Consider the following 57,043-nt stretch of genomic DNA (forward strand, 5'->3'; position numbering starts at 1 on the left):
CCGCATCCAGCGGACCCAGCTTCTCCAGCACGGCAGGGATAGGGGAAGATGCAACGGCAGGCACGGGACATCCTCATGATCATCTGGCTTAGTCACCACAATGATCACGAACCCCCGTGCCTGCACTGCTACCCGCCTCTACCAGCCCTGATCGTCAACCACCCGCGCATCCGGGGAACTTGACGGAGCCCTGCCGACGGAGTCGGTGGACCGTTTTCGTGCCGTGGACTGAGGTTGCGCAGGCCGAAGACCCGAGTGCCGCCTCGGGATGTGCGCCGGATTCCACTGCTCCGGGTGTTGAGCCGCTGTCGAAGGGACGGGGAATCCGCTGGTCAGCCAGGGTCGGGTAGTTGGGTGAGCCGGTCGAGGGCTGCGGTGATGTGACCGGTCCAGGGCCAGTGCCGGGCCAGGCGGAGGATCCGCCGACGGCCGGTGGTCACGAACTGTCCGGCCGCGGTGAACAAGCGGAACCGTAGTCGGCGGGGCTCCCAGCACCTGGCCTTGCCAGTCAGGGCGAGCATCGGCATCCAGGCCAGCAGCTCGAGAGCGATCTGCACGATCTCCAGCCAGATCCGGTTCTGGGCCGTGCGGCGCAGGGGCAGGTTGCGCAGGCCGGTGGCCCGGGCGGCGCGGATGCGGTCCTCGGCCCGCGCCCGCAGCCGGTGGCGGAGCTCGAGCTCGGCGATCGGCCGGCCCAAGGTGTTGGTGGCAAAGCAGGTCAGCCGCATGCCGTCCGCATCCGTGAGCCTCAACTGGGCCCCGGGGTGCGGTCGTTCCTTCCTGACAATCAGCCGTATGCCCTGCGGCCAGCCGTCCAGGACATCGCCGGTGAGTTCAGCGACCCAGGCGCCGTCACGGATCTCGCCGTCGGCCTCGACGGCCGCCGTCCAGGCCGATGCCGGAACCTTCAGCACATGCTGGTGGACCTGCTCGGTGATCACCATGCCGACCGAGTAGGACAGCCACCGTCCCCGCTGAGCGAGCCAGGCGACGAAGTCGTGGGTGCCGCCCGCGGAGTCGGTCCGTATCAACGTCCGGCGCCCGCGCCGGTACTTCTTCGGCAGCTGAGCCAAGGCCAGTTGGGCGGCGGTGATGTGGTCGGTGGCTGTGTTCGAGCCTGCGTTGCCTGGTCGGAGCAGAGCCGCGACCGGTTCACCCGTGCCGCCCGGCCCGTGGTCGACGAACCCCATCAGTGGGTGGTGGCCGTAGGTTCGCTTCCACGTCGGTGCGGCGTCCTCCTTGTCCGAGTGCGCGATCACCAGCACCCCATCGAGGTCCACGGTCACCGTCCCGCCCGCATCAGGCGCTTCCCGGCCGGCCAACCGCCAGACCTGCTGGCGGACTTCAGCCCGCGCGGCACGGATGGCCCGCAGGGCCTTCTCCCCGGAGGCTGCGAGGGTGTCGATGAGGCGGGACACCGTCGGGTCGGAGGCCACCGGCCCGAACACGGCCGGCTCGGCCCGCAGCATGGCGACATCCGCGAGGCAGTCCCCACCCAGCGCGATGGCCAGGGCCACGTCCAGCAGGATCTTGCCCGGATCGTGCACCGCCCGAGGCTTCCGCCACGGCGTCAGCGCCGCTGATATCGCGGTGCCCAAGCCGGTCTTGCGGACGGTCTCGACCAGCAGCACGCCCCCGGCCTGCGAGACCACCGCCCGGCCGCCGCCCTCGATGCGGACACGCGGGTACGACCCGATACGCTTCTTCACCTGGAGAGTGCTTCTTTCCGTGCAGCCAACAGGACCCTAGACAAGTCCCATCGTTGCAGGTCAGGAGCACTCTCCGCTTATTTGATCAAGCCTCGGACACCTCACCTCGCGAAAGCGCGAGGTGAGGTTGATTTGATCTCGGGCTGTCGGGTTGGGCATGCTGCTCTGATGGAGCTGGGGGAGATCGAGCAACTCCGGGGTGAGTTGGGCGAGTTCGTGGCTGAGGTGTTCGCGTCGGTGCCGCGGAGGGATCAGCGGGCGAAGGGTGACTGCTATCTGCGGGGGTTGATGCTGGACGGCCGCAGGAAGTCGATCCAGCCGATGGCCGAGCGGCTGCCGGACGGCGACATGCAGGCCTTGCAGCAGTTTGTGAACCAGTCTCCGTGGGACCATGCCGCGGTGTTGCGGGCGGTAGCCGTCAAGACGGTTCCAGTCGTGGATCCCGAGGTGTGGGTGATCGACGATGTGTCGTTCCCCAAGGACGGGAAGATGTCGGTGGGGGTGGCCCGGCAGTGGTGCGGGGCGTTGGGCAAGCAGTCGAACTGTCAGGTCGCGGTCAGCCTGCACGCCGCGTCCGACACCGCTTCCGTGCCGATCTCGTGGCGGCTGTTCCTGCCGGCCGAGTGGCAGGACGACCTCGCGCGCCGGGTCAAGGCGGGGGTGCCCGAGGAGGTGGGGCACCGGGAAAAGTGGCGTCTGGCCCTGGACCTGATCGACGAGGCGATCGGCTGGGGCCTGGAACCCAAGGTGATCGTCGCGGATGCCGGGTACGGCCAGAACAACGCCTTCCGACAGGCTCTGGCCGACCGTGGTCTGGACTTCGTCGTCGCCGTCCGGGCGGACGAATCCGCCCACCCGGCCGCCGCCGTCCGGGCGGACGAATCCGCCCACCCGGCCGCCGCCGTCCCCACCGCCCCCGCCTGGAGCGGAACCGGACGCAAACCCGCTGTCCGCTACCGCACCAAGGCTTCCTCCCTGAAGGACCTGGCCACCGGGACCGGACGCAAGGCATACCGGCAGGCCACCTGGCGCACCGGTTCGCGCGGTCCGATGCGCTCGAGGTTCAAAGTCGAGACGGTGCGTCCGGCCGGCGTCGCGGCCCGCAGGCACACCATCGCCCAAGCTGGCGGCTCCACCGCCTGGGACGGCGTTCTGCCCACCGCGACACTGCTGAGCGAGTGGCCCACCGGCGAGAAAGCGCCCACCGAGTACTGGCTGACCAGCCTGCCCGCCGACACCCCACTGCGGCACCTGGCCCGGCTCGCGAAGATGCGCTGGCGGATCGAACACGACTACCGCGAGATGAAGCACGGCCTGGGACTGGACCACTTCGAAGGCCGCACCTGGCGCGGGTGGCACCACCACGCCACCCTCGTCACCGCCGCCCACGCCTTCTGCACCCTCCGCCGCCTGGACCCAAAAGCAACAGCGCCGGCCTGACCTTCTACCAGGTCCTCCACACCATGCAGGACCTGTTGCTCTGCTGGACCGGCGCATGCCCCACCTGCCACCGCCAGTTACCAACCCGAAGGCGAAGACAACAGATCCTCTCCAGCTCAACCTAACGAAGTACTACTAGGGCGTGTTGCGAAAGTGCTGGTCACAGCCACTCATTGATGGCCGCGACCAGCACGGTCGCTTCGTAGCGGACGGCGAGTTTCTCGTACCGGGTGGCCACGGCTCGGTGGCGCTTGAGGCGATTGATCCCGCATTCCACCGCGTGGCGCTCCTTGCAATCGGCCTTGTCGAACTTCGGCGGACGGCCGCCGCGAGAGCCGAGCTTCTTGCGGTTGCGGACCTGGTCAGCCTTCTCCGGGATGGTGTAGCCGATGCCGCGTCTTCGCAGGTAGGCGCGGTTCCCGCGGGAGCCGTACGCCTTGTCGGCGCGGACCTTGTCCGGCCGGGTTCGCGGTCGGCCTCGTCCTATGCGGGGCACCCGGATGCGCTCCAGGACCGGCTGGAACTGCGGACTGTCGTGCCGCTGGCCGGCGGTGACAAGCAGTGAGAGCGGCTTTTGGCCCTGCTCGACCGCCAGGTGCAGCTTGGTGGTCAGCCCGCCGCGCGAGCGTCCGAGGCCGTGGTCGTCGGGTTCGTTGTCGACGCCGCCGGGAGGTTCCTTCTGTAGCGCCCCCTTTTACGTGCCCCGGCGGCGTGCTGGTGAGCCCGGGCGATTGTGGAGTCCACGCTGACGTCCCACGTGATCAAGCCCTTCGCGTCTGCCTCGGCCTGCAACTGCTCGAAGATCCGCTTCCAGGTGGCGTCGCGCTGCCAGCGCCGGACAGGTCGTAGGCCCGGTCCCACGGCCCATACCGCTCCGGCAGGTCGCGCCACGGGGCACCAGTCCTGGTCCGCCACCGTATGCCGTCTATCAACTGCCGCCGGGTCCACACCGGTGGACGGCCCGGCCTTTTGCCCAGCGGCAGCGAGGGCTCAAGCCGGTGCGGGTGCCGAATATTACGTCCTCGCAGATCAGGCGGCATGAGCGTACTCATGCAGGATGCCACCGAGTCGATCACGTCGATGGATGTCGAGGCGGTCGACTCGGCCCGACTCGGTGATCGGTTCGGGAACGGGCCGCAGGGGCGCCGCGCTGTGCAGCGTACGGTGAGGCCGATGCTGGTTGTAGAACGACTCGAATTCCCCGAGCGCGTGAAGCAGGTGGGCCTGGTTCCAGATCAAGGTGCGGTCGAGGAGCTCATGTCTGCAGGTCTGCACCCAACGTTCAATGATTGAGTTCATCCGGGGAACGCGGATGCCGGTGGTGACAGTTTCGATGCCCTCGGCGGCGAAGACAGCATCGAACGCCGGGGTGTACTTGCTGTCGCGGTCCCTGATCAGGCACGTGACGTTGGCTCCGGCGTCCTGGAGGTCCATCACGAGATTCCGGGCGGCCTGGGTGACCCAGGCCGCGGTGGGATGAGTCGTTGCACCGAGGATGTGGATACGGCGGTTGGCGTGCTCGATGACGGCGAAGACATACACGCTCGCGCCATTGAGGGTGGTGGCGGTGAAGAAGTCGCAGGCCAGGATCGCGTGGGCCTGGCTGCGCAGGAAGGCGGCCCAGGTCTGGTGGTCGCGTTCGGGTGCGGGCTCGATCCCGTGCGCTCGGAGGATCTCCCATACGGTGGATGGCGCGACCTTGATGCCGAGGGCGGCGAGTTCACCGTGGATGCGCCGGTAGCCCCAGCCTGGGTTCTCGTGGGCCAGGCGCAGGATGAGGGCCTGGATGGCGCGGCGGGTCGGCGGTCTGCCGGCCCGCTTACGGCGGGAAGCTCCGTCTGCGTGTCGGCGACGCATGAGGTCGCGGTGCCACCGCAGAATCGTGTCCGGCGAGACGATCAGGTGAAGCTGCCGCAGCCTGGCCCTGGGCAACCGGTGCAGGAGCGCGGCAAGGAAGGCGCGGTCCGCCGGGGCGACCCGGGGCCTGTCGATTTGCCGCTGCAGGACCGCCAACTGGTGGCGCAGCGTCAATATCTCGATCTCCTTGTCCACATCGCTCATCGGCAGCAGCCGGATGAAGGCGAACACACTCGACATGGCGAGGTAGGGCAGTCGCAGCAGCACGATCGATCAGCCTGACACGCCCATCCGGCGAACGTCGGCCACTCACGAGAACATACAGGTCACGGGATATGGATGGAGTTCTCGGCACCCGCAGGCTGAGTTGGCTCCGCGATTACCGCTGCGCGGGACGGCAACCAAGGCCCAGATCCGTGCCTTGGTTGCCGGGAAGGAGGCCGACTGCACCGACGTACTCACCGTGGCCGGGCTCCCTGTCCCGGCCACGGCATGGGACTCGCCGAGGTGATGGTCGCGCTCGGCATCGCCTCCCAGACCAGCGGTGTGTGGTCCATGCCCGTCACGCTCCCGACCCCCGAAGACGAACTGCCACTTGCTCGCACGCGGATCTCCGGTCTGGCCCGCCTGCGGGCAGCACAGGGCCGCCCGCTCGAAGGCTGACGAGCGACCCAGTCGCTGGGTTGTATGCAGCAGGCGTACAGGCGCATGTGCGCCCTCGTGCATCGCGGGCCTCCGCTTCTGCAGTGGAGAACCCAGGCCTTGAGAAGGCTGCTGTGGCAAGGATCGTGGAGGGGAAACCCCTGCTGTGCGGGCCCTCCTTTCTGCTCCCGACTTTGCAGGTGCGCACTTCTGGCTGATCGTCTCCCGGTCTCCTGGGTGGGAGACGAGTGGGAGATGATCATGGCGTGGTGATGCAGTCAGGCGCTAGGAAATGCTAGATAGCGCTACCTGTGCGGCCCTGGTTCAGCCGCCGGATTCGCCCGCGTGCGGGCTGAGCACATCCGTTCCGACCAGGATGAACAGCACAAGTCCCAAGATCACTCGGTAGATCACAAACGGCATGAAGCTCTTCGTAGTGATGAACTTCATGAACCAAGCGATGACCGCGTACCCGACCACGAAGGCGATGACCGTCGCGAAGATCGTCGGCCCCCAGGACACATGCCCCTCTCCCACGTCCTTCAGCTCGTACACCCCCGAGGCGAGCACGGCCGGAATCGCCAGCAGGAACGAGTAGCGGGCCGCCGCCTCGCGGGTGTAGCCCATCAGCAGACCGCCGCTGATGGTGGCCCCGGAGCGGGAGACACCGGGGATCAGCGCCATGGCCTGGCACACGCCGAAGATCAGGCCGTCCCGGATGCCCAGCTGCTGAAGCGTCTTGCGCTCCCGGACGGCACGGTGCCGGCCCCCCGTCTCGTCGCGGGCGGCCAGCCGGTCGGCGAAACCGAGCACCAGGCCCAGCACGATCAAGGTGGTGGCGATGAGGCGCAGATCGCGGAAGGGGCCCTCGATCGCGTCCTTGAGTGTGAGGCCCAGCACGCCGATGGGAACGGAGCCGACGATCACCAGCCAGCCCATCTTGGCGTCGTGGTCGCTGCGCATCTCCCTGTCCGTCAGCGAGCGCAGCCACGCGGACAGGATTCTGAGGATGTCCTTGCGGAAGTAGATCAGCACGGCCGTCTCCGTGCCGATCTGGGTGATCGCCGTGAAGGCCGCCCCGGGGTCCTCCCAGCCGGCGAAGGCCGCGGTGAGCCGCAGATGCGCACTGGAGGAGATCGGCAGGAACTCGGTCAGCCCCTGGACGAGCCCGAGGATGAATGATTCGAACCAAGACATGGAAAACTAAGCCACCCAAGAGATGATCACGTATGACCGGCCGACGCGTGCTCCCGATCTCCCGATCATGCGCCGATCGGAGGCAGCGTAGCGTCCTCAGGTGACCGCCCCGCGCCAGCCCCCTCGCCGGGGCCCGCACCGCCCCGTGCCGCCGCCGCCCGACGGCCCGCGAAGACGTACGGTCCGGCCGCGCGCGGACGTGCCGCTCAACGGCTGTGCAGACGGTGGCGTTTGCGCCAGGCCACCACGGCCGCCGCGAGACCCGTCAGCACGATGAACCCCGTCGCGCCCAGGAACGCGGGCGACGTCGGAGCGGTGGCCTGGCTGCCCGCGACCGCGTACGCCGCCGTGTTGGGGATCGAACCCAGACCGGTCGCCAGCAGGAAGGGCGCATACCCCATGCGGGAGACCGCCGCACAGTAGTTCGCCGCGGCGAACGGCACGCCAGGGAACAGCCGGATCGCCAGCATCGAGCGGAACCCGTGGTGGCTCAACTGCCCGTCGGCGGCGGCCAGCCAGCGACCCCGCACAAACGGCCGCAGGGCGTCCTGGCCGAGCACCCGGCCGAGCGTGAAGGCGATCCCCGCGCCCAGCACCGTCCCGCCGATCGCCGCGGCGAGCCCGAGCTGTGCGCCGAACAGCGCGCCCGCCGCCAGATTCAGCAGCGGCCGCGGCACGAACGCGGCGGTGCACAGCCCGTACGCCGCGGCGAACACCGCCGCCGCACCCGCACCGCTCAGCTCGGGCGGCCACCCCGAGGCGAGCAGCCGCTGCGGCTCGTACAGCAGCACGGCGACGCCCGCACCGACCAGCACGGCGATCAGCAGCGCCAGCCGTGACCAGGGCGAGCGCAGCACGGCCCCGGACGGCCGGACCGGGACGGACGGCGCCTCGGAAACGGCGGCGGGACACGGGGCCGGGGAGCGGTCGGGGAGCGTACCGGGGACGGGGAGCGGCATCCGGGGAGACTAACCGACACCCCGATGTGATCGCCGTAATGTAGGCCCATGACCGATGCGACCGCCCCGGGCGACGCCGCGAACGCGGCCGACGCCATCCCGGACAGCGCCCTCGCCGACGCCGTTCTCGACCGGCTCACCACGGTCTACCCCGCGGCGGCGGACCCGGCGCGCGCCGCGGACATGTCCCGCTACATGAAGCACGTCGCCCCCTTCCTCGGCATCGCCGCCCCCGAGCGGCGCGCACTGTCCCGCACGGTGCTGGAGAACACGCCCCGCCCCGCCGAGGCGGACTGCGCCGCGGTCGCACTGCGCTGCTGGCGGCTGCCGGAGCGCGAGTACCACTACTTCGCCGCCGACTATCTGCGCCGCCATGCGGGCCGGTGCTCCCCGGGGCTGCTGCCGGTCGTGCGGACGCTGATCACCCGCGTCCCCTGGTGGGACACCGTCGATCTGCTCGCCGCCCATGTCGTCGGGCCCCTGGTGCGCGCCGACCCCCAACTGGTCCCGGTCATGGACGACTGGATCGAGCACGACGATCTGTGGCTCGTACGCGGCGCGCTGCTCCATCAGCTCCGTTCCGGGCAGGACACCGACGCCGGACGGCTCTTCCGCCACTGCCTGCGCCGGTCGGGCCACCCGGACTTCTTCATCCGCAAGGCGATCGGCTGGGCGCTGCGCGAGTATGCCAGGACCGACCCGGAGGCCGTGCGCGCGTTCGTCGCCGGGGCACACGACCGGCTCGCGCCCCTGTCGGTCCGGGAAGCGGTGAAGAACCTCCCGCGGTAGTCCTTCCCCGCCCCCGCTCGCCCCCGCCCCCGCACATCGCTGGTGGGCCGCACACCGGTGAACTGCCGTGCACCGGCGCGGAAAACCATTCGACGCCGCGGACGCCGTACGCGACCATCGTGGCCATGTTCCGGCACACCTTCACCACAGCGCCGTCCGCAGTCGCGGACGCGCCGAAGGCTGCCGTCGTCACTGCCCCGGCGCCCCTCGACGGCGCCCGAAGCTGACCCTTCCCGGATCGTCCGGAGGACCCCGCAGGGGGAGGGTCGGCAAGGCCCAGGGGTCCCCCTCCGCCAGGAGAACATCCTCCGCGCGGAGTCCACTTGTCGAGTTCCGGGAAGGAACCGCTCCCAGCCATGCCCAAGACGGCATACGTGCGGACCAAGCCGCACCTCAACATCGGCACCATGGGCCATGTCGACCACGGCAAGACCACACTCACCGCCGCCATCACCAAGGTCCTCAGCGACCGCGGCGCCGGCGGTGCGTACACCCCCTTCGACCGCATCGACCGCGCCCCGGAGGAGGCGCGCCGCGGCATCACCATCAACATCGCGCACGTCGAGTACGAGACCGACACCCGGCATTACGCCCATGTGGACATGCCGGGGCATGCCGACTACGTCAAGAACATGGTGACCGGGGCAGCCCAGCTGGACGGGGCGATCCTGGTCGTCTCCGCGCTCGACGGCGTCATGCCGCAGACCGCCGAACACGTCCTGCTCGCCCGCCAGGTCGGCGTCGACCACATCGTCGTGGCGCTCAACAAGGCCGACGCGGGCGACGACGAGCTGACGGACCTCGTCGAGCTGGAGGTCCGCGAGCTGCTCACCGCGCACGGGTACGGCGGGGACAGCGCGCCCGTCGTGCGCGTCTCGGGGCTGCGCGCCCTCGAAGGCGACCCGCGCTGGACCGCGGCGGTCGAAGCGCTGCTGGACGCCGTCGACACCTATGTGCCGATGCCCGTCCGGTACACGGACGCGCCGTTTCTGCTGCCCGTGGAGAACGTGCTCACCATCAGCGGCCGGGGCACCGTCGTCACCGGTGCGGTGGAGCGGGGCGCCGTCCGCGTCGGCGACCGCGTCGAGGTGCTCGGCGCCGGGATCACCACGGTCGTCACCGGTCTGGAGACCTTCGGCAAGCCGATGGAGGCCGCGGAGGCCGGGGACAGTGTGGCGCTGCTGCTGCGCGGGGTGCCGCGCGACTCCGTGCGGCGGGGGCACGTGGCAGCGGCGCCCGGCAGCGTGACGCCGAGCAGGTGCTTCCGGGCGCAGGTGTACGTCCTGTCGGCACGGGAGGGGGGCCGGACGACGCCCGTCTCCACGGGCTACCGGCCGCAGTTCTACATCCGCACCGCGGACGTCGTCGGCGAGGTGGACCTCGGCGGAGCGGGTCTGGCGCACCCCGGTGACACGGTCCCCGTGACCGTCGAACTGGGGCGGGCGGTTCCGCTGGAGCCGGGTCTCGGCTTCGCGATACGCGAGGGCGGCCGGACGGTCGGCGCGGGCACGGTCACCGCGCTGCTCTGAGTCCGGGGGCCCAGCCCCCGGACCCCCGCTCCTCAAACGCCCGAGAGGCTTGACTTCCGGCCCCTGCGCCTCGAATTCCAGTCCGTCCGGCGACTGAGGACACGGCCTTCAGGCCGCACCGGGGGTCCGGGGGCTCGCCCCCGCCGCGGAATGTGGGGGCAGAGCACGGGTACACACGGGCACAATAGGACGGTGGAGGAGCAGATACCCGTCATCCGGGACGTAGACGGCGGCGTCGCCAAGCTGATGCCCGATGTGGACCGGCCGCGCGGCTGGCTGCTCACCGTCGACGGATCACCGCAGTCGTACGTCGACCTCGACGCCCCGGACCATCTGGAGTTCGAGTACACCCGGCGGGTCGCCCATGTCCTCGACGTCTTCGCCGAGGAGGGCGCGCCGCTGGACGCGCTGCACCTGGGCGGCGGGGCGCTGACGCTGCCCCGCTATGTCGCGGCCCGCCGGCCCGGCTCCCGGCAGGACGTGGTGGAGGCCGACCGGGGGCTGCTCGCGCTGGTCGCAGAACACCTTCCCCTGCCGCCCGGCTCCGGCATCGCCGTGCACGGCGCCGACGCCCGCGCCTGGCTGGAGGCCGCACCGGCGGACAGCGCCGATGTGCTGATCGCCGATGTCTACGGCGGGGCCCGTGTCCCCGCCCATCTCACCACCGCCGAGTACGCGCGGGCCGCCGAGCGGGTCCTGCGCCCCTCGGGGATCTATCTGGCGAATCTCGCGGACTCCGCGCCGTTCGCCTTTCTGCGCTCGCAGCTCGCCGCCTTCGCCGAGGTCTTCGAAGAGCTCGTGCTGATCGCGGAGCCGTCCGTGCTGCGCGGCCGCCGCTTCGGCAACGCGGTGCTGGTCGCCGCGCACCGGCCCGTCGACACCGCGGCCTTGGCCCGTCGTACCGCGGCCGACGCCTTTCCCGCGCGCGTCGAGTACGGCACGGCGCTCGCCCGTTTGACCGGCTCGGCGTCCCCGGTTGCGGACGCGGCGGCGGCGCCCTCCCCGGAACCGCCGGACGGGGCCTTCAGCATCGGCTGAGGCCCCGTCGTCTGGTTCACGAGCGCGCGGGTCAGTCGGCCAGCCGCACGGTGCTGAGGATCTTCTGGATCGTCTCGTCCGGCACCTCGTCCTCGATGCCCGCGTTGGCGTACAGGATCCAGGTCTTGAAGTCGCCCTTGGCGTCCTTGAAGGAGAAGGCGATGGACTTGCCGTCCGTCTCGCACTTGTTCTCCTTCTTCACCCCCTTGGCGGTGGCCGTGGCGACGCTGCCCTTCAGACCGGAAGCGGTGGTGTAGTCCTTGGCCTCGGCCACCTTCACCGTGCCCTTCGGCTCCGTCTGCGCATAGGCGGCCCAGGACCAGTTGCCGGCCTCGTTGTACGCGGCCTCGGCGGCGTTCTTCGCGCCCTTGCCCCCCTTGGAGCCGGCCGTGGCAAGCCCCCAGTCCTCCTTGCGCCCGTCCTTGTCGCTGTCGAACTCGCACCATTTGGTCTTGAGGTGCGCCGGGGCGGACATTCCGACGGCCAGGGAGCCGTCGCCCTTCTTCTCGTCCTCGAAGCCGGTGATCACACCGGTGCCTGCGACCTCCCAGTCGGCCGGGACGTCGAACTGCGTACCGTGCTTGGGGTTGCTGACGACCTTCCAGCCGGGGACGGTCGGCTTGGCGTCCGCGCCGCCACGGGGGTTGTCCGCGGGAGACTCGGAGCTCTCACCGGGCTGGTCCGACTCGGTCGACGCGGCGGCGGACGGGGACGAAGACGCGGCGGCCCCCGCGCCGCCGGCCTTGTCCGATGTGCCCTTGCCGTCGTCCTTGAACACAACGACGCCCGTGACCACGGCGGTTGCGATGACCGCCACGGCGGCGACGATCGCCGTGATCACCGTCTTCTTCTTCTCGTCCTTCGCCGGCTGCACGGCCCCCGGCGGCTGCCCCGGCACGGCGTACTGCGGCACGGTGGGCTGCTGATACGGATTGGGCTGCTGATAGCCCGGCTGTTGGTAGGGGTTCTGCTGGTGATGCCCCGGCTGCTGGTACGGGTTCGGGTTCTGCTGCTGCGGATTCTGCTCGCCCCCGGGCGGCTGCTGTCCTGGCCACATGGCGAGTAACCATAGAGGGGGCCGACTGCCGCTTCTGCGTCCGCCCCCGCAGGGGCTCTCCTTCGGCCGCCCTTCCGCAGACCGCCCGGGGATGGCCAAGGGCGCTACTCGTGGGTAACATCGCGCCTCATGAGCGCAGATCAAATGTCCGCCGGCGAGATGGTCGCCGCCTCGGTCCCCATGGTCAGGACCCTCAACCTGGAGTTCCTGGAGAGCACCCCCGAGCGGGCCGTCGTCCGGCTGCCGGACCAGCCCGCCTACCACAACCACGTCGGCGGGCCGCACGCCGGCGCGATGTTCACCCTCGCCGAGACCGCCAGCGGCGCCGTCGTCATGGGCGCCTTCGGCGACCAGCTCGGCCGCGCCGTGCCGCTCGCGGTCACGGCGGAGATCGCCTACAAGAAGCTGGCGAAGGGCGTGGTGACCGCCACCGCCACCCTCGGCCGCCCCCGGGACGAGGTTGTCGCCGAGCTGGACGCCGGCGGCCGCCCGGAGTTCCCCGTCTCCATCTCCATCACCCGCGAGGACGGCGCGGTGACCGGAGAGATGACCGTCGTCTGGACACTCCGCCCCCACGGCTGAGCAGCCGCAGGCTGAAGGCTCCCCCCAGACCGAGCCCCTCGACGATCCCGCTGGTCCGGCGGGATAGGCTGCCCGGCGTGCGCCGCAACGGGGCGCACGCCGGGCAGCGCACGGGGCGCGGCGGCGCAGCACTTTGGGAGGAACCGGCTTGCACGTCCAGGAGTGGCTCGAGACCGTCCCCGCGGTCAGCATCTACCTCCTGGTAGGGGTGGTGATCGGGCTCGAGAGCCTCGGCATCCCGCTGCCGGGCGAGATCATCCTCGTCAGCTCGGCGCTGCTCGCCTCCCAGCACGGTGAGATCGATCCGTACGTCCTCGGGGCCTGCGCCGTCGCAGGCGCGATCATCGGCGACTCCATCGGCTACGCCATCGGCCGCAAGGGCGGCCGTCCCCTGCTGGCCTGGCTCGGCCGCAGGTTCCCCAAGCACTTCGGCGAAGCGCAGATCGCCATGGCGGAGCGCTCCTTCGAGAAGTGGGGCATGTGGGCCGTGTTCTTCGGCCGCTTCGTGGCGCTGCTGCGGATCTTCGCCGGTCCGCTCGCGGGCGTGCTGCGCATGCCGTACTGGAAGTTCCTCATCGCCAACGTCTTCGGCGGCATCCTGTGGGCGGGCGGCACGACCGCCGTCGTCTACTCCGTGGGGATCGTCGCCGAGGCATGGCTCAAGCGGTTCTCCTGGCTGGGGCTGATCCTCGCCGTCGCCATCGGGCTCACCTCCGTGCTGGTGCTCAAGAGCCGTGCCAGGAAAGCCGCCGTCCGCACGGAATCCCCGGCCCCGGCAGTCCCGGCCGACCGGGACGGGGCCGCCTCGGAGCGGGACCTCATCGCCGTCGGAGACTGAGCCGGGCGAGGCATGCACAGGACAGAGGGCATGCGCAGGACACACGAGGAGGAGACGGCGATGACGGAACGTGCACTGATCGCTGCGGTCGGCGGAAAGACCCCGAGGATCTCCCCGGACGCCTTCACGGCGCCCACGTCCGTGGTCGTGGGCGAGGTGACCATGGAGGCCGGCGCGAGCGTCTGGTACCACACCGTGCTGCGCGCCGACTGCGGTCCGATCGTCCTCGGGCCGGACTCCAACATCCAGGACAACTGCACCGTCCATGTCGACCCGGGCTTCCCCGTCACCGTGGGCGCGCGCGTCTCGGTCGGACACAACGCCGTACTGCACGGCTGCACCGTCGAGGACGATGTGCTGGTCGGCATGGGCGCGACCGTCCTGAACGGGGCGCACATCGGCGCGGGCTCCCTGATCGCCGCCCAGGCGCTGGTGCCGCAGGGCATGCGGGTGCCGCCCGGTTCCCTGGTCGCGGGCGTCCCCGCCAAGGTCAGGCGCGAGCTGACCGACGAGGAGCGCGAGGGCATCAAGGTCAACGCGGCGATGTACACGGGCCTCGCCGAGGCGCACCGCGCCGCCGAGCCGCAGTCGCGCTGATAGCAGGCCTTGAGCCTCGAGCGTCCCCGAGCCCTCGTAAGCCTCGGGCCTTGCGCCCTCGCGCCCCTGATCCGGCCATGGCGGGGAGCGGCCGCGTCTCAGCCCCGCGGGGCCGACCGGGGCGGCAGATCGCAGCGGCAGGCCTCCGTGCAGCAGGCCGCCATCAGGATCTCGGCCACCACGACGCTCCCCATCTCCAGCCGACGGGTCGTCGTGCGGCTCGCGAAGGCGTCCACCAGCCGCAGCCCATGGCCGCAGTCCGCGTCCGCGTCCAGCGGTTCCCGGCGGCGGGTGGTGCGGTGCTTCCACCGGCCGCCGTCCCTGACCTCCGCCGTCAGCGTGTCGCCGCGCACCTTGATGGCCACCGCCACCCAGGTGCTTCCGCTGTGCAGCACCACATTGGCCACCAGCTCGCTGACGATCACGGCTAGCGCCTCATGGAAATGCTCCGCCAGCCTCCAGCGCCGTGCGACAGCCCCGGCGAAGTGTCGCAGAACCCGCGCGGACTCGGGGGTGGCCGGCATCGCGCACTGAGCGAGGCCTGAGGAACCGCCCGGGGGTGCGAGAGAGGAAGAGGGCAGGCGGGAGGTCTCCTCTGATGCGATCACGTCGGCTCCTTCTGCCCGGGCGGACGCCCGGGCGAGTGTCTGACGGCCGGGCCGTAAGGCCCCCGCCGTCTCCGCACGCAGGGGCGTCCCCGCCCTGGTCCGGCAGCTCAAAACTTCCCGCGGTGCGCCCGGCGCGCAATCAGGGAGACTGAAGTACGGATACGTAAACAAATGAATTGCCCGGAATTGTCTATGAGGGTGAGTGGGTGAGCACACTGGGTGAGCCCATTGGTGACGCGACCTGGGAGCGCTGGCTGCGGCAGAGCCTCGCCCGCACCGCCCGCCACCCGTCCCTGCTGTTCGTCGAAGGAGCGGCGGGGCTCGGCAAGAGCCGCCTGGCCCACCGGCTGCTCGAATCCCCCGAGGCGGCGGACCGGGCGTGCGTGACCCTCGCCTTCACCTCCACAGGGGTGCTGCTCGAGCACCGCCCCGCCGCCGGGCGGCCCCGTCGGCAGGCCCGGGCCCCGACGCATGCACCTGCCCCCGCCGCCGCCCCCGACCCAGCGGATGCGGCGGCGGAGACTGCCCCGGGCAGCCGCCGCTATCCGGACGCCGTCGCCCTGGCCCCGGACCTCGACCAACTGCTGCACACCGACGAGCAGGACGGGCCCGTCCTGCTCGTCGCCGAGGATGTGCACCGCGCGGGACCGGACGGCCGGGACCTGCTCCGGCGGCTGCTGGAGCAGCCCCCGGAAGCCCTCGCCGCCGTCCTCACCTACCGGCCGGAAGAACTCCCCGAGCCCGCCCTGCCGCTCGGCGCACCCGTCAACTACCCCGCCGCCCTGTCCCTGCTGCACATCCGACTGGACCCGCTGGACGCCGACCAGGTGCGCCGGATCGCGCGGGAGCGCCTCGGAGCCGAATCCTGCCCGCCCGCCCTGACCTCCCGCGTCCACCTCCTCACCGGCGGCCTGCCCCAGGTCGTAGTGGACCTGGTACGCCAGATCGAAGACGTCTGCGGCCCCAAGGAGCGATACGCGGCCCGCGACGTGGATGCGGCGGGGATCCCCGTACGCCTGGCCCATCTGACGCTCGGGCGCCTCGCCGCACTGCCCGGCGAGCACCGGCCCGTCGTCCACGCGGCGGCCGTGCTGGACCGGCCCGCCGCCGCGGACGAACTCCGCACCGTTGCCGGCCTCGACCCCGACACGGGCCGCCGCGCCCTTCAGCAGGCACTCACCGCAGGCGTGCTGGAGGAAAAGAGCCTGGACCGCTACGGATTCCCCGCACCGCTGGCGGCCACTGCCGTCTACCGGGAGCTGCCGGGCCCGGTCCGTCAGGACATGCACCGCAGAGCCGCCCGTGTCCTCGCCCGACGCCAGCCGGTCCCCTGGGACCGGCTCGCAGAGCACCGGCGCCTCGGCGGCGGGCCCCTGCGCGGCTGGCTCCAGGCCGTCGAAAGGGCCGCCCGGGACAGCGCCGCGGCCGGGGACCACCAGAAGGCCGTCGACCTGCTCGAACACACGCTGTCCCACCCTTCGGTGCCGCTGCCCGTACGGGCCCGGCTCGCACCCCTGCTCGCACACAGCGCCGTCCTGGGACTGCACACCGAACACACCGTGGCGGTGCTGCGGCAGATCCTCGCCGAACAGTCCCTGCCGGCCGTCGTACGCGGGCAGATCAGGCTCGACCTCGGGCTGCTGCTCTACAACCAGGCCGGCATGGGCCTCGAAGGCTGGGTGGAGCTCGAACAGGCCGTCGACGAGCTGGCGGAGCGGCCTCCGCTGGCCGCCCGCGCCATGTCCGCGCTGGCGATGCCCGTGATGTCCGCCGTCCCCCTGGAACGCAACCTCGAATGGCTCGAGAAGGCACAGCGGGCGGCCGCGGGCAGCGAGGACGTCGAAGTACAGGCGGCGGTGGCGGCGAACTGCGTCGCCGTACTGCTGGAGACCGGAGACCCCGCTGCCTGGGACGTCGTGGAGTCGCTGCGCACCGGCGCGCAGGACGCCCTGAGCGCCCCGCACGTGGCACGCGGACTGGTCAACGCCGCGGACGCGGCCCTGTGGCTCGGCTATCTGCCGCGCGTCGGCGACCTGCTGGACGAGGGCGTCGACCTCGCCGGCGCCTGCGGAGCCACCTATGTCGAACAGGACGGGCGCGGCACCCGGCTGCTCCTCGACTGGGCGGTCGGAGACTGGACCGGACTGTCGGCACGGGCGCGCGCCTTCGTCGCCGAGAGCGGAGTGATGCCGGGACCCGCGGCGGACGCCCGGATCGTCCTCGGCCTGCTCGCACTCGCCCAGGGCGAATGGCAGCAGATGGCCGCCTGGCTGTCCGGCGGCGGGCATCCGCCGTCGGCCGACTCGCCGCTGCCGCACGCGGCCACCGCCTCAGGCGCCCTGGTGCGCACCGCGCTGGCACGCGACGACCTGGAGACCGCGACAGCCGAGGCGGCCGCGGCCTGGGACCGGCTGCGCGACAAAGGAGTGTGGGCCTGGGCGTCCGAAGTCGCCCCCTGGGCCGTCGAGGCCATCGCGCGCGCCGGCCGCCGACAGGCCGCGCAGGACCTGCTGGACGAATTCGAAGCCGGCCTCAAGGGGCGCGTCGTGCCCTCGGCCGCCGCCTCGCTGTCCTGGAGCCGTGGAGTGCTCCACGAGGCCGTCGGCGAACCGGAGCAGGCGGTCGGGCACTACCGGCAGGCCGCCGCGATGTACGAGAGGATGCCCCGCCCCTACGCGGCCGTGCTCACCGCGGAGGCCGCTGCACGGTCCGCGCTGGCCTGCGGGGAAAACCCCGAGGCGGCAGTCGCGGAACTCACCTCCTGCGTGTCGAAGCTGACCGACCTGGGCGCCACCTGGGACGCGGCCCGTGTACGGGCCACGCTCCGCACCCACCATCCCGCGCCCGAGCAGCCCCGCCCCCGCGGCCGGCCCGGCTACGGCGACCAGTTGTCCCCGCGCGAGGAGGAAGTCGTCGACCTCGCCTCGGCGGGCCTGACCAACCGCGAGATAGCCGTGACCCTCCACCTGTCGCCCCGCACCGTGGAACAGCACGTCGCCCGCGCCCGCAAGAAGCTGGAGTCCCAGTCGCGCGGCCACCACCTCAACCGGGCCAACCGGAACCGCAATGCGGGCGGAGCCTAGTGCCCCCTCCCGGCAGGCTTTGCCCACTCGCGCCGCCCTGCACGCTCCCCCACAGCCTCCGGCGTGGGCGGGACACCCACCCCCTGGGCCCTGCGGGCCCGGAACCCGCACTCCCTGGGCCCTGCGGGCCCGGGAGACGCCCCCCTGGGCCCTGCGGGCACGGAACCCGCACGCCCTGGGCCCTGCGGGCCCGGGAGACGCCCCCGCGCTGCGTCGGCCCAAGTAGCTCCGCTACGAGGACTTCCGGCCGTCTTGCGATCTGCCCCGCAGCCTTCGGCGCCGGGGCGCCCGAAGGCACCGGACAACGCTCCTCGACGGGCAGACATCGCCGGTAGCGGCCCTGGGCGCGCCCGGCGGAGTCTTTCCCCGCCCGGCCCCTTCCCGCAGCGGAGCCTTTCCCCACCCGCCCCTTCCCGCAGCGGGTGCTCGGCCCCGGGCCCCGCGCCCCACTCTCCCCAGCTGCCTCCCCCGGACTCTGTCCGGGGGTACCCCCACGGAGGTGCCCCCAGGCGAGGCTGGGATTCAGCTGCGCCAGCTTCCAGCCCGTTGGGCGCGCCTGGCGGAGTTTGAGGACACGGCCGAAGGCCGTACGGGGGTCTGGGGGCCTGCCCCCGGTTCGGGAAGGGGCGGGGAGGGGAACATCACAGCCCGCACTGGGGGCCACCCGCACCACGCCCACTACCGTAAACCCGTGCCCACGAACAGAAACACGTTCTCGTCGGCGGCCTCCTCGGCCCTGCGGCGCGCCGCCTCCTGGCGTCGCCGCGCCCTGACCCGCGCGGTCCATCGGGCCTGGACCTGGGCGCAGGACGCCGGTGCGGTCACCGCCGAGCACCCCGGGCGGCTGCGGTTCCGGCGGCTCGGAGCGGGCACCCGGCTCGCCTTCCCCCAGGGCACCGTGTTCGGCGAGGCGTGGATCGAACTGGGCGACCACTGCATCGTCGGCGAACAGGTCACCCTCACCGCAGGCATGATGCCCGGTCTCGACCTCGGGCCCGACCCGATCCTCACCCTCGGCGACGGGGTGGTCCTCGGCCGCGGCAGCCATGTGATCGCCGACACCCGGGTGACCATCGGCTCGGACACGTACTGCGGCCCGTACGTCTACATCACCTCCACCAACCACAGCTACGACGACCCCCGGCAGCCGGTCGGCAAGCAGTGGCCGCGCACCGAACCCGTGGAGATAGGCCCCGGCTGCTGGCTGGGCACCGGCGCGGTGGTGCTGCCCGGAGCCCGGCTGGGCCGCAATGTGGTGGTCGCCGCCGGCGCGGTCGTCCGGGGCGAGGTGCCCGACTGCTCGGTGGTCGCCGGCGCGCCCGCCAGGATCGTACGCCGCTGGGACCCGGCGGCCGGCTGGCAGCCGCCGCTGCGCACCCCCGCTCCCGTCCCCATACCGGAGGGCGTCACACCGGAGCAGCTGCTGGCACTGGCGGAGCTGGAAGAGAACTGACGGCGGCTCGCGGTCAGCCCAGGCGGGGGATCTCGATCGCCGGGCAGCGGTTCATCACCATGTCGAGGCCGGCCGCACGCGTCCGCTCGTACGCCTCCTCGTCGACCACGCCGAGCTGGAACCACACCGCCTTCGCCCCCTTGGCCACAGCCTCGTCCGCGATCCTGCCCGCCAGCTGCGAGTTGACGAACACATCCACGACATCGACGTCGAAGGGGATGTCGGCGAGCGTCGCGTACCCCTGCTCGCCGTGCACCGTCTCCGCCTTCGGATGCACCGGGACGATGCGCTTGCCGTAGCGCTGGAGGACCTCCGCGACGCCGTGCGCCGCCCGCTCCTCGTTGTTCGACAGGCCCACCACCGCCCAGGTGTCGCCCGTCTCGGTCAGCATCCTGCGGATCGTCTCTGCGTCTGCGTGCATACCCGGCACAACCCGCACCGCCCGCGCCGCATTCCCCCGGCGGGTTCAGGGGCCGGGGTCGGGGCCGGGGCTGGGTCCGGGACCGCCCGGACGGGAGCCCGCGGAGGCTCGCATAGGGTGGCCTGATGCAGGAGCAGTACCGGACGGTCGCCCGCGCAGGCGTGCACGAGAACGAGATCAACCGATCGCGCTTCATCTGCGCGCTCGCGCCCGCCGCGACCGAGCAGGAGGCGCAGGAGTTCATTGCGCGCATCCGCAAGGAGCACCCGACCGCCACCCACAACTGCTACGCATACGTCATCGGCGCCGACGCCGCCGTACAGAAGGCCGGCGACGACGGAGAGCCTGGCGGCACCGCGGGCGTGCCCATGCTCCAGATGCTGATGCGCCGCGACGTCAGATACGCCGTGGCCGTCGTCACCCGCTACTACGGCGGGGTGAAGCTCGGCGCCGGCGGGCTCATCCGGGCGTACGGGGGAGTCGTCGGCGAAGCCCTCGACGCGATCGGCACCATCACCCGGCAGCGCTACCGGCTCGCCTCCGTCACGGTCGACCACCAGCGCGCGGGGAAGCTTGAGAACGACCTCCGCGCCACCGGCCGGTCCGTCCGCGATGTCCGTTACGCCGAGTCCGTCACCATCGAGGTCGGACTGCCGAACGCCGACGTCGACGCATTCCGGACCTGGCTCGCCGACGCCACGGCCGGGGCCGCCCGCCTCGAACTCGGCGGCGAGGCATATGGCGACGCATGAGCGGGCGACGGCCGAGCACCGCGAAAGACGCGAAGCCGCACGCACTGTCAGAGCCTGCCGATACGCTCAGGGATCATGAGACTCCTGCATACGTCGGACTGGCATCTGGGACGCTCGTTCCACCGGATCAGCCTCCTCGACGCCCAGGCCGCCTTCCTCGACCATCTGGTCGAGACGGTGCACTCCCGCGATGTGGACGCGGTTCTGGTGGCGGGAGACGTCTACGACCGCGCCGTGCCGCCCCTCGCAGCCGTCGAGCTGTTCGACCGCGCACTGCACCGGCTGGCCGCAGCGGACGTCCCCACGGTCATGATCTCCGGCAACCACGACTCGGCCCGCCGCCTCGGCGTCGCCGCCGGGCTCATCGAACGCGCCGGGATCCATCTGCGCACCGACCCGGCCGACTGCCACACCCCGGTCGTGCTGCGCGACGCCCACGGCGACGTGGCCTGCTACGGCCTGCCCTATCTGGAACCCGCCCTGGTCAAGGACGAGTTCCGGACCGAGAAAGCCGCGCATGAACAGGTGCTGACCGCCGCCATGGAGCGGGTGCGGGCCGACCTCGCTCAGCGGCCCGAGGGCACCCGCTCCGTCGTCCTCGCTCACGCTTTCGTCGCCGGAGGCGAGCCCAGCGACAGCGAACGGGACATCACCGTCGGCGGAGTCTCCGCCGTGCCCGCCTCCTTGTTCCACGGCGTCGACTACGCGGCCCTCGGCCATCTCCACGGCTGCCAGACCCTCTCCGAACGCGTCCGCTACTCGGGCTCGCCGCTCGCGTACTCCTTCTCCGAGGCACGGCACCGCAAGACCATGTGGCTGATCGACCTCGGCCCGGCCGGCGAGATCGCGGCCGAACGCGTCGACTGCCCCGTGCCGCGCCCCCTCGCCCGGCTCCGCGGCACACTCGACGACCTCCTCGACGACCCGGCCCACACCCTTCACGAGCAGTCGTTCGTCGAGGCGACCCTCACCGACCCGGTGCGCCCCGCGGAGCCCATGGCACGGCTCGCCGTACGGTTCCCGCACACCCTCAGCCTCCTCTTCGACCCCGACCGCGGCGAGCGGGACGCCCAGGCCACCTACGCCCAGCGCCTCAGGGGGCGCAGCGACGAGCAGATCGCGGCGGACTTTGTGACGCATGTACGCGGCGGCAGCGGCCCCGACGATCGGGAACGCGCCGTGCTGCGTGGTGCGCTGGACGATGTGCGGGTCGCGGCGGACGTGGCGGAGGCGGCCGCCCGGTGAGACTGCACACCCTGACCGTCACCGCCTTCGGGCCCTTCGCCGCCCGCCAGCACATCGCCTTCGACGAACTCGCCGCCGCCGGACTGTTCCTGCTGCACGGCCCCACCGGCGCGGGCAAGACGTCCGTCCTCGACGCCGTCTGCTTCGCCCTGTACGGTGCGGTGCCCGGGGCCCGCCAGAGCCCCGGCGCCTCCCTGCGCAGCGACCATGCGCCCCCCGGCGTCCTCACCGAGGTCAGCCTCGAACTCACCGTCGCCGGGCGGCGGCTGGAGATCACCCGACGCCCCGCACAACCCCGCCCGAAGGCCCGCGGCGCCGGCTTCACCACCGAACGCGCCCAGAGCCTGCTGCGCGAATACGATACCGACACCGCCACATGGAAGGGGCTCAGCCGCTCCCACCAGGAGATCGGCGAAGAGATCGGCCGGCTCCTGGGCATGAGCCGCGACCAGTTCTGCCAGGTCGTGCTGCTGCCGCAGGGAGACTTCGCCCGCTTCCTGCGCGCCGACGCCGAAGCCCGCGGCCGACTCCTCGGCCGGCTCTTCGACACCCGCCGCTTCGCCGCCGTCGAAGAGCGCCTCGCCGAACAGCGCCGCGCGGCGGAACACCAGGTGCGGGCCGGAGACGAGAAACTCCTCGCACTCGCCCACCGTATGCAGCAGGCCGCGGGCCCCGCCGCGGACGGGCGGCCCGCTCCCCAGCAGCAGCCGGGCGACCCCGGACTGGCCGCCGCCGTCCTGGAGTGGGCCGCCGTCGCCCGCGCCGGGGCCGGCGAACGCCGCGACATCGCCCAGAGCGCGCTTGCCGCCGCCGAGAACCGCCGGGCGGCCGCCCTGCACGCGCTGGACGCCGCGCAGGAACTCGCCCGTCTGCAGCAGCGGCATGCCGACGCCCTCCGGCGCTCCGAGGCGCTCCAGGCCGGCCGCACCGAGCGGGAACAGCTCCGGGAACGGCTCGACCACGCCCGCCGAGCCGAGCGTGTGGCACCCGCGTTGCGGCTGCGCGACGACGCGGAGCGCGAGCACCGGGAGGCGAGCGCGGCACACCGGCGGGCCGCCGCCCAGCTCCCGCCCGAGTACGCCGACGCGGGCGCGGAACGCCTCTCCGCACTCGAGCGACAGCTCCGCCAGGAAGCCGGCGGGCTGGACGCCGGCCGCCGTGCCGAGGTCCGCGACGCCGAGCTGGCCCGAGAGCTGGCACGGCTGGACCGGCAGGCGCGCGCGGACGACGACCTCCTCCAGGAAGCCGACGGCTGGCTCGCCGACTGGGACGCCGTCCACGACGATCTCGGACGGCGCATCGCCGACGCACGGGAGGCCGCCACCCGCGCCGAGCACCTGGCGGGCCGCCTCGAACCCGTCCGCCGCCGGCTGCACGCCGCCCGCGAGCGCGACCGGCTCGCCCTGGACGCCGGAGAGGCCGTCGAGGCGCTGAGCCGCAGCCGCGACGGCGCGGCCGCCGCCCGCGAGCGCTGGCTCGACCTCAAGGAGCGCCGTCTGCGCGGCATCGCCGCCGAACTCGCCGGCGCGCTCACTCCCGGAGACCCCTGCGCCGTCTGCGGCTCCCCCGACCATCCGGACCCGGCCCGCGCCGCGGCCGACCACGTCGACCGCACTGCGGAGGAAGCGGCCTACGCCGGCTACACGGAAGCCGACGCCGCCCGCACGGCCGCGGAACGCGAACTTGCCGTCCTCCGCGAGTCGTTCGCGGCGGCCCGAGCCCAGGCCCGCACCCGGGGAACAGACACCGCGGCCGGGTCGGTGCCGCCACCGCGCCACTCGGCCGAATCAGCCGAGTCAGCCGAATCAGCCGAATCGGGCGAATCGGCAGAACGGCCCGCGGGGACCGCCTCCCCGCAGCAGCCGGCGGGCACGCCGGACACCGCCGAAGCGCCCCCCGCGACGGGTGACTCCGCCGCGGCCCGCCCGAGGGCCGATGTACTGCACTCCGGCAGAGCGGACCGCCCGTTGCGCACCGCAACCGCCGGGGCGGCAGCGGAGGCCGCCGTCGCCGACGGGCAGGCGTTCCGTGTCACCGCCGACGACCCGGGCGTCCCCGAACTCCAGCGGCAGGTTGCGGACCTGGAGCGCGAGCACGCGGAAGCGCACCGCGTCGCCTCCGGCCTGCACGCCGCGCAGGAGGCCCTGGAACACGCCGAACGGGAGCACAGGGAGCGGCTGGACGCCCGGCAGCAGGCGGAGCGGCGGGCCGCCGCGCGGATGTCGCGGCGCGAGGCGCTCGAGGGTGAACAGACCGGGCTGCGGGACGAGGTGGCCCGGGCCCGGGGTGGCGCCGGCAGCGTCGCCGAGCGGGCCGCCCTGCTCGAGCGGCGCATCCTGACGCTCTCCGCCGCCGCCGAGGCCGTACGCGCCGCCGAGGACAGTGCCCGGCGGCTGAAGGAGGCTGACGCCCGCCTCGCGGACGAGGCCTTCCAGGCCGGTTTCGACACACCGCGCGCCGCTGCCGCCGCTCTGCTGGACGACACGGAGCAGCGCGAGGTCCAGCGCCGCATCGACGCCTGGCAGACCGAGGCGGCGGCAGTGGCCGACCGGCTGGCCGAGCCGGAGTCGCGCGCCGCCGCCGAACAGCCGCCCGCAGACCCCGGCACGGCCCGCGCCGCCCATGACGCCGCGGAACGGCGGCTGCGCGACGCCTCCTCCGCGCTCGCCGCCGCCCGCGAGCGCTGTGCCGAACTGGCCCGCCTCTCCCGCCAGGCCGCCGCCGAGGCTCGCAGCCTCGGCCCGCTGCGCGAGGAGTACGACCGCGTCGCCCGCATCGCCGGGCTCGCCGCCGGCACCTCCGCGGACAACGAACGCAAGATGCGCCTGGAGTCCTACGTACTGGCCGCCCGGCTCGAGCAGGTCGCCGCGGCCGCGACCGTACGGCTCCAGAGGATGTCGGCCGGACGCTACACCCTCGTCCACTCGGACGCCCGCACCGGTAGCAAGCGCTCCGGCCTCGGACTGCATGTGGTCGACGCCTGGACCGGCCGCGAACGGGACACGGCGACGCTCTCCGGAGGAGAGACGTTCTTCGCCTCGCTCGCGCTGGCGCTCGGCCTCGCCGACGTCGTCACCGAAGAGGTGGGCGGCGTCCGGCTCGACACCCTTTTCATCGACGAAGGGTTCGGCAGCCTCGACGACCAGACCCTCGACGAGGTCCTTGACGTCCTGGACTCGCTGCGCGAACGCGACCGCAGCGTCGGCATCGTCAGCCACGTCCCCGACCTGCGCCGCCGCATCCCCGCCCAACTGGAGGTCGTCAAGGGCCGCGACGGCTCCACGGCCCGCCTGCGCACGGCCGCGGCCGCCCTCGACGGCTGAGGGCGCGGCCGGCAGGGGCGGGCGCGCCGGGGAGATCCTGCCTGCTCCTGCCCGGTCCTTCCCCGATCGTCGTCCCCCTTCTGTTCCCCGCCTGTCAGTGAGGAGGGATTTCTGCCTCTGGGACGCGTCGGCACGAGCCGACTGAATGGCTGCGGGTGCGGGCTGACGGTAAGGGATTGGTCGGGCACTGTGGGGCGGTGCTGCTACGGAAGTGCGCGGACCGGCTGGGGCTGACGGATGCGCTTGCGGCCGTGCTGCCGGTGGGTGTCGGACGCGGCTGGCAGGATCGCGCGGTGGTCGTGGTCCAGCTCGCGGTGGCCATCGCGCTTGGCGGCCTCGTGCTCGGCGATGGTCTCGCTCATCAGGCATCTCCTTGATCATCGGATCCGCCGTCTATTGGACACTCCCCGGCGATGCAGGCGACGACGCCGCGGCGTCTTGGGCGGTGATGTCTCATGTGGCTCCACCCTTATACGGCCGTGTGATCTCCCAGGCCGGGCTGCCCGGCCTGGGCAACATCTGCCATGTTCCATCCGGAGCTATCCGGGATTTTTCTGAGTACCCATACTTGAGCGTTCCCTGATTGTTTCGGCCGTTGTCCGCAGCGAGGGTGGCATGCGAGGGGCTGCCCCAGCAGTCTCTGCAGCCCCATCGGGCTGTCGAGGAGGGTCGGGCCCTGCCCTGCGCCTGCCGGGCAGGGCCCAGATCACATCTGAGCAGGTCGCTGTCCGCGGCCGGCTCTCCAGATGCATCCCCACTCCCCGGCCCGGCCTTCGAAAGGCAGGGCGTGAAGGAGTTCCACATGATCACGGTCGAGAAGACGCGCTCCGCTGCCTCGGGTCCCCCTTGTCCGAACCGGACCGCCGGCGCGGCGCGGGCGGCCGTGTGTGTCATGCCTGCGTCCACCGAGTCGGTGCCTGCTCTGCGGCGTTTCGCCCGTGACATGGCGCGGCGGTGGGCGCTGTCCGAAGTGCTCGACGAGGCGCTGGCGGTCATCATCACCGAGCTGGCCGCCAACGCGGTGCGGCACAGCGGAAGTCCGGACGTTGCCGTGCTGCTGGTCGCCGCCGACGGGACGATAACGGTCCACGTCCAGGACACCGGGCGGTGGTATCCCTGGCCGCCCGCACCCCGCGTGCGTGAGGACGAGGCCGGCGACACGGCGTGCTGCGGCCGCGGCCTGCGGCTGGTGGAGGCATACGCGGCCAGGAGCGCTGTCATGATCACAGCGGGCGGCACCCGGGTGACCGCGGAGCTGGTGATGGCATCCGACGGCCCCAGCCACTCGACAGCGGATCACCGTGCCAGCTGACGGCCGCGTCGTATCTGCGGGCAGAATCTGAATAGCGGTTTGCCGCCTCCCACGCACCGGTCTAGCGTGGCCAGCAGAAGGCCGCGGGACCGGTCCGGGCCGCTCCGTCCGGTGCCGTGGACGAGGCAGGTGATCGCGTGCGAATCGGCCCCGGCCACGCTGCCGTGGCGACCGGTGGGAGCTTCCGATTCGTTGGTCGGCAGCGTGAATTCGGCCTGCTGCTGAACGCGCTCCGCCATCCACCCGCAGTCGTACTGGTCGAGGGAGAGGCCGGGATCGGGAAGTCGCGTCTGGTCCACGAGGCCGTGCGGTCTGCGGAAGACCGCCGGGTGCTGACGGGCTTCTGTCACCCGCTGCGCGAGCCCTTCCCGTTCGGCCCGGTTGTGGACGCCCTGCGGAAGGCGGGACGCTGGCTACCGCCGCCGGGCCGTATTCCGGCGACCGCCGGTGCGCTGGCACGGCTCCTGCCAGACCTGGCGGAGCGGCTACCGCCTCCGCCGCAGCGACCGGAGGACGCCCAGTCCGAGCGCCACCAGCTGGTGGTGGCGGTCCGCTCGTTTCTGGAGGCGCTGGGCCCCGCGGTCCTGGTCGTCGAGGACCTGCACTGGGTCGACGAAGCCACCCGCGAGTTGCTCCTCCTGTTGACCAGGGACCTGCCCGAGCAGCTGAGCATGGTACTCACCTACCGGGCCGAGGATCTGCCCGTGGACACCCCGGTGCTGGGAGCCGCGTACCGGCGCCCGCCCGGGACCGGTGGCACCGTGATCCGCCTCGACCCGCTGTCCGAGCGGGACGTCCGGGATCTGGCGTTTGCTGTGCTCGGACCGCGCGCCACACCGGCGCTGGGGCACGTCCTTTACCACCGCAGCGAGGGTCTGCCGCTGGTAGCCGAGGAGGACCTGATCACTCTGTGCGAGCATGGCCAGCTGCTCGGTGGGGGCGACCTCGCCGCCGGCCTCGAACAGGCCGAGGTGCCCACAAGCCTGCGCGAAGCAATCACCGAACGCCTGGCTGCCCTGTCACCGGCCGGGGCGGCGATCGCCGACGCGGCCGCTGTGCTCGCCGTCCCCGCCCCGGAACCGCTTCTCACCAGCGTCGCCGGACTGGATGCGGACGCCGGCACCAAGGGGCTGACCGAGGCGCTGCGGTCCTCCGTGCTTCGCGAGACCGGATCGGGCCAGTACGTGTTCCGGCATTTTCTGGCCCAGCAGGCCGCCTACCAGCACATCCCCGGCCCTCAGCGCACCCGTTTGCACCGGCGGGCGCTCGAGGCGCTCGAGGCGCAGTCGCCTCCGCCGCTGGTGCAGATCGCGCATCACACCCTCGCCCTGGGCGATCGCGCGGCATGGCTGCGGCAGGCGGAGGCCGCCGCCGACCAGGCGGTCGCCCTGGGCGACCAGGGCACCGCCGCCGCGCTGCTGCACCAGATCCTGGACCAGCCGCAGCCGGACGTCGAGCTGCGGTCGCGCGCAGCCCTCGCTCTGGCCCGTATCGCCGTCAACGGCGTGGACTACACCGCCAACGCCGCCGTACTGCGCCGCATCCTCGCCGATCCGCAGCTGCCGGTGGCCGCTCGCGGCGACATTCGGCTGACGCTGGGCATCATCATGATCAGCCATGTCGGCGACCGGGCCGGTTTCCAGCAGCTCGAAGCAGCCGTCGAGGAGCTGGGCAGCCGCCCCGAGCGCGCCGCACGCGGGATGGCCGCCTTGGCCATGAATGAGCAGAACGGCGCCTCGGACCACGCCTGGACCTGGCTGGGCCGGGCCGAGGACACCATCCGGGACAGCCCCGACGAGGCCATCCGGGCGACGGTGCGCGCCACCCGGCTCACTCTGCTGGCCCGGGAAGGCAACGCCGCGGTATGGGCGCTCCTGGAGCGGCTGCCGCGGCGGCCGGACGACACGGAAGTACTCAGGCAGACGGTCCGCGCCCTCTACAACGTCGGCGAAATCGCCATCGAGCTGGGCCACGACCATCGTGCCTCGGCGCTGCTGGAGGAGAGCCGAGAGCTCGCCAGGCGCGCGGGCATTCCGTACCTGGAGTGCTACAGCCGCATCGCTCTGCTACGGCTGGCCGGTTTGGCCGGCCACTGGACGGACCTGGAGCAGCGCTTCGCCGCACTCGGGGACGAGTTCCCCGACATCCGCATGGCCACGGCGGAGCGTGCCATGGTCAACGCACGGCTGATGGCAGCCCATGGACAGTACGCCCGCGCTCTGGAGTGGTTGGACGCGGCCGCTGCCTCCGGGGAGCGGGAGTCTCAGGTGACGATGGCGTGCCGGGCCGCCGCCGAGATCGCCGCGATCCGGCTGGCACAGGGGAAACCAGTGGCCGCCTCGGCGACCGCCGATTCGGCGGTGGCGGCGCTGCGCCGGGCAGGCGCGTGGGCGAGAGCCACCGGTCTGGTACCCGTGGCCGTCGAAGCAGCCCTGGCCCGCGGCGACCGGGAGGCCGCCGGACATCTGGCCCGGGACGCCGAAAGCGGACTGCGAGGCCGGGACGCACCCGGTGCCGTCGCCGAACTCCACCTCATTCGTGGCTTGTTGAGCGACGAGGATGCCGAAGCCGCTGCCGAGCAGTTCGGCCGTGCCCGCGATATGTGGCGGCAGATCGGGCGCCCTTACGAGTCCGCCCACGCGGCCGAACGCCAAGGGCGCGCCCTGGGCCGCTCCCATCCCAACGCGGTCGTCGAACATCTCACCCAGGCTGCCGACGCCTACGAGCGGCTCGGCGCCACCTCCGACGCCGCCCGCTGTCAGCGGACACTCCGTGAACTCGGCCTTGCCCGCCCGTCGCCGCGTGGACGTCGCGGCTACGGGGACCAACTCTCCCCGCGCGAACGGCAGGTCGCCGAACTGCTCGCCCGAGGCGCCACCAACCAGGACATCGCGCAGGCCCTGTTCCTGTCTCCCCGCACCATTGAGCAGCACGTGGCCCACGTCCTCAAGAAGCTGGGCGTCACCAGGAAGAACGTCCGCAACGCCATATCGGGCGAAACGCGGTAGCCCAGGCGGGCCGCCCCTGCACTCCGGACGGAGACATGGGCGAGGCCGCGTTCCCGCCTCTGTGGGGGGCTCCGAGCTGCGCGCCCGAAGCCCCCGGATGTACGTGTGTCTCCCCCTTTCCGCGGAGCTGTCGACGTTGTCTGTCAGAAGGTGATGACCGTCATGTCGTCGACGATGAAGTCGGTCCGGAGGCTGGCGTCCTCAGAGGCGAGCAGCTTGACCGTGACCGTCCGTCCCCGCCAGTTGGACAGGTCGTAGGAGCGGTAGACGTAGCTGCCGACAGCGTCCCTGTTGGACAGGGTCGCCAGCGTGGTGGTGGTGCCGCCGTCGATGACCTGCACCTTGAGCGTGTCGTACGCCACCTGCTCGGTCTCGAAGGTGCCGATGCGGTTGTAGAACCCCAGTGTCGCTCCGTTCACGTTGCTCGGGATGGTGATCTGCTGGGACAGCGTCTGCGTTGACGTCTCCCCCATGCCGCCCAGCCAGGCGTACTTGGTGCCCCAGTGGGCCGGATACGTCCCCCAGTTGCCGATGACCGACCCGCTCGGCGTCGCTGTCCAGGTCCAGCCGGGCGTGCCGTTCTCGAAGCCGGAGTTGAGCAGGCTGGCCCGGTAGTCGATGGTGTGGGCGTAGGCCAGGTTGCGGGCGGTGCCGGCCGTGCTCAGTCCGTTGACGGGGCGGTCGTCCTTGAAGTACTCGCCGAAGGACCACTGCCCCTGTGTCCGCATCAGGTCGATCGTGCTCGCCTGTCCTCCGTCCACCTGGCTCCACAGGTCGATCAGGGTGCCGGCCACACGGCCTTCCACCGCGTCACCGTTGTGCCAGTTGGTGCTGGAGTTCGGCTGGCCGGAGTCGAACCAGGCGGTGTTCATCATGCTGACCGAGGAGCCACCGGGCCAGACGAACAGGTTGTCGCCCTTGACCCTGCCGGCGACGGCGTTGGCGAATCCCTCAGTCCAGGCGCATGTGGTGGACAGAGCGATCCAGATCTGGTGACCGTTGCAGTTCGCGCTGGGCCACCACCAGTTGTAGAGCATGTGCATCAGCGCATGAGCGGACTCGTGGACCACGAGGTGCTCGGAGTCGGGGTCGTTGTCCCGCAGCCTGATGTACCTGGTGGCCGCGGTGGTCCCGGGGTTGTAGTACCCGCCGTCGGCGTTGCCGGCCCACCACTGCACGGTGATCTTGCTGCAGGGCGGGTTCTCGTTGGAGGTCCAGCAGGTGGTGGCGGAGCTGCGCCACCAGTAGGTCAGGTTGACGGTGTCGAACGCGTGCCAGGCGCGCATCTGGGCTGCCGCCGGGAACGTCCAGCCGAAGTTCTGGTTGGCGCCGACGTTGTACCGCGCGGGAGTGCTGACCGAGTACGCCCATCCGTTGTTGTCGACCACCCGCCAGAGCGAGCTCTCCGACCGGAACTCCACATAGAGCAGGTACATCGTGTCGACCGGCAGGGTGAAGCAGAGGTTGTAGGCGCCGTTGTTGTCGGTCAGGCCGCTGGCGTAGACCTGCTGCGCGGCGTTCGCGGTGGTCCGCCCCCATACCTTCACGGTGAGGTTGCGGCCGCCCAGCCACGTTCCCGCCTGGTTGGTGAACTCGAAGCCCCCACTGATGCAGATCGGGTCGCCGGCGGCCTGGGCGACGCTGCCGGCGCCCTCGGCGGTCGGCGGAACCTTCTCGAACTTCTTGCTCACCGAGCTCGGCTTCGAGCGCCGCTCGCCCGAGCGCCCCGGGAGCGAGGTGATGTCGGCCCCCGGCCGGGAGGCGCTTTCCCCCGGCTTGTTGGTGCCGACGGTGAGCAGCACCGAACTGTGGGCTTCCCGCTCCGGCGACGGCGAGTCTGCGTCGGTGAGGTTGGCCTCGATCTGGGCGGGCCCGGTCGCGGTGGCGCGGACGTGCAGGGTGAGGGTGCGCTTGTTGGTGTCGAGGGCCACCACACCCTTGGCGTCCAGCCAGGGGCCTACCCGCCGGGGCACGCCCAGGGGGGAACCCTCGGTGATGAGCTGGAGCGTGTCGGGCACCCGTACGGTCAGTTGGGCGTGGGCGACTTTGACCTGGGAGCGGAGGCTGACCCGCAGGGCCGCTGTCTCACCCCTGGCCGGGAGCTTGTCCAGTTTCAGGTCGACCGCGACACAACTGGCCGGGTCCTCCGACTTGGGGCTGGCCGGGACGTTGAGCGTACATGCCGGGCGCTCCGGGCGCGGGTGGACGGGCCCCGGCTGCGCGGTCGCCGTCGAGGGAAGCCCTGTCGATATGAAGGCGGCCGTCGCGCCGACCACGACGGCCCATCGTCTGATTCTGGGGATCATTGTGGTACTCCGCTGTGAGAGGAGCTTCTGGTGGGGCGTGGGGGGCGGCCGGGAGGTTGACACAGCATGAAGCTCAGGCAGTGGAGTGTGCAATATCACATGCCACATAATTTTAAGTAGATCGTCCAGCACATACCGTGAGGACGAGCTCGCCAGCCATCGGCAGGGCGGAGGGGGTGGCCGGCGGCGTCTTCGCGCAGCACGCCGCCGCCGGTGCCCGGACCGCCGTCCTCACCGCCACCTGGGCCCCGGACAGCCACCGGGCTGCCGAGTCGGCCGACGCCCTGACGATCCTCGGGGCCGAGAGCCCGCGGATGCTCGGGTTCGCCGACGCCCGCGTCCCCGCGTCCGCGCCCGGTCCGCCCCGGCTGTGCGATGCGCCACACGATGAGGTCGCAGTTCCCGGCGGCGGTGTTCGGTCTTCCCGGCGAGCAGCGGCGGTACGCCACGGCCGGCTACGTCTTCCACGGCGGGCGGCTCACCGATCAGCAGGTCAAGGACATCAGGCTCGACCGGGAAGAGCACGACAAGGTTCGGGCGCTGCCACTGCCGGAGTGCGATCCGTGCTCCCCTGAAGCCCTGTCGTCCGAAGAAGGCCGCTCAACGCTGCGGCCCAGTCCTCGGCATCGGCCGGCGGCACCAGCCCCGGGGCACGCGGGGCGGCCGTGTACACCCAGGGTGGCCGGGACCTGCCTCGTGCGGTCCCGTCAGGCCGCTCCCCCCAGGTAGGCCTCGGCGACGCGGGAGTCGGCGGACAGTTCGGCCGCCGTCCCCTCCAGTACCGCTACGCCGTTCTCGATCACATAGGCGCGGTGTGCGATCTTCAGCGCCGCCTTGGCGTTCTGTTCGACGAGGAGCACGGCGGTGCCCCTGCGGTTGATGTCCTTGATCACCTCCATCACGGCGGCGACCATGAGCGGGGCCAGGCCCATCGACGGTTCGTCCAGCATCAGCAGGCGGGGGCGGGCGACGAGGGCCCTGCCCATGGCGAGCATCTGCTGCTCTCCGCCGGACAGCGTCCCGCCGTGCTGGGTCCGCCGCTCGGCCAGTCGGGGCAGCAGTTCGTACACCTCGTCCACCCGTCGGGCCAGACGGGAGCCGTCGCGCACCAGATAACCACCGATCAGCAGGTTCTCATGCACGGTCAAGGTGCTGAAGATCCGCCGCCCCTCCGGGACGTGCACCACGCCCCGTGCGACGATCTCCGGCGGCGCCGTCCGGGTGATGTCCTCGCCCTCGTGCACGATCCGGCCCTCAGTGGGTTTGACCAGTCCTGACACGGCGGACAGCGTCGTGGTCTTGCCGGCGCCGTTGTTGCCGAGGAGGGCGACGGTCTCCCCTTCGCCGACGGCGAGTTCGAGCCCGCGCAGCGCCTGCACTCCTCCGTATCTGACGTCGAGGCCGTGGATCTCAAGCATGCTGTGCTCCGTCCCCTGCGAGTTCCGTGCGGGCGGCGTGGACCTCGTCGTCGTCGGCGTCCCGGCCGAGGTAGGCCTCGATGACCGCCGGGTCCCGTCGTACGTCGCCCGGACGGCCGTCCGCGATCTCCTTGCCGAAGTTCAGGACGACCACCCGCTCGGACACCTCCATGACCAGGCCCATATCGTGTTCGATCAGCGCAATCGCGATGCCCAGTTCCTGGATCCGGCGGATCAGGGCGAGCAGTTCGGCCTTCTCGCCGTGGTTCAGCCCCGCGGCGGGCTCGTCGAGCAGCAGCAGCTTCGGCCGCCGGGCCAGAGCGCGGGCGATCTCCACACGGCGCTGCTCGCCGTACGGCAGGTTGCGCACGAGACCGGCGCGGTCGCCGCGCAGCTCGACGAAGTCGAGCCACTTGTGCGCCTCTTCTGTGGCCTCGCATTCGGTGCGACGGAAGCGGGGGGTGTGCAGCAACGCGTCGACGGCTCTCTGCTTCAGCCAGAGATGGGTGCCCGCCCGTACGTTGTCCAGCACCGACAGCTCGCCGAAGAGCCTCAGGTTCTGGAAGGTGCGAGCGAGGCCACGGGCGGCGATCGCCGACGGGCGCCTGCCCGTCACGTCGTGACCCGCCAGCCGGACGGTACCGCCGGTCGGTTCGTAGAACCCGCTGACGCAGTTGAACGCGGACGTCTTCCCCGCACCATTCGGGCCGATGATCGAGACGATCTCACCGTCGCCGACCGAGAAGGTGAGGCCGTCGACAGCGCGGACTCCCCCGAAGGCCAGCCGCAAATCCTTGACTTCGAGAATCATTCGTCCTCCTTCGCGGACGGGGCGGTCGCGGGAGCGCCGGGCGTGCTGCGGGCGCGGGCCGCCGTGTCGTCGGGGTCGCGTACGCGGTGCGGCCACAGGCCCTGCGGGCGGAGCAGCATGACCACGATGAGGAGCACACCGAACACGAAGAACCGGTAGTCCGCCAGGTCCCGCAGCAGTTCGGGGAGCAGGCTGATGACGATGGCGCCGGTCACGACACCGCGGGTGGAGCCCATGCCGCCGAGCACGACCGCCATCAGGACGAGGGCGGACTGCAGGAACGTGAAGCTGGCCGGGGAGACCGCCGAGAGCTGGGCGGCGAACAGGACGCCCGAGAGCCCTCCCCAGACCGCGCCTGCGACATAGGCCGCCAGCTTGACGCTGTACGTGTTGACTCCGCTGGCTTCCGCGGCGTCCTCGTCCTCCCGGACGAAACGCCAGGCACGGCCGATGCGGGAGCGGCCGAGCCGGGCGGCGAACAGCACCGCGACCGCAACGATCACCACGGTCGTGTAATAGAAGACGACCGGATCGGAGAGCGTGTCGCCGAGCAGCCCCGGTATGCCGTAGATCCCGGAGGGGCCGCCGGTGATGTCCAGGTTGTTGGCGACGATCCGAATGATCTCCCCGAAGCCGAGGGTGACGATCGCCAGATAGTCGCTGCGCAGCCGTAGCGTCGGACCTCCGATCACCACTCCTGCCACCGCCGTCACCACGACGACGACCGGCACCGTGGCCAGGAGCGGGGCCTCCAGCCGAGTCGCGAGAATCCCGCCGGTGTACGCTCCGACGGCGAGGAAGGCGGCGAAGCCGAGGTCGAGCAGGCCGCAGTAGCCGACGACGATGTTCAGGCCGACGGCCAGCATCACGAAGACCGCCGCGCTGGTCATCACGTTCAGGGCGTACGGGGTGGCGGTCACGAACGGGGCCAGCAGACCGATCGCGAGCCCGGCCCAGCCGAGCCTGCGGCTCTCCAGCAGCCGCGTGACGACCGAGGGGCCGCGGCCCCTGACCGGCTTGACCGGCGGGTTCTGGTTCTGGACGGCCGTCATCACACTCGCTCCGTCACACGCTCGCCGAGCAGGCCGGTGGGCCGCACGGTCAGGAAGAGGATGAGGAACCCGAAGGCGAACACGTCGCGCCATTCGCCTCCGAACCAGTCGGTGCTGAAGGACTCCAGCAGTCCGAGGACGAGGCCACCGAGCATGGTGCCCTTCAGATTGCCGATGCCGCCGATGACGGCCGCGGTGAACGCCTTGAGTCCGATGATGAAGCCCATCAGGAAGTCGATCTTCCCGTAGTAGGCGCCCGCCATGACCCCGGCCGCGCCGGCGAGGGCCGAACCGATGAAGAAAGCACGGGAGATGACCGCGTCGACGTCGATGCCCATCATCAGGCAGGCTTTCGGGTCCAGCGCGATGGCGCGCATCGCCCTGCCTTGGCGGCTGCGCATGACGAGTGCGTTGAGCGCCACCATGAGAGCGACGGCGACCACCATCAGGGCGAGCTGCTGAACTGTGATCCTGGCGCCGAGCACCGACACGGCGGTGCCGTCGAGGCGTACGGGATACACCCGCGGGTTGGGGCCAGAGAAGAGGCGGACCCCGTACTCCAGCGCGAACGACGCACCCACCGCGGTGATGAGCAGCGACAGCCGTGGTGCCCCGCGCAGCCGTCGGTAGGCCACCCGCTCGAGCACGACGCCGCTCAGGCCGGTCACCATCATCGTCAGTACGAGCACCGCGAACAGCGCGGCCAGCGAACCACCGGGGATTGCGCCGACCGTGCCCAGCAGCGCGAATCCCGAGAACGCTCCGAGCATGTAGAGGTCGCCGTGGGCGAAGTTGAGCAGTTTGATGACGCCGTAGACCATGCTGTAGCCGAGGGCGACCAGGCCGTAGAACGAGCCGACGAACAGCCCGTTCCAGATGAGCTGTGCCATACGAACCCCTCCGGGTTACTTGAGGGAGTCCTGCAGGGCGAACGTGCCGTTCTTGACGTTGAGGATCACGAATCCGCCGTTGCTCAGCGTGTGGTCGTCAGTGAACTTCAGCGGGCCGGAGAAGATGTCGAAGCCGTTCAGGCCCTCGAGCGCCTCGATGATCTTGTCTCCATCGGTGCTCCCGGCCTTCTTGACGGCCTCGGCCGCGACCCGTACCGCGTCGTAGGACTGCGTCGAGTACGGACCGGGTTCGGAGCCGAACTTCTTCTTGTAGGAGGCGATCCAGCTCTCGGCGCCCGGAGTTGTCTGGGGGGTCTGGGTCATGGTCGCGTAGACACCCTCGCCGTTCGCGGCGCCCGCGATCTCGACGAGCTTCGCATCGACCGAGCCGTCGCCGACGAGGAACTTGCCCGTGTAGCCGGCCTGGCGGAACTGGCGGATCAGCAGGCCGCCCTCCTGGTAGTAGCCGGTCCAGTAGATGTAGTCGGGGTTCGACTTCAGCACGCTGGTGACGTTCGGGCTGTAGTCGCTCTCACCGGGGTTGACCGAGTCCTCAGCGGCCTTGGCCGGAGCGCCGCCCGTGCCCAGCCTGGCCGCGGTGAGGTCGGCGATGTCCTTGGAATAGCTGGTGTTGTCGTCCATGATGGCGACCTTCTTCGCGCCGTCCTTGGTCAGCCACTCGACCGCCGCGTCCGCCTGCTGGCTGCCGGTGCCGTTGATGAGGAAGACGTGGTCGAGGTGTTGCTCCACCAGTTCGTTGGAGTTGGCCGCCGGAATGATCATGGGGATCTTCTGCTTGCCGAAGACCGGCAGGGTGGGCAGCGTGGCGCCGGAGCAGTAGCCGCCGACTGAGACGACCGCGCCTGCCGCAACCAGCTTGTTGGCCGCCGCGACCGCGGTCTTCGGGTCGCAGGCGTCATCCTCGACCTGCAGCTTCAGCTTCCGGCCGAGCACGCCACCCTTTGCGTTGATCTCGTCGATCGCAAGCTGTGCCCCGTTCTTCATATACGGTCCGATGTCCGCGCTGCTGCCGGACATCGGGATGTCCATCCCGAGCACGATCGCGCCTTGGTCCTTGCCGTCGGAGCCGCCGCCGATCAGTCCGCTGCAGCCGGTGGTGGTCATAGCGACGACCGCGAGCACCGAGGTCAGCGCCACGACACGGGATCGATTGCGGGTGGTGGGGAACGTGGCGGGGAGGACATGTCTGGTCATGAGGCGCTCCTCTGCTGGCCTTGCGACGGTGGGTCGGTACCCGGGGGATCGATGAGAAAGGAGACGGCCCGTGGGGTCGGCCATCCATGCAATGAAGTGTGATATTGCACTGGTGATGCGTGATATTGCACTTGCCCTCGGTCGCAGGTCAATACCCGAAACCTGACCGTAATCCCGCCGGTCGCACGCCCGGGACGGCGCCCGGTCGTTGCCGACAACAGAGCGTCCCGGGCCGGACTCGGTCCGCGATGGCCGCAGTCTGGTGTGTGTCCGGCCCTGCCGTCCCTTACGGGCGGTCGATTGGCACGGAAGAGTCGGTAGATGGCTGTCGAGACCTTCGATGATGAGGTGGAGTCCGGCCTGTAGCTGCCGATCCCGGAGTGCTCGCGGTGGCGGCCTCCGCGACTTCGATCACCCTGGCAAAGCGCACCCGGGCGGCAGCGCGTGCACTCGGCTGATGACGGCGTCGGCGTCCTCATTGGGTGCGATTGACAGCGGACCAACCAGTTCCGCCTGGGCGAACCTCGTCGACGCAGTCATGGATCAGCCGCACCCCCTGTCCAGTCGTTCACGGTTCGGAAAGCCACGAGTAGGTCGGAGTGTCCGATAGACGGCGGATCCGGTGATCAAGGAGATGCCTGATGAGCGAGACCATCGCCGACCACGAGGCCGTGGAGGAGCCGGTCGTTGAGTCGGCCGTGGAGGAGCCGGTCGTTGAGTCGGCCGTGGAGGCGGTGTCGGACGAGCAGTTGATCGGGATGCTGGTGGACCGTGCCCGCAATGACGGGCTGGAGCTGACGGGTGAGGGCGGGCTGTTGCAGCAGCTGACGAAGCGGGTATTGGAGTCCGCCCTGGAGGGCGAGATATCACCGATCATGTCGGCTACGACAAGCACGATGCGACGGGCAGGAACAGCGGCAACAGCTGGAACGGCACCCGGTCGAAGACCGTGCTGACCGACGTCGGACCGGTCGAGGTGAAGGTGCCCCGCGACACCGCGGGCACCTTCGAGCCGCAGATCGTCCGCAAGCGGCAGCGACGCCTGACCGGCGTCGACGAGATGGTGCTCTCGCTCAGCGCGAAGGGCCTCCTGTCCGCGCTCGTGATCGAGGAGGTCGAGCGGCGGCCGGACCAGGTAGTGCTGAGAACTCGCGTGCGGGCGACGACTGGCTCCTGCCAGTGCGGTCAGAGTTTGGCCCGGGTGCCCCGTCGATACGTACGCAGGCTGCGTGATGTCGCCGTGGGCGGGCTCGGTGCCGTGATCGAGCTATGCGTGCGCCGCTTCCGCTGCGAGAACCCTGCCTGCACTGCGGTGACGTTCGCCGAGCAGGTCTTGGGACTGACCACCCCGCACAGTCGGCATATCCCGCTGCTGCGCGAGGTGTTGACGCAGATCGGGCTGGCCCTCGCCGGCCGGGCCGGAGCCCGACTGGCGTCCGCGGTCGGCCTCACCATAGGTGGGGACACGCTGTTGCGGCTGGTCAGGTCCCTGCCCGAGCCGGAGACCGGCAAGGTGGAGGTCGTCGGCGTCGACGACTTCGCCTTCCGCAAGGGCCGCCACTACGGCACGGTATTGATCGACATGGCCACCCACCGGCCGCTGCACCTCTATGACGGCCGCGACGGGGAGGAGGCTGCCTGGCTCCGCAAACACCCCGAGCTGAAGGTCATCTGCCGGGACCGATCCAGCGGATACGGGGAGGGCGCTCGGGTCGGGTCGCCGCAGGCCGAACAGGTCGCGGATCGCTATCACCTGTGGGCCAACCTCGGCCAGGCGGTCGAGAAGACGGTCAACGCCCATCGCTCCCGCCTGGCGGACCCGCCTCCAGCACGGACCAGCAGCCACGACACTCCCGCGGCGGAGCCCGAGGTGGTGCAGCCTGTGGCGGCCAGCGGACCGTGGCCTGGCAGCCGGAACGGTGGCGGTGCCGCCGAGCAGCAGTCCGGCGATCCACAGGGCGTCGGCGGCACGCTGAGGGGCGGTCTCGGCCCGGTTGCCGGTGCGGCGGCCCGTGGTGTGCTCACGGCGGCCAGTCTTGTAGTCGACCATCACCCCCACCCGCAGTACGTAGGAGGCCAGGCCAGTGGCCAGGCCGCCACGGGAGGAAGATCCGGGGGCGCTCCTGGCTGAGGTCTCCCGGCCGTCAGGCGCGCAGCAGGGTGACGGAGCGCCCGGAGGGCGTGGTCTGCTGCGAGAAGGCGGTGCGCTCGTGGACCGGGGCTGCCTGCGGGCGGGTGTCGAAGACGACGAGGGTGCCCGTGGACAGCTCCATGCGGTCCAGGTAGTCGTCCAACTGTGCCAGCCCCTCGGCGAGGGGGTCGGTGCGGCCCTGGCGCCACACCTTCAGCTCCAGCGCCTCGCGCTGCACCGCCCGCGAACCGTCGGCAGCGGTGTACGGCTGGCGAATCAGCAGGTCCACGCGCCGCCGGCCGACCCCGTACTCCCGGTCGATGAAACCCGCCCCGTTCACGATCCGATGCAGGTAGGCCATCATCACCAGCTGTGCCGCGGCCTCCGGGTAGGTCGAGGCGGTGGCCAGGATCTCGCCGTTCTCCCGCCAGAACTCGGCGAAGGAGCACAGCAGCTTGTCCATGTCGATCCGGCCGTCCGGCAGCCGGAAGCTGCTCGGGGCGGCGACGACCTGGCCCTCCGTGTTGTTTCCCAGGACCCGGACAATGACCTCCTGGTAGATCGGATTGGCCACCCGCACCGGCGCGTCCGGAGCGACCAGCCCCAGGTCGCGCACGTACACCAGATCGTCGTCGTACGTGTCCGTCGGCAGGAGCAGCTCGCCAGCGATCACCGGCTGGATCACCCGCCGCACCCGGTCCTCGCCCAACCTGGCGGCCAGCGAGTCCAGATGCGTCGCACGCGCCAGGACCAGCCGCTCCTTCGCCTCCTCCATGTGCTCGGCCGTGATCGGCGTGTCCGACGGCACCCCCATCTCCTCGACGATCTCCCGGGCCAGCGCGTTGACCAGCCACGGCTGTCCCTGGGTAAAGCTGAAGGCACGCTCCAGCGCATCCACCGTGAAATCCTGGCCCGTCTCCGTGGTGTGCTGCCCGTACAGCTCGGCGACCTCGGCCTCGGTGAAGTCGCCCAACCGCAGCGACGCCACCTTGATGTTGAACGGACTCGACGTGCCAAGGCGCCCCGGATCCCCGCCCGAGACCGCCTTGTAGTCACGCACATCCCGCAGCCCGCACAGCACCACCGCATGCGGGAAGCCGCCACGGCTGACAGTGAAGCCATCGCGCAACTGGCGCAGCACACTGCGCAGGCTCTCCCCCCGCAGCGCGTCGATCTCGTCGAAGAACAGCACCAGCGGACGCGGACAGCTCCGCACCCACTCAGTCAGCCCCCGCGTGAGCCGGGACCCGGGCACCGCGTCGGGCCAGGAGGCGGGGGGCGCGAGCTCATCAGGAAGCCCAGCGGACTCCGCGGACCGCCGAATCGCCTCCAGCACCAGCAGCTCGGCCTGGCCGTAGTCCTCCCCGGCCACCTCCGCGCTCTCGCACGAGAAGTGCAGCGCCGCGTACCGGCCCGAGGCCGTCAGTTCCCGGGCCATCGCCGCCAGCACCGTCGTCTTCCCGGTCTGCCGTGGCGCGTGCACCACGAAGTACTGGCCCTGCTCGATGTACCCGCGGGCCCTGGGCAGCCGCTCCTGGGCCGGCACCATGTAGTGACGCGTGGGGACGCACGGCCCGGCCGTATTGAAGTAGCGCATACCTCGCACGCTAGCCGACGGCACCGACAACCTGAGGCGACCGTGCACCCGACCACCGGCTACACCGCCCCGTACGGCCACGAGTGCCAGAGCAGCGGTGCCCCGGTGCGAAGATCACCCGGCGGGCAGACGCAGAAACGCGGCCAGCGCCCGCTGGGATGCGGTCACCGCTGGAGCGCCTCCGGCGACCGCCCGGGCATACAGGAGCGGTTCCCGTCTGGACGACACCGTCTGACGGCCCTCAGCGGCTGACGGCGCGGCCGGGGAGAGGGGAGGAGTAGACGACGCTCGTGGTGACCGAGCCAAGCGCCCCGATCCGCCCGGAGACCTCCTCCAGGTGGCTCATGGACCGCGCGGCGACCTTCAGCACAAAGCAGTCATCGCCTGTGACATGGTGCGCCTCCAGGATCTCCGCGGTCGCCGCGAGCAGATCGTGGAACGGCTTGTAGTTCCCGTTCGGATAGCGCAGCCGCACATACGCCAGGATCGGCAGCCCCAGCTTCTCCCGGTCCACCACCGCCGCATAGCCGGAGATCACCCCGGCCTCCTCCAGCCTGCGGACCCGCTCGGTCACGGCGCTCGGCGACATCGACACGGCCCGGGCCAGCTCGGCGAAGCTGACCCGCCCGTCCTGCTGCAGCACATCAAGAATGCGCCAGTCGGTTGCATCCGGTGAAAACGCGGTCATCGACCCTGGATAGCAGGGGATTCCACCGCCGATCAAGGCCAGTGCCGTGGAAACCTCCTTCAGTGAGCGCGGCGGAAACCATAGATTTCCGGGCATGACGACAACGCACCCCACCACGCACCTCACCACGACCCCGTCCGGCTGCCCCGTCCTGCGCATACCGCCGGCGTCCCCGGCCGCTGCCGCCGCCCACTTCGGCGCCGCGCTGGCCTTCCACACGGACTGCTCCGACGTCGCCGCCGCACTCGCCGCCGAGGGGGAGCCGGGCTTCGTCGTCCTCGACTCCCGCTCGGCCGAATCCTGGGAGCAGGGGCATGTCCCCGGCGCCGTGCACCTGCCCGTGGACCGGATCGCCGAACGGGCCGGGCAGCTGCTCGACAAGGCCGTGCCGGTGGTCACGTACTGCTGGGGCCCCGGCTGCAACGGCGCCACACGCGCCGCACTCGCCCTCGCGGAACTCGGCTACCAGGTCAAGGAGATGCTCGGCGGCTTCGAGTACTGGGTCCGCGAAGGGTTCGCGTACGAGACGGCCGAGGGTCCGGCCCGTAGCGCGCCGGACCCGCTCACCGCGCCGGACCGCGCGGCCGCCGCCTGCGGCTGCTGAGGTCCGGGCCGCGGGCGGCGTCCGCGCGATGCGGACGCCGCCCGCCCCTCAGAGCTTCGACAACTCGTCCACCAGGTCGTCCAGACCCAGCGACCCCTGCGACAGCGCCGCCATGTGCCAGGCCTTCGCGTCAAACGCGGCCCCGTGCGCCCTGCGGGCGTTCTCCCGGCCCAGCAGCCACGCCCGCTCGCCCAGCTTGTAGCCGATCGCCTGAGCGGGCATCGACAGATAGCGGGTCAGCTCGCTCTCCACGAACTCCGCGGGCCTGCTGCTGTGCATCCCGAAGAACGCCTGCGCCAGCTGCGGCGTCCAGCGCTCACCCGGGCGGAAGGGCGAGTCCGCCGGGATCCGAAGGCCGAGATGCATGCCGATGTCCACGATCACCCGGCAGGCGCGCATCATCTGGGCGTCGAGATAGCCGAGCCGCCGCTCAGGGTCGGGCAGGAAGCCCAGCTCGTCCATCAACCGCTCGGCATACAGCGCCCATCCCTCCGCGTTGGCGCTCACCTGCCCGATCGTGGCCTGGTAGCGGGAGAGCCGATCCGCGACGTGCACCCACTGCGCGATCTGCAGATGATGCCCGGGCACGCCCTCGTGGTACCACGTGGACACCAGGTCGTACACCGGGAAGCGCGTCGCGCCCATCGTCGGCAGCCATGTCTGGCCGGGGCGGCTGAAGTCCTCCGACGGCGCGGTGTAGTACGGGGCGGCCGCGCCGCCCGGAGGGGCGATCCTGGACTCCACCCTCCGTACCCGCTCCGCCAGTTCGAAATGCGTGCCGTCCAGCGCCTCGACGGCCTCGTCCATCAGATCCTGCAGCCAGACCCGCACCTCCTCGACGCCCTCGATGTGCTCGCCGTGCTCGTCGAGGTGCGCCAGCGCCTCCCAAGGGCCCGCGCCCGGCAGGATCCTGTCCGCCTCCTTCCTCATCTCACCCAGCAGCCGGTGGTATTCCGACCAGCCGTACGCATACGCCTCGTCGAGATCGAGATCCGTGCCGTTGAAGTACCGCGACCAACGGGCGTACCGCTCCCTTCCTGCCGTGTCGGCCGCGCCCGACACGGCAGGGGCGTACACCCCGCGCATCCAGCCGCGCAGCTCGTCCAGCGAGGCGTTCGCCGTCCGGGCGGCCTCGTCCAGCTCGGTGCGCAGCCGTTCGGGCCCGCCCGCGGCGAACTCCTCGAACCAGCCCCGCCCGCCGCTGCTGCCGCCTTCGCCGAGCCATTCGCCGAGCTGTCCGATGAACGTGCCGGCGGCGCGCGGCCCGCCCGGAAGACCGCGGTCGAGGCCCAGGGCCAGCGAGGCCCGGTAGCCCTCCAGGGACTGCGGCACCGCCCGCAGCCGCTGCGCGACCGCCGCCCAGTCCTCCTCGGTCTCGGTCGGCGTCACGGTGAACACCTCACGCACGGTGTGGGCGGGCGAGTGGATGTTGCTCACCGCCCGCAGGCCCTCGTCCGCCTCGTGCACGGCCAGTTCGGCCGTCAGCCGCTCCCGGAGCAGACGCCCGCAGCGCCGCTCCTCGTCGCTGTTCGCCTCCGGCTGTTTCTCCGCCGCGTCGAGTTTTCCGAGGGTCTCCCTGGCGAGGTCGGCGAGCGCCTCCTGACCGGCGGGGGAGTAGTCGGGCAGCCGGCTCGAGCTCTGCTTGTGGCCCAGATATGTGCCTACGGCGGGGTCGAGTTCGATACGGGCGTCGACATAGGCGTCGGCGACCTGTCGGGGCAACGCGTTGCTGGAAGTGACTGGCATGCGCACATCCTCATACGAGGACGGGCTCCGCGTCACCATCCTTCGATCTCACACGTCGAGGCGTCCATGGCGCGACGGTGCGGCCGAAGGCCCGGCCCACGGGACGAACGCCGACACAGCCGCCGGCGCCGACGGGGGAACCGCCGGCGTCATGTCCAGCCGTGCCGTGATGACCAGTGTGCCTTCCTCGATCTGGTAGTCCAGGGGCAGTCCGAGGCCGCGCATCGCCGCGACCATGCCGGTGTTCGAGGACCGGGTGACGGCGTAGACGCTCTCGCAGCCCGCCTCGATCGCCAGGGCCGTGAGCCGGCCGAGGAGTTCGGAGCCGATCCCGCGGCGCTGCCACTCGTCCTCCACCAGCAGCGCGACCTCCGTCTCGTCGCCGTCCCACAGCAGATGACCGAGGGCTGCCAGTCGGCCGGAGGCCGTCTCGACGGCCAGTGTGCGGCCGAAGCGGGGGCTGAGCAGATGGCTGAGATAGCGGTCGGCGTCGCCGACGGGCCCGTGGTACCGCTTCGCCAGCGTCTGCTCGGAGCAGCGGTCGTGCATGGCGCGGGCGGCCGGCAGATCGTCCTCGCCCGCCCGGCGCACGGTGATCTCATTGCCCTCGGGGAGCGTGAGGACGTCCTGGCTGCGAGGGATGCGCGGTCCGAGCCGGGCGTCCAGTTCGACCAGGGCACGCGCGCGGGCGAACTCCGTGGGGGTGAAGGGAAGGTAGGTCCGCTCGACGGTGATCGACCCGCCGTTCGGGTCGCGCAGCCGCATGACGGTGTCCTTGTCCTCCAGCACGCCCTCCACGGGAGGCGTCTCGCCGGTGGGGCGGCCCGTGAGGGTCAGAGCCGGGAGTGAGCGGATGGTGCAGCGGCCCAGCAGCTGACGCAGGGCGAGCGGGAGTTCGGCCGCGTCCAGCGCGGTGCGGGTGGCCAGGCCGAGGACTCGGGTGGGGGTGTCCACGAGGTCGTGGGCGTCGGCGCGCTCGATCCAGGTGCTCGAGCCGCCGGCCGCGGCGATCTCCCTGGTCAGCTCATGTGCCGGCAGGTCGGCGGGGGCGCGCAGCAGGAACTCGTCCACCGTGCCCTGGGCGAGCGGATGCGTCTGCAGCGTGAGGATGTCGACGCCGTGACGGGCCAGCGCCGTGCACAGCGCGGCCAGGCTGCCGGGGGCGTCCCGAACGGTCGTGCGCATTCGCCACAGCGTGGTCGCGTGGGCGGGCTGCCCGCCCTGGCCTGCCGGAGCGGCGGCCGCGCCGCGGTCCGCGCCGGCGGCTTCGTCCGCCGGAGGCGCATGGCTGTGGCGGCGTGCCCACCATGTGTGGAACGCGGCCGTGGCGACGAGGATGCCGGCCGATCCGAGCAGCAGCTCAGGGCCGTCGGGGCCATGGCCGATCAGATTGGCCACGGCGTCGGCGACGGCGACGGCGGTGAACAGGGCGGCCAGCTCGACGAGGTCTCGCCGCCAGTGGTGCGGACGGCGGGCACTCTTCGCAGAAGTCACATCTTTCATGCCTTCAGCGTGACGGAGCGGTGTTGCGTGATCACGAACACCTTGTGACTGATGGGTTAAGCGGGTATCTGGGTGACTCTTGACTGATTTTTGCTGATTGTTACTGCCCTGCCCGCCCCCGCTGAAGCGTCGTACTGAAGAGCACGTGCCGCCTCCGGCGCGTTCGCCCGGAAACCAGCGGCCGCCAGCGGCTCCGAGACGAACTCCCGGAACGGCGCGAAGTCCTTGAACGCCGCCCGCTCGGGAGCGTAGTGCTGGGCCGCCGTGCAGTGCACATCGGCGGTCGGCCGGAACGTGCCCTTGACCCTGCGGTGTTTGACGAACCGCAGCGGTTTGACTGCCGTCTGCCGTCTGCCGTCTGCCGTCTGCCGTCTGCCGTCTGCCGTCTGGCGTCTGGCGTCTGCCGTCTGCCGTCTGGCGTCTGGCGTCCGTCCGCTACGCGTCACCCGTCACCGCGTCCGCCAGCAGCCGCACGCCGCGCTCGATGTCCGCGGGCGTCAGATGGGCGTATCCCAGCACCAGCCGCACCGCGGCGGCGTCCGGCGTCCGCTCCGCAGGCTCCCGCACGGCGGTGCGGAAGCCCGAGAGCGGCCGTACGGCGATCCCTGCCGCGGCCGCGTGCTCCAGGAACCGCGGCTCGGGCCCGTACCGCTCGGGCAGCCGGGCGATGAGGTGCAGCCCCGCCGCGATGCCGCTGACCTCCGTGCCCGGGAAGTGCTCGGCGAGCGCCGCAGCCAGCGTGTCCCGCCGCTCCCGGTAGGCGCGCTGGCAGCGGCGCAGTTGACGGTCGTACTCGCCCCGCACGACGAAGTCGGCCAGCAGCGCCTGGTCCAGCACCGGATGGCCGAGGTCCATGGTGCGTTTGCGGCGCACCACCGCCTCGGCGAGGCGTCGCGGCGCCAGCAGCCAGCCGAGCCGCAGCCCCGGGGCGAGCGACTTGCTCACCGAACCGGTGTACGCGACCCGTTCCGGGTCGAGGCCCTGGAGCGCGCCCACCGGGGCGCGGTCATAGCGGAAGTCGCCGTCGTAGTCGTCCTCCACGATCAGCCCGTCCACGGCGCGCGCCCAGTGCAGCAGCTCGGCGCGGCGGTCGGGGGAGCAGGCGAGGCCGGTGGGGAACTGATGGCCGGGTGTCATGACCACGGCCCGTACACCGCTGTCCCGGAGCGGCCCGGTCGCCAGACCGTGCCCATCGAGCGGCAGCCCCACGGCGCGTAGCCCGGTCGCCGCGAACAGCCCGCCGTGCTCAGGGCTGCCCGGATCCTCCACCCCGATCGCACGGTGCCCGCGCTCGCGCAGGACGAAGCCGAGCAGGCTGAGAGCCTGTGCCACGCCCGAGCAGATCACCAGGGCCTCGGGATCCGCGGCCGCGCCGCGCCGCCGGGTCAGCAGGGCGGCCAGAGCGGTGCGAAGCTCCGGCAGGCCGCGAGGATCCGGATAGCCGAGGGCATGGTGCTCCAGCCGCGCCAGCGCCGCCTTGTGCGCCGCCGCCCACGCGGTGCGCGGGAACAGGGACAGATCGGGTGTGCCGGGCCGGAAGTCGGCTGTCGTTCCGGGAGCGCGGGGCGCAAGATCGTGCGCCGGCCGCACGTCCGCGCCCACGGCATCGCCGACCCAGGTGCCCGCCCCGCGCCCGCTGCGCAGATAGCCCTCGGCGCTGAGCTGTTCGTACGCCTCCGTCACCAGCCCTCTGGAGACGCCCAGGTCCGCGGCGAGTTCCCGGCTCGACGGCAGCCGGGTGCCGGAGGCCAGCCGACCGGACCGCACCGCCTCGCGCAGCGCCGACTGCAGGGCTCGGCCACGGCCACGCGGTGGGGCGGCGGCCGCGGGCAGCAGCAGTTCCCAGGCCGCCGACCACACCGGTCCGCCTTTGGAACCGGTACCGGTACCGGCACCGGTCTGAGTACCGGCCTCCGCGTCAGTCCCCGCGCTAGTCCCCGCGTCAGTCCCCGCGTCAGTCCCCGAATTGGTCCCCGAATCCACCATGGAAGTGGACCTTAAACCGGTCCGCCCCCGCCGCCTAGCGTCGGCCGCATGAACACCCACCCCCTGCGCGGGGCGCTGCTCGCCGCCTTCGCCTGCGTCCTCGTCGGCGCGTCCTTCACCGCCAACAGCGTCCTCGGCGGCTATCCGTACGCAGGCGGCCAGGCGCTGCGCTACGGAGTGGCCTGCATGCTGCTCCTGCCGCTGCTGGGACGCGGCGGCTGCGCGCCCCTGCGCACGCTGACGGCCCGTCAGTGGGGGCGGCTCGCGCTGCTCGCGGCGGTCGGCATGGTCGGCTTCAACCTGTCGGTGCTGGCGGCGGAGCGCACCGCGGAGCCCGCCGTTCCAGGGGTGTTCGTCGGCTGTGCGCCCGTGGCCGTCGCCGTACTGGCCCCGCTGCTCGACGGCCGGCGGTGCGCGCGCCCCGTGCTGCTGGGCGCGCTGCTGGTGGCCGCCGGGGCGTTCACCGTCCAGGGGTGGGGGCGCACGGACGCCGCCGGGATCGCCTGGTCGCTCTGCGCGCTCCTCGGTGAGGTCGGGTTCGCCCTGCTCGCGGTGCCCGTGCTGCGCCCCCTGGGCCCTCGGCTGCTGTCGGCGACGGTGTGCGGCGTCGCGGCGGTGGAGTCGGCGTTCGCCGGTCTGGTCGTGGACGGCCGCGGCATGCTGCCCGCGCCCACCGCCGCCGAGGCGCTGGCACTGCTGTGGCAGGCGGCGGTGGCGACCGTGGTCGGCTTTGTCTGCTGGTACCGGGCCATGCAGCACATCGGCGCCGAGCGCGCCACGCTCTTCTCCGGGCTGATCCCGGTCTCCGCCGCGCTGACCGCGCCGCTCGTCGCCGCCGGTGCGTACGGGGTGCCGCAGGTGCTGGGCAGCGCCCTCGTGGCGGCGGGCGTCGCCCTGGGCTCCGGTGTCCTGGCGCGCCGTCCCCGCACCGGACGCCCGGCGCGTCCCGAGCCCGAGCCCGTACCGCTGGCCGAGCCCGAGCCCGAGCCCGTACCCGCGTCGCCGCGGCCCGCACCAGCGCCCGTGCCGGCGCGGGCACCGGAGCCTTCAGCTTCGGCGTGTCCCGCGGCCGCACCCGCACCCGCGGCCGCACCCGCACCCGCGGCCGCACCCGCACCCGCACCCGCACCCGCACCCGCGCCCGTGCCGGAGCCCGTACCGCTGGCCGAGCCCGAGCCCGAGCCCGAGCTCGAGCCCGAGTCGGAGCTGGAGCCCGTGCCCGCAGCCGCGGCGCCCGCGCCCCCGCCCACGCGCGGTCGCGTCTGAGGCCCTCCTGCTCTTGCCGGCTACCGGCTACCGGCTGCCGTCGAGGATCACCCGGGCCACCAGGGCCGGATCATCGCTCATCGGGACATGGCCGCAGCCCGGCAGCCGGATGAGGCGGGCGCCCGGGATGACGTGCTTGGCCCGCACCCCCTGCCGCCGCAGCAGCAGCCGGTCCTTGGTGCCCCAGGCGATGGTGACCGGGACATCCGGGATGTCGTCGGTGAAGAGCACCGACCCTCCGGCGACCAGTGTCGGTTCAAACCCCGTCGCGTTGCGCAGTGCCAGCGTCTCCGCGACGGCAGCCTCGGGCGATCTGCGCCCGGGCCGGGCGTAGATGCTGCTGACGAGCGCCGCCCGTCCCGCCGCCGACCGGGAGAGCCGCTCGACCAGGGCGGGCGGCATGGTCTGCGCACCGGCCCGCATCGCCCGCAGCGTGGTGAACGCATAGCGCCGCTCCGCCTCCGACCAGAATCCGGCGGGGGACAGCGCGGTCACCGACCGTACGAGCTTCTCCCGCCCCAGCTGAAGGGCCAGCAGTCCGCCGAGGGAGTTCCCCGCGACATGCGGCCGCTCCACCCCGAGGGCCTCGCACAGGTTGCCGAGCACCGTCGCCACGGTCGCCAGGTCGTACGGCACCCCCTCCGGCAGCGCGGCCGACGCGCCGAAGCCCGGCAGGTCGATGGCGATGACGTCCCGCTCCGCAGCCAGGACGCCGAGCACCGGCTCCCACGCCTGCCAGTGGTGCCCTATCCCGTGCAGAAGCAGCAGCGGCTCGCCGGCCCCCGCGCGTTCATATGTCACCGTCAGGGCGCGGCTGCCGCCTGGGGTGTCGACGGGGAACGAGATCTCTGCGGCCATGCTGCGCTCCTGACCCATGAACATAGACGGACTGTCAGTAACAATTACTGCTCGGTAGCATAGGGTTCAAGAGGCCGAACGCGTCATATGCGCCGCGCTGTGCCGAGCCTGAACGGGTGTGCTGGGATGGAGTCGTGGCGACCGACACCGTGACCGACGTCTTCGAAGAGCACAGGCCCGTCCTGACCGGCGTGGCGTACCGCATGCTGGGCAGGGTGGCCGACGCCGAGGACGTGGTCCAGGAGGCATGGCTGCGCTGGTCCGCCGAAGACCGCGGCGGTGTCGCCGAGCCGCGCGCCTACCTCGTGCGCGTCGCGACCCGTCTGGCCGTCGACCGTCTGCGGCAGATCCGGTCGCGCAGGGAGTCGTACGTCGGGCCCTGGCTTCCCGAGCCCCTTGTCACCGATGTGGCGCACGCCGCCCCCGACGCCGCCGAGCGTGCCGCGCTGGCCGACTCCGTCTCGCTCGCCGTCCTCGTCGTCCTGGAGTCCCTCTCCCCGCTGGAGCGTGCCGTGTTCGTGCTCCGCGAGGCGTTCGGCTTCCCGTACGGCGAGATCGCCTCGGCCCTCGACCGCTCCGAGGCGGCCGTGCGCCAGCTTGCCGGCCGGGCGCGCCGCCATGTGCAGGAGCGCAAGCCGCGCTACGACGCCGACCCCGTCCAGTGCCGCGAACTGACCGAGCGTTTCCTCGCCGCGGCTTCCGGGGGCGACTTCGACGCGCTGCTGACGCTGCTCGCCCCCGACGTCCGGCTCGTCGGGGACTCCGGCGGCAAGGCCAAGGCCCCCCTGCGCGTCCTGGAGACCGCGGACAAGGTCGGCCGCTTCCTCGTCGCCGTGTCCCAGCAGTCCGCCGAGCAGTTGGAGCTCCGCTTCGTCGAGGTCAACGGCGCCCCCGCGCTGCTGGCCCTGGCGGATGGGAAGCCGGACAGCGTCTTCCAGCTGGCGATCAGGGACGGGCGCGTCCAGTGCGTCTACGTCATCCGCAATCCCGACAAGCTCGCCTCGCTGCCAGTGGGCTGAAGCCCCGCCTGCGGGCCGAACCCGCAGGCCGGGCACCGTGCCCGGGGCGGCTGCGAGATTCATTTCCGCCACCTTCCCGCAGCCGTCCCAACACGCTGCGGCATCATTCCGTTCCACTGAGTAAGCTGCGCTGGATTGGTCTTGACCAAGGGTGTGCGCCGTCCTATGGTCGCAGAGTTAGTGCAGGAACCTTTAATAAACAAAGGCGCGAAAAGAGCGCGGCAAAGCCGCCGCTGACATGGCGATTGGCGGAGGATCAGGGTGGGGACGACGCAGCTCGAGACAGTGCCGGAGCCCAAGTACTGGCACCTCAAGACCGTGATCAGCGAAGCGCTCGACTCGGACTTCGCGGTGGGGGAGATCCTGCCCAACGAGCGGGACCTCGCCGCCCGGTTCGGCGTCGCCCGCGCCACGCTCCGGCAGGCCCTGGAACAGCTCGAGCTGGAAGGCCGGTTGCAGCGCCGCCGCGGCGTCGGCACCACGGTCGCCCCGCCGCGCATGGGTGTCGACGTCTCCACCCCCCGGCAGGGCTGGCCCGGCGCCGGCCAGGACGCCTGGCAGCCGATCGGCTGTACCACCGTGCTGCCGCCCCACTCCGTGGCCCGGCTGCTCGATGCCGAAGACGGCGAAGAAGCCCACACCGTGCGCCGGCTGCGCCTCAGCCAGGGCCAGCCGCTGGCCGCCGAACTGCTGTACGTGCCCCTCGCGTCGGTTCCCGCGCGGGCCGTCGGCGACACCCCCTCGGGCCCCGCCCGCGCCCGGTCGGTCCTGAGCGAGCTCCGCCGCCTCCCCCTCGAAGGACAGGACCGCGCCGTCGAGCTGGGCTCCGCCCGGGCCGACGACGCCAAGGAACTCGACCGGCTGCCCGGTGCGCCGGTGCTCGTCGTCACCACCCGGTACTTCTCCGGCGGCCGGACCGCGGCGGTCTCCGTCGCCACCTACCGCGCCGACACCTGCCGGCTCACCTTCGGCGACTTCGGGAACCTGGAGATCAGCCACCACGGGCAGCAGCGGCAGGCCTCCTGAGGCTGCCCGCAGGGGCCTACCCGGACCGGTCCCCCGGGGGACTGACACGGGACCGGGCGGGCCACGGGACGCCCCCGTGCTCGTCCGTCAGCCCAAGGGGCCGATCCCGGCCGGCAGTCCGGGGCAGGCGGGACAGGCGGGGCAGGGCAGCCGCGGCGGGCGCCTATCGCCGCCCCGTCACCGACCCTTCGATGGCGAAGAGCTGCTCCTCCAGATGATCCAGCGCAAGCCGCAACGCGCCCGTCGCCACCGCCGCCTCGCCCAGCAGCGACAGCGTCACCCGCGGAGGGCGCAGACAGAACCGCGACAGCTGTGCGCGCAGCGGATCGAGCACGCCGTCGAGGCCCGCCGCCCAGCCGCCCACGATCACCACCTCGGGGTCGAGGGCGAGCACCAGCGCCGCCACATCGTGCACCAGACGCTGGATGAAACGGTCCACTGCCGCCTGCGCCCGGACGTCGCCCTGCCGAGCGAGCGCGAAGACCGCGGCCACCGCCTGCTCGTCGAGCGGATGCAGCGGCTCGTCCGTCGTGGACAGCAGCGTCTCCGGGGTCACCTCGCGTCCCAGCAGATGCAGAGCGCCGATCTCGCCCGCCGCACCCCCGAAGCCCCGGTGCAGCCGCCCTCCGATCAGCGAGCCGGCCCCCGGGCTGAGTCCCGCCAGTACGAAGACGATGTCGTCCGAGTCCGCGGCCGCACCCTTCCAGTGCTCGGCCACGGCGGCGGCGTTGGCGTCGTTCTCCACCAGCACCGGGCAGCGGAACGACCGGCGCAGCCGCTCGCCCAGCGCCAGCCCGGTCCAGCCGGGGAGGGCGGTCCCCAGCCGTACCGTCCCGTCCGCCTCCACGATCCCGGGTGAACCCACCCCGACCGCCCGCAGACTGCCGCGTGCCACACCTGCCCGCCGCAGCACATCGGTCACCACGGACCGCACCCGCTCCAGCCGCTCGTCCGCCGAGGCGGTTTCGGACACCTCACGGGAGCCCGCGCCGATGATCCGTCCGTCCAGACCCGACAGCAGGGCGGCGACCCGGTGGGCACCGATCTCGATCCCCAGCAGATGTCCTGCCTCGGCCCGGAAGCGGAACCTTCGCGCGGGCCGGCCCTGCCTGCGGGCCTCGCCCTCCTCCGGAGCCGCCTCCGTCACCAGGCCGTCCGCGATGAGCCCCTCGACCACGCCCTCCACCGTCGGCCGGGACAGACCGGTGATACGGGTCAGATCGGTCAGCGTGGGAGTGTCCGCACCACGCAGCGCATGGAGTACCACCGCGGAGTTGATCCGCCGCAGCAGGGACGGGTCCCCGCCGGTCAGCCGCCCCACCGTTGTGTCCTCCCAGCTCGAGCGCATGTCACGCGGATGGTACTCGCTGGTCGCGAGCGCGGCGAGCGGCCTGCGGGGCGGGGGAGCCATGACGCGGCCGACGGGAGGTGAATCGCTCGCAGTGCGGCGACAGCTGACGGCATGCCATATGTCAGTGGGGGCCGGTTTACTGACGGCATGACCTCAGCAGACCAGCTCGCCGAGATAGACCGGCTGCGCACCCGGGCGTTCGCTGAGGACGGGCCCGGCTACCACCTGGTGGAGCTGAGCGTGGGGGGCGCCGTCGGGGGCGCGGCGGAGGAAGCATCCTGGGAGCAGGCGTCCGAGCAGTGTGAGGCGGACTGCGATGCGCTGGTGACGCTGATGTCCGCCCGGTGGGGCCGGGCGGATCCGTTCAGTGTGTGGTCGCTGTCCGTCCGCAGCGCCTCGGGTGAGGATGCTCCGGCCTCCTGGGCCGCCCTGAGCCACCTTGTGGACTACGTCACCGCCTGGCAGGCGGACGACCGCTGGATAGCCGTGGGCACGGCACGGCGGGACCGGGGGCGGCGGCCGGGGCTGCTGGTGCTGATCACGGGGGATGCGCCGCCGTAGGGGCTGGACCTTTCCCACCCCGCACGCCCCTTCCCGTAACAGGGGCTCTGCCCCGGACTCCTGCGCCGCAAGCTTCCCCAGCTAGCGCTGGGCGGTGGCCCCCGGGCGGGGCTGGATTTTCCAGCCCGTCCGGCATTTGAGGACACGGCCGAAGGCCGTACGGGGGTCCGGGGGCTTGCCCCCGGTTACGGGAAGGGGCGGGGTGGGGGAGCACACCCGCCCGCCGCCACTCGCAGGCGGCGGAACTCCTCCGCCATCGCCTCCGCCGTCCAGTGCGCGTTCAGCCCGCTCGGATTCGGCAGCACCCACACACGGGTGTCGCCGATCGTCCCCTCCTGGCGGCCGATCCGGGCCCTTCGGTCGCCGAACGCCGTGCGGTACGCGGTCACGCCCACCACGGCCAGCCAGCGCGGACGCAGTCGCTCCACCTTGGCCCGGAGCGCGACGCCGCCCGTGCGGAGTTCGTAGTCGCTCAGCTCGTCCGCCCGCGCCGTCGCCCTGGCCACCACATTGGTGATGCCGAGCCCGTACGCGAGGAGCTCGTGCTGCTCCTCGGGCAGCAGCCGGCGCGGGGTGAAGCCCGACAGGTGCAGCACCGGCCAGAAGCGGTTGCCGGGACGGGCGAAGTGGCAGCCCGTGGCCGCGGACATCAGGCTGGGGTTGATGCCGCAGAACAGCACGGACAGGCCGCCCGCGGCCACATCCGGAACGGTGCGGTCGCGGGCGGCCTGAAGCTCCTCGGGGGTCGGCCTGCGGGTCAGAGGATCGACCCCGGGGTATAGCCCGCGGCCTCCGGGTGCTGCTTGACGAGCTCCTCGATCCGGGAGACCACCGCCGAGACCTGATCGGCCGCCGCGCCCGTGAACGAGAGCTTGTCGGCCATCAGCGCCTCCAGCTCCGCCCGGTCGAGCGGAATCCGCTCGTCCGCCGCCAGCTTGTCGAGCAGCTCATTGCGCTCCGCGCCCTGCTCGCGCATGGCCAGCGCCGAGGCGACGGCATGCTCCTTGATCGCCTCATGGGCGACCTCACGGCCCACGCCGGCCCGCACCGCACCCATCAGGACCTTGGTCGTGGCCAGGAACGGCAGATACCGGTCCAGCTCCCGCGACACCACCGCCGGGAACGCCCCGAACTCGTCGAGCACCGTCAGGAACGTCTCCAGCAGCCCGTCGAAGGCGAAGAACGCGTCCGGCAGCGCGACCCGGCGCACCACCGAGCAGGAGACGTCGCCCTCGTTCCACTGGTCGCCGGCCAGTTCGCCGGTCATCGAGGCGTAGCCGCGAAGGATGACCATCAGACCGTTCACCCGCTCACACGAACGGGTGTTCATCTTGTGCGGCATGGCCGACGAGCCGACCTGCCCGGGCTTGAAGCCCTCGGTCACCAGCTCGTGCCCGGCCATCAGCCGGATCGTCTTGGCGACCGACGAGGGGGCCGCGGCCAGCTGCACCAGGGCGGAGACCACGTCGTAGTCCAGGGAGCGCGGGTAGACCTGGCCGACGGAGGTGAAGGCGTGCGCGAAGCCCAGATGGGCGGCGATCCGCTGCTCCAGCTCCGCGAGCTTCGCCGGGTCGCCACCCAGCAGGTCCAGCATGTCCTGCGCGGTGCCCACAGGCCCCTTGATGCCGCGCAGCGGGTAGCGGCCGAGCAGGTCCTCGAGACGTCCGCAGGCGACGAGCAGCTCGTCCGCCGCCGTCGCGAAACGCTTGCCGAGCGTCGTGGCCTGCGCGGCCACATTGTGCGAGCGCCCGGCCATGACCAGCTCCGCGTACTCCCCGGAGAGCCGGCCCAGCCGCGCCAGCACCGCCACCGCGCGGTCGCGCATCAGCTCCAGCGAGAGCCGGATCTGCAGCTGCTCCACGTTCTCCGTCAGATCGCGGGAGGTCATGCCCTTGTGCACATGCTCATGGCCCGCGAGTGCGTTGAACTCCTCGATGCGCGCCTTCACATCGTGCCGGGTGACCTTCTCACGCTCGGCGATGGACGCGAGGTCGACCTGGTCGAGCACGCGCTCGTAGTCGGCGAGGGCCGCGTCGGGCACCTCGATGCCGAGGTCCTGCTGAGCGCGCAGCACCGCCAGCCAGAGTCGGCGCTCCAGCTTGACCTTCTGCTCGGGGGACCACAGGGCGGCAAGCTCCGTGGAGGCGTAGCGGCCGGCGAGGACGTTCGGGATGCGGGGCTTCGCAGACGAGGCAGTCACGTGCACAGAGTCTACTGGCGGTTTGTGCAGGCCAGCGCCACGGTCCCGGTTGTGCGTTGCTACGAGGGCCGTATGCCGTCATGAGGCGGGCGAGGGCCGTGCGTTCGCAGCGAGGCGGCGAGGCCGTGCGTTCGCAGCGAGGCGCGCGCGGGCCGGAGACTTTGTCCTCAGGCGGCCCCGGGCTCGTACGGCAGCAGGTCCGGGCGCTTGGGCGGGCGGCCGTCACCCGAGGAGCGCCCGGTCAGCCGACGCCCGACCCAGGGGCCCAGATGGCGGCGGGCGAACCGCACATCCTCGATCCGCCGGGCCGTCCAGGAGGGGCGCACCGCGGGCGGCAGCGGGGCGCGCCAGTCCTCCTCGGCCTCGAGGCCGAGCGTCTGCCACACGGCCTCGGCGACCCTGCGGTGCCCCTCGGCCGTCAGATGCAGCCGGTCCGCGTCCCACATCCGCTGATCGCCCAGGACCTCGGCCCCGTACAGGTCCGCGACCAGCGCGCCGTGTCGCGCGGCCACCGTCTCCACATGGGTGAACAGCTCCTCCATGCGGGGGCGGAAGCGTTCCATCACAGGGCCGCGACGGCCGGGGCTGCGCATCAGCACCAGCCGCCGGCAGTTCGGCGCGAGCCGCTCCGCCGCCTGCTCGAGCAGTGCCCGCACCCGACCCATGTCGCACGTGGGGCGCAAGGCGTCGTTCAGTCCGCCCACCAGGGTGATCACATCCGGCTGCATGGCCGCGGCCCGGTCCACCTGCTCGTCGACGATCTGCCCGATGAGCTTGCCCCGGACGGCGAGGTTCGCATACCGGAAGCCGGGGGCGCGGGCGGCGAGGCGGGCCGCCAGGACGTCCGCCCATCCGCGGTAGGCGCCGTCCGGCAGCAGGTCCGACATCCCTTCCGTGAAGGAGTCGCCTATCGCGACAAAGCTCGTGTACCGGTCAGCCGGCTTGTCGGTCATCTCCATGGCGGGCCGATCATACCGCTCGGTATGTCCAGGGGCTCCGTAGGCCCCTCGGCCGTCGCGCCCGAGAGGATCGGAAGGTCAGCCGGGACGCCCCACCAGTTCGCGCAGCACGTCCTCCATCGTCACCAGCCCCTGCGGCCGGCCCTTCTCGTCGAGCACCGCCGCCAGATGCGTACGGCTGCGCCGCATCGCCGTCAGCACATCGTCCAGCGGGGTGGACCCCCGCACCCGGGCCACCGGCCGCAGCGCCGACACCGGGAACGGCGCGTCCCGCCCCGGGGCGTCCAGGGCGTCCTTCACATGCAGATAGCCCAGGATCCGCCGGTCCGCGTCCACCACCGGGAAGCGGGAGAAGCCGAACCGGGCCGACAGCGCCTCCAGCTGCGCCGGTGTGGTCCCCGCCGGTGCGGAGACCAC

General features: G+C 71.7%; 46 protein-coding genes and 4 pseudogenes (1 of these 50 cut by a window edge). 23 read left to right on the forward strand and 27 right to left on the reverse strand.

Going from position 1 to position 57,043, the window contains the following annotated elements; translation table 11 throughout:
* Positions 1-332: 332 nt before the first annotated feature.
* On the reverse strand, positions 333-1,709 hold the full coding sequence (locus tag QCN29_RS18030; RefSeq protein WP_279929261.1) for an IS1380 family transposase: 1,377 nt from the start codon (positions 1,707-1,709) through the stop codon (positions 333-335).
* A 168-nt stretch (positions 1,710-1,877) separates the two neighbouring features.
* On the opposite strand from QCN29_RS18030, the gene QCN29_RS18035 reads away from it, so the two are divergent.
* Positions 1,878-3,149: an IS701 family transposase gene (locus QCN29_RS18035; RefSeq protein WP_279929262.1), complete on the forward strand. Its 1,272-nt coding sequence runs from the start codon at positions 1,878-1,880 to the stop codon at positions 3,147-3,149.
* A gap of 160 nt (positions 3,150-3,309) precedes the next feature.
* On the opposite strand, the pseudogene QCN29_RS18040 reads toward QCN29_RS18035, so the two are convergent.
* A pseudogene (locus tag QCN29_RS18040) lies at positions 3,310-4,189 on the reverse strand (IS5 family transposase).
* Positions 4,179-5,273, reverse strand: coding sequence for a helix-turn-helix domain-containing protein (locus QCN29_RS18045; protein ID WP_279929264.1), 1,095 nt, complete (start codon positions 5,271-5,273; stop codon positions 4,179-4,181). Before QCN29_RS18045 ends, QCN29_RS18040 begins: the two are co-directional and overlap by 11 nt.
* A 225-nt stretch (positions 5,274-5,498) precedes the next feature.
* On the opposite strand from QCN29_RS18045, the gene QCN29_RS18050 reads away from it, so the two are divergent.
* On the forward strand, positions 5,499-5,669 hold the full coding sequence (locus QCN29_RS18050; RefSeq protein WP_171053193.1) for a DUF6042 family protein: 171 nt from the start codon (positions 5,499-5,501) through the stop codon (positions 5,667-5,669).
* A gap of 303 nt (positions 5,670-5,972) precedes the next feature.
* Here the strand turns inward: QCN29_RS18050 and QCN29_RS18055 are convergent, their stop codons facing one another.
* Both QCN29_RS18055 and QCN29_RS18060 read right to left on the reverse strand, forming a co-directional pair.
* The gene (locus QCN29_RS18055) at positions 5,973-6,845 is read right to left on the reverse strand and encodes an undecaprenyl-diphosphate phosphatase (RefSeq protein ID WP_279929270.1); all 873 of its coding nucleotides are present in this window, start codon (positions 6,843-6,845) and stop codon (positions 5,973-5,975) included.
* Between the two features lie 206 nt (positions 6,846-7,051).
* A complete protein-coding gene (locus tag QCN29_RS18060) occupies positions 7,052-7,804 on the reverse strand; it encodes a TVP38/TMEM64 family protein (protein WP_279929271.1) in 753 nt (250 codons plus the stop codon).
* A gap of 48 nt (positions 7,805-7,852) precedes the next feature.
* Between QCN29_RS18060 and QCN29_RS18065 the strand changes: the two genes are divergently transcribed.
* From QCN29_RS18065 to QCN29_RS18075, 3 genes are all read left to right on the forward strand, one after another.
* On the forward strand, positions 7,853-8,593 hold the full coding sequence (locus QCN29_RS18065) for a DNA alkylation repair protein (RefSeq protein ID WP_279929273.1): 741 nt from the start codon (positions 7,853-7,855) through the stop codon (positions 8,591-8,593).
* A gap of 356 nt (positions 8,594-8,949) precedes the next feature.
* Complete coding sequence (gene tuf / locus QCN29_RS18070) at positions 8,950-10,122, forward strand: elongation factor Tu (protein WP_279929274.1); 1,173 nt, start codon at positions 8,950-8,952, stop codon at positions 10,120-10,122.
* A gap of 192 nt (positions 10,123-10,314) precedes the next feature.
* The gene (locus QCN29_RS18075) at positions 10,315-11,160 is read left to right on the forward strand and encodes a spermidine synthase (RefSeq protein WP_279929275.1); all 846 of its coding nucleotides are present in this window, start codon (positions 10,315-10,317) and stop codon (positions 11,158-11,160) included.
* 31 nt (positions 11,161-11,191) lie between these two features.
* Here the strand turns inward: QCN29_RS18075 and QCN29_RS18080 are convergent, their stop codons facing one another.
* Positions 11,192-12,217: a hypothetical protein gene (locus QCN29_RS18080; protein WP_279929277.1), complete on the reverse strand. Its 1,026-nt coding sequence runs from the start codon at positions 12,215-12,217 to the stop codon at positions 11,192-11,194.
* A gap of 129 nt (positions 12,218-12,346) precedes the next feature.
* On the opposite strand from QCN29_RS18080, the gene QCN29_RS18085 reads away from it, so the two are divergent.
* The 3 genes from QCN29_RS18085 (at position 12,347) to QCN29_RS18095 (ending at position 14,234) form a co-directional block, all read left to right on the forward strand.
* Positions 12,347-12,799 (forward strand): DUF4442 domain-containing protein, encoded by a 453-nt coding sequence (locus tag QCN29_RS18085; protein ID WP_279929280.1) that lies wholly within the window; start codon positions 12,347-12,349, stop codon positions 12,797-12,799.
* A gap of 148 nt (positions 12,800-12,947) precedes the next feature.
* Entirely contained in the window at positions 12,948-13,637 is a 690-nt protein-coding gene (locus QCN29_RS18090; protein ID WP_279929281.1) for a DedA family protein, read from the forward strand.
* Positions 13,638-13,697: 60 nt separating this feature from the next.
* Positions 13,698-14,234: a gamma carbonic anhydrase family protein gene (locus QCN29_RS18095; protein ID WP_279929282.1), complete on the forward strand. Its 537-nt coding sequence runs from the start codon at positions 13,698-13,700 to the stop codon at positions 14,232-14,234.
* A gap of 98 nt (positions 14,235-14,332) precedes the next feature.
* On the opposite strand, the gene QCN29_RS18100 is transcribed toward QCN29_RS18095, so the two are convergent.
* Entirely contained in the window at positions 14,333-14,842 is a 510-nt protein-coding gene (locus QCN29_RS18100; RefSeq protein WP_279929283.1) for an ATP-binding protein, read from the reverse strand.
* A gap of 206 nt (positions 14,843-15,048) precedes the next feature.
* Between QCN29_RS18100 and QCN29_RS18105 the strand changes: the two genes are divergently transcribed.
* The gene (locus QCN29_RS18105; RefSeq protein ID WP_279929284.1) at positions 15,049-17,925 is read left to right on the forward strand and encodes a helix-turn-helix transcriptional regulator; all 2,877 of its coding nucleotides are present in this window, start codon (positions 15,049-15,051) and stop codon (positions 17,923-17,925) included.
* A 691-nt stretch (positions 17,926-18,616) separates the two neighbouring features.
* Positions 18,617-19,378: an acyltransferase gene (locus QCN29_RS18110; protein WP_279929285.1), complete on the forward strand. Its 762-nt coding sequence runs from the start codon at positions 18,617-18,619 to the stop codon at positions 19,376-19,378.
* Positions 19,379-19,391: 13 nt separating this feature from the next.
* Here the strand turns inward: QCN29_RS18110 and QCN29_RS18115 are convergent, their stop codons facing one another.
* Entirely contained in the window at positions 19,392-19,799 is a 408-nt protein-coding gene (locus QCN29_RS18115) for a CoA-binding protein (protein ID WP_240136284.1), read from the reverse strand.
* 125 nt (positions 19,800-19,924) lie between these two features.
* Between QCN29_RS18115 and QCN29_RS18120 the strand changes: the two genes are divergently transcribed.
* The 3 genes from QCN29_RS18120 (at position 19,925) to QCN29_RS18130 (ending at position 25,119) form a co-directional block, all read left to right on the forward strand.
* Positions 19,925-20,551 carry a YigZ family protein gene (locus QCN29_RS18120; RefSeq protein WP_279929286.1) on the forward strand — a complete coding sequence of 209 codons (627 nt, stop codon included), beginning with the start codon at positions 19,925-19,927 and terminating at the stop codon, positions 20,549-20,551.
* A gap of 75 nt (positions 20,552-20,626) precedes the next feature.
* Positions 20,627-21,796, forward strand: coding sequence for an exonuclease SbcCD subunit D (locus tag QCN29_RS18125; RefSeq protein ID WP_279929287.1), 1,170 nt, complete (start codon positions 20,627-20,629; stop codon positions 21,794-21,796).
* The gene (locus tag QCN29_RS18130) at positions 21,793-25,119 is read left to right on the forward strand and encodes an SMC family ATPase (RefSeq protein ID WP_279929289.1); all 3,327 of its coding nucleotides are present in this window, start codon (positions 21,793-21,795) and stop codon (positions 25,117-25,119) included. The genes QCN29_RS18125 and QCN29_RS18130 overlap by 4 nt, the downstream gene beginning before the upstream one ends.
* A gap of 203 nt (positions 25,120-25,322) precedes the next feature.
* On the opposite strand, the gene QCN29_RS18135 is transcribed toward QCN29_RS18130, so the two are convergent.
* Positions 25,323-25,481, reverse strand: coding sequence for a hypothetical protein (locus tag QCN29_RS18135; RefSeq protein WP_279929290.1), 159 nt, complete (start codon positions 25,479-25,481; stop codon positions 25,323-25,325).
* A 440-nt stretch (positions 25,482-25,921) separates the two neighbouring features.
* Here QCN29_RS18135 and QCN29_RS18140 point away from each other — a divergent pair, with 440 nt between their 5' ends.
* Both QCN29_RS18140 and QCN29_RS18145 read left to right on the forward strand, forming a co-directional pair.
* The gene (locus tag QCN29_RS18140; RefSeq protein WP_279929291.1) at positions 25,922-26,431 is read left to right on the forward strand and encodes an ATP-binding protein; all 510 of its coding nucleotides are present in this window, start codon (positions 25,922-25,924) and stop codon (positions 26,429-26,431) included.
* Positions 26,432-26,568: 137 nt separating this feature from the next.
* A complete protein-coding gene (locus tag QCN29_RS18145) occupies positions 26,569-29,439 on the forward strand; it encodes an AAA family ATPase (protein WP_279929292.1) in 2,871 nt (956 codons plus the stop codon).
* A 143-nt stretch (positions 29,440-29,582) separates the two neighbouring features.
* Here the strand turns inward: QCN29_RS18145 and QCN29_RS18150 are convergent, their stop codons facing one another.
* The gene (locus QCN29_RS18150) at positions 29,583-31,745 is read right to left on the reverse strand and encodes a hypothetical protein (RefSeq protein WP_279929293.1); all 2,163 of its coding nucleotides are present in this window, start codon (positions 31,743-31,745) and stop codon (positions 29,583-29,585) included.
* A gap of 137 nt (positions 31,746-31,882) precedes the next feature.
* Between QCN29_RS18150 and QCN29_RS18155 the strand changes: the two are divergent.
* Positions 31,883-32,140, forward strand: a pseudogene (locus tag QCN29_RS18155) (hypothetical protein); the annotation flags it as partial.
* A gap of 312 nt (positions 32,141-32,452) precedes the next feature.
* Here the strand turns inward: QCN29_RS18155 and QCN29_RS18160 are convergent.
* From QCN29_RS18160 to QCN29_RS18180, 5 genes are read right to left on the reverse strand one after another with little or no spacing between them, the layout of a single operon-like run.
* Positions 32,453-33,163 (reverse strand): ABC transporter ATP-binding protein, encoded by a 711-nt coding sequence (locus QCN29_RS18160; protein ID WP_279929295.1) that lies wholly within the window; start codon positions 33,161-33,163, stop codon positions 32,453-32,455.
* Positions 33,156-33,974, reverse strand: coding sequence for an ABC transporter ATP-binding protein (locus QCN29_RS18165; protein WP_279929297.1), 819 nt, complete (start codon positions 33,972-33,974; stop codon positions 33,156-33,158). Before QCN29_RS18165 ends, QCN29_RS18160 begins: the two co-directional genes overlap by 8 nt.
* Positions 33,971-35,026 carry a branched-chain amino acid ABC transporter permease gene (locus QCN29_RS18170; protein ID WP_279929299.1) on the reverse strand — a complete coding sequence of 352 codons (1,056 nt, stop codon included), beginning with the start codon at positions 35,024-35,026 and terminating at the stop codon, positions 33,971-33,973. Before QCN29_RS18170 ends, QCN29_RS18165 begins: the two co-directional genes overlap by 4 nt.
* Positions 35,026-35,916: a branched-chain amino acid ABC transporter permease gene (locus QCN29_RS18175; protein ID WP_279929301.1), complete on the reverse strand. Its 891-nt coding sequence runs from the start codon at positions 35,914-35,916 to the stop codon at positions 35,026-35,028. Before QCN29_RS18175 ends, QCN29_RS18170 begins: the two co-directional genes overlap by 1 nt.
* Positions 35,917-35,931: 15 nt before the next feature.
* Entirely contained in the window at positions 35,932-37,131 is a 1,200-nt protein-coding gene (locus QCN29_RS18180; RefSeq protein WP_279929303.1) for a branched-chain amino acid ABC transporter substrate-binding protein, read from the reverse strand.
* A gap of 758 nt (positions 37,132-37,889) precedes the next feature.
* On the opposite strand from QCN29_RS18180, the pseudogene QCN29_RS18185 reads away from it, so the two are divergent.
* Together QCN29_RS18185 and QCN29_RS18190 are read left to right on the forward strand one after the other, a co-directional pair.
* Positions 37,890-38,221: pseudogene (locus QCN29_RS18185) on the forward strand (transposase); the annotation flags it as partial.
* A 63-nt stretch (positions 38,222-38,284) separates the two neighbouring features.
* The gene (locus QCN29_RS18190; protein WP_279929390.1) at positions 38,285-39,262 is read left to right on the forward strand and encodes an ISL3 family transposase; all 978 of its coding nucleotides are present in this window, start codon (positions 38,285-38,287) and stop codon (positions 39,260-39,262) included.
* A 13-nt stretch (positions 39,263-39,275) separates the two neighbouring features.
* On the opposite strand, the gene QCN29_RS18195 is transcribed toward QCN29_RS18190, so the two are convergent.
* Together QCN29_RS18195 and QCN29_RS18200 are read right to left on the reverse strand one after the other, a co-directional pair.
* Positions 39,276-40,859, reverse strand: a complete 1,584-nt coding sequence (locus QCN29_RS18195) for an ATP-binding protein (protein WP_279929305.1) — start codon at positions 40,857-40,859, stop codon at positions 39,276-39,278.
* A gap of 241 nt (positions 40,860-41,100) precedes the next feature.
* Positions 41,101-41,547: an Lrp/AsnC family transcriptional regulator gene (locus QCN29_RS18200; RefSeq protein ID WP_279929307.1), complete on the reverse strand. Its 447-nt coding sequence runs from the start codon at positions 41,545-41,547 to the stop codon at positions 41,101-41,103.
* 94 nt (positions 41,548-41,641) lie between these two features.
* On the opposite strand from QCN29_RS18200, the gene QCN29_RS18205 reads away from it, so the two are divergent.
* Positions 41,642-42,151, forward strand: coding sequence for a rhodanese-like domain-containing protein (locus QCN29_RS18205; RefSeq protein WP_279929308.1), 510 nt, complete (start codon positions 41,642-41,644; stop codon positions 42,149-42,151).
* A 48-nt stretch (positions 42,152-42,199) separates the two neighbouring features.
* On the opposite strand, the gene QCN29_RS18210 is transcribed toward QCN29_RS18205, so the two are convergent.
* From QCN29_RS18210 to pdxR, 4 genes and pseudogenes are all read right to left on the reverse strand, one after another.
* Entirely contained in the window at positions 42,200-43,897 is a 1,698-nt protein-coding gene (locus QCN29_RS18210; RefSeq protein ID WP_279929309.1) for a DUF885 domain-containing protein, read from the reverse strand.
* A gap of 48 nt (positions 43,898-43,945) precedes the next feature.
* Positions 43,946-45,400 carry a GNAT family N-acetyltransferase gene (locus QCN29_RS18215; protein ID WP_279929310.1) on the reverse strand — a complete coding sequence of 485 codons (1,455 nt, stop codon included), beginning with the start codon at positions 45,398-45,400 and terminating at the stop codon, positions 43,946-43,948.
* Positions 45,401-45,549: 149 nt separating this feature from the next.
* Positions 45,550-45,846: pseudogene (locus tag QCN29_RS37125) on the reverse strand (alkaline phosphatase D family protein); the annotation flags it as partial.
* A complete protein-coding gene (pdxR, locus tag QCN29_RS18225) occupies positions 45,836-47,386 on the reverse strand; it encodes a MocR-like pyridoxine biosynthesis transcription factor PdxR (protein WP_279929312.1) in 1,551 nt (516 codons plus the stop codon). The gene pdxR and the pseudogene QCN29_RS37125, both read right to left, overlap by 11 nt.
* Positions 47,387-47,434: 48 nt before the next feature.
* On the opposite strand from pdxR, the gene QCN29_RS18230 reads away from it, so the two are divergent.
* Positions 47,435-48,652 (forward strand): DMT family transporter, encoded by a 1,218-nt coding sequence (locus QCN29_RS18230; RefSeq protein WP_279929313.1) that lies wholly within the window; start codon positions 47,435-47,437, stop codon positions 48,650-48,652.
* 27 nt (positions 48,653-48,679) lie between these two features.
* Here QCN29_RS18230 and QCN29_RS18235 read toward each other — a convergent pair whose 3' ends face one another.
* Positions 48,680-49,510, reverse strand: coding sequence for an alpha/beta fold hydrolase (locus tag QCN29_RS18235; protein WP_279929314.1), 831 nt, complete (start codon positions 49,508-49,510; stop codon positions 48,680-48,682).
* A gap of 134 nt (positions 49,511-49,644) precedes the next feature.
* Here QCN29_RS18235 and QCN29_RS18240 point away from each other — a divergent pair, with 134 nt between their 5' ends.
* Together QCN29_RS18240 and QCN29_RS18245 are read left to right on the forward strand one after the other, a co-directional pair.
* Positions 49,645-50,529 carry an RNA polymerase sigma-70 factor gene (locus tag QCN29_RS18240; protein WP_279929315.1) on the forward strand — a complete coding sequence of 295 codons (885 nt, stop codon included), beginning with the start codon at positions 49,645-49,647 and terminating at the stop codon, positions 50,527-50,529.
* Positions 50,530-50,790: 261 nt separating this feature from the next.
* Positions 50,791-51,555, forward strand: coding sequence for a GntR family transcriptional regulator (locus tag QCN29_RS18245; RefSeq protein WP_279929317.1), 765 nt, complete (start codon positions 50,791-50,793; stop codon positions 51,553-51,555).
* 163 nt (positions 51,556-51,718) lie between these two features.
* On the opposite strand, the gene QCN29_RS18250 is transcribed toward QCN29_RS18245, so the two are convergent.
* Positions 51,719-52,876: an ROK family transcriptional regulator gene (locus tag QCN29_RS18250; protein WP_279929392.1), complete on the reverse strand. Its 1,158-nt coding sequence runs from the start codon at positions 52,874-52,876 to the stop codon at positions 51,719-51,721.
* Between the two features lie 177 nt (positions 52,877-53,053).
* On the opposite strand from QCN29_RS18250, the gene QCN29_RS18255 reads away from it, so the two are divergent.
* Complete coding sequence (locus QCN29_RS18255; protein ID WP_279929319.1) at positions 53,054-53,467, forward strand: hypothetical protein; 414 nt, start codon at positions 53,054-53,056, stop codon at positions 53,465-53,467.
* A gap of 185 nt (positions 53,468-53,652) precedes the next feature.
* Here the strand turns inward: QCN29_RS18255 and mug are convergent, their stop codons facing one another.
* The 4 genes from mug to QCN29_RS18275 all read right to left on the reverse strand — a co-directional run.
* On the reverse strand, positions 53,653-54,168 hold the full coding sequence (gene mug, locus QCN29_RS18260) for a G/U mismatch-specific DNA glycosylase (RefSeq protein WP_398859404.1): 516 nt from the start codon (positions 54,166-54,168) through the stop codon (positions 53,653-53,655).
* Between the two features lie 56 nt (positions 54,169-54,224).
* Complete coding sequence (gene purB / locus QCN29_RS18265) at positions 54,225-55,667, reverse strand: adenylosuccinate lyase (RefSeq protein WP_279929320.1); 1,443 nt, start codon at positions 55,665-55,667, stop codon at positions 54,225-54,227.
* Positions 55,668-55,834: 167 nt separating this feature from the next.
* Positions 55,835-56,626: an SGNH/GDSL hydrolase family protein gene (locus QCN29_RS18270; protein WP_398859406.1), complete on the reverse strand. Its 792-nt coding sequence runs from the start codon at positions 56,624-56,626 to the stop codon at positions 55,835-55,837.
* Positions 56,627-56,704: 78 nt separating this feature from the next.
* A protein-coding gene (locus QCN29_RS18275) for a hemolysin family protein (protein WP_240136376.1) crosses the window boundary here: on the reverse strand, positions 56,705-57,043 show its 3' end. It continues 675 nt past the right edge of the window; 339 of the gene's 1,014 nt are visible here — the last part of the coding sequence; its start codon lies off the right edge, out of view; it ends in the stop codon at positions 56,705-56,707.

It is taken from the genome of Streptomyces chengmaiensis, from assembly GCF_029846775.1.
Taxonomy (GTDB): domain Bacteria; phylum Actinomycetota; class Actinomycetes; order Streptomycetales; family Streptomycetaceae; genus Streptomyces; species Streptomyces chengmaiensis.

What these genes read in the sequence shown, in the direction of transcription:
- QCN29_RS18230 (WP_279929313.1), top strand. Translation starts at nt 47,435, where the DNA reads ATGAACACCCACCCCCTGCGCGGGGCGCTGCTCGCCGCCTTCGCCTGC.
- QCN29_RS18060 (WP_279929271.1), bottom strand. Translation starts at nt 7,804, where the DNA reads ATGCCGCTCCCCGTCCCCGGTACGCTCCCCGACCGCTCCCCGGCCCCG.
- QCN29_RS18080 (WP_279929277.1), bottom strand. Translation starts at nt 12,217, where the DNA reads ATGTGGCCAGGACAGCAGCCGCCCGGGGGCGAGCAGAATCCGCAGCAG.
- QCN29_RS18135 (WP_279929290.1), bottom strand. Translation starts at nt 25,481, where the DNA reads ATGAGCGAGACCATCGCCGAGCACGAGGCCGCCAAGCGCGATGGCCAC.
- QCN29_RS18270 (WP_398859406.1), bottom strand. Translation starts at nt 56,626, where the DNA reads ATGGAGATGACCGACAAGCCGGCTGACCGGTACACGAGCTTTGTCGCG.
- QCN29_RS18035 (WP_279929262.1), top strand. Translation starts at nt 1,878, where the DNA reads ATGGAGCTGGGGGAGATCGAGCAACTCCGGGGTGAGTTGGGCGAGTTC.
- QCN29_RS18125 (WP_279929287.1), top strand. Translation starts at nt 20,627, where the DNA reads ATGAGACTCCTGCATACGTCGGACTGGCATCTGGGACGCTCGTTCCAC.
- QCN29_RS18255 (WP_279929319.1), top strand. Translation starts at nt 53,054, where the DNA reads ATGACCTCAGCAGACCAGCTCGCCGAGATAGACCGGCTGCGCACCCGG.
- QCN29_RS18085 (WP_279929280.1), top strand. Translation starts at nt 12,347, where the DNA reads ATGAGCGCAGATCAAATGTCCGCCGGCGAGATGGTCGCCGCCTCGGTC.
- QCN29_RS18055 (WP_279929270.1), bottom strand. Translation starts at nt 6,845, where the DNA reads ATGTCTTGGTTCGAATCATTCATCCTCGGGCTCGTCCAGGGGCTGACC.
- pdxR (WP_279929312.1), bottom strand. Translation starts at nt 47,386, where the DNA reads ATGGTGGATTCGGGGACCAATTCGGGGACTGACGCGGGGACTGACGCG.
- QCN29_RS18120 (WP_279929286.1), top strand. Translation starts at nt 19,925, where the DNA reads ATGCAGGAGCAGTACCGGACGGTCGCCCGCGCAGGCGTGCACGAGAAC.
- QCN29_RS18115 (WP_240136284.1), bottom strand. Translation starts at nt 19,799, where the DNA reads ATGCACGCAGACGCAGAGACGATCCGCAGGATGCTGACCGAGACGGGC.
- QCN29_RS18205 (WP_279929308.1), top strand. Translation starts at nt 41,642, where the DNA reads ATGACGACAACGCACCCCACCACGCACCTCACCACGACCCCGTCCGGC.
- tuf (WP_279929274.1), top strand. Translation starts at nt 8,950, where the DNA reads ATGCCCAAGACGGCATACGTGCGGACCAAGCCGCACCTCAACATCGGC.
- QCN29_RS18215 (WP_279929310.1), bottom strand. Translation starts at nt 45,400, where the DNA reads ATGAAAGATGTGACTTCTGCGAAGAGTGCCCGCCGTCCGCACCACTGG.
- QCN29_RS18170 (WP_279929299.1), bottom strand. Translation starts at nt 35,026, where the DNA reads ATGACGGCCGTCCAGAACCAGAACCCGCCGGTCAAGCCGGTCAGGGGC.
- QCN29_RS18235 (WP_279929314.1), bottom strand. Translation starts at nt 49,510, where the DNA reads ATGGCCGCAGAGATCTCGTTCCCCGTCGACACCCCAGGCGGCAGCCGC.
- QCN29_RS18065 (WP_279929273.1), top strand. Translation starts at nt 7,853, where the DNA reads ATGACCGATGCGACCGCCCCGGGCGACGCCGCGAACGCGGCCGACGCC.
- QCN29_RS18180 (WP_279929303.1), bottom strand. Translation starts at nt 37,131, where the DNA reads ATGACCAGACATGTCCTCCCCGCCACGTTCCCCACCACCCGCAATCGA.
- QCN29_RS18165 (WP_279929297.1), bottom strand. Translation starts at nt 33,974, where the DNA reads ATGATTCTCGAAGTCAAGGATTTGCGGCTGGCCTTCGGGGGAGTCCGC.
- QCN29_RS18095 (WP_279929282.1), top strand. Translation starts at nt 13,698, where the DNA reads ATGACGGAACGTGCACTGATCGCTGCGGTCGGCGGAAAGACCCCGAGG.
- QCN29_RS18140 (WP_279929291.1), top strand. Translation starts at nt 25,922, where the DNA reads ATGATCACGGTCGAGAAGACGCGCTCCGCTGCCTCGGGTCCCCCTTGT.
- QCN29_RS18050 (WP_171053193.1), top strand. Translation starts at nt 5,499, where the DNA reads ATGGGACTCGCCGAGGTGATGGTCGCGCTCGGCATCGCCTCCCAGACC.
- QCN29_RS18175 (WP_279929301.1), bottom strand. Translation starts at nt 35,916, where the DNA reads ATGGCACAGCTCATCTGGAACGGGCTGTTCGTCGGCTCGTTCTACGGC.
- QCN29_RS18150 (WP_279929293.1), bottom strand. Translation starts at nt 31,745, where the DNA reads ATGATCCCCAGAATCAGACGATGGGCCGTCGTGGTCGGCGCGACGGCC.
- QCN29_RS18200 (WP_279929307.1), bottom strand. Translation starts at nt 41,547, where the DNA reads ATGACCGCGTTTTCACCGGATGCAACCGACTGGCGCATTCTTGATGTG.
- QCN29_RS18160 (WP_279929295.1), bottom strand. Translation starts at nt 33,163, where the DNA reads ATGCTTGAGATCCACGGCCTCGACGTCAGATACGGAGGAGTGCAGGCG.
- QCN29_RS18210 (WP_279929309.1), bottom strand. Translation starts at nt 43,897, where the DNA reads ATGCCAGTCACTTCCAGCAACGCGTTGCCCCGACAGGTCGCCGACGCC.
- QCN29_RS18195 (WP_279929305.1), bottom strand. Translation starts at nt 40,859, where the DNA reads ATGCGCTACTTCAATACGGCCGGGCCGTGCGTCCCCACGCGTCACTAC.